At 55.6% G+C, this 57,671-nt stretch carries 58 protein-coding genes (1 of these 58 running past the window's edge); 55 read left to right on the top strand and 3 right to left on the bottom strand.

Going from position 1 to position 57,671, the window contains the following annotated elements; translation table 11 throughout:
• On the top strand, positions 1–162 hold the 3' portion of the coding sequence (gene rimI, locus GXP52_05985; GenBank protein NOY86832.1) for a ribosomal protein S18-alanine N-acetyltransferase. 309 nt of this gene lie to the left of the window's left edge; the window shows 162 of its 471 coding nt (coding positions 310–471); the start codon falls outside the window, past its left edge; it ends in the stop codon at positions 160–162.
• Between the two features lie 49 nt (positions 163–211).
• Here the strand turns inward: rimI and GXP52_05980 are convergent, their stop codons facing one another.
• Positions 212–373: a hypothetical protein gene (locus GXP52_05980; protein NOY86831.1), complete on the bottom strand. Its 162-nt coding sequence runs from the start codon at positions 371–373 to the stop codon at positions 212–214.
• A gap of 29 nt (positions 374–402) precedes the next feature.
• On the opposite strand from GXP52_05980, the gene GXP52_05975 reads away from it, so the two are divergent.
• The 37 genes from GXP52_05975 (at position 403) to GXP52_05795 (ending at position 39,564) form a co-directional block, all read left to right on the top strand.
• Positions 403–615, top strand: a complete 213-nt coding sequence (locus GXP52_05975) for a DUF465 domain-containing protein (GenBank protein ID NOY86830.1) — start codon at positions 403–405, stop codon at positions 613–615.
• 87 nt (positions 616–702) lie between these two features.
• Positions 703–2,349 carry a dihydroxy-acid dehydratase gene (gene ilvD / locus GXP52_05970; GenBank protein NOY86829.1) on the top strand — a complete coding sequence of 549 codons (1,647 nt, stop codon included), beginning with the start codon at positions 703–705 and terminating at the stop codon, positions 2,347–2,349.
• A 30-nt stretch (positions 2,350–2,379) separates the two neighbouring features.
• On the top strand, positions 2,380–4,104 hold the full coding sequence (ilvB, locus tag GXP52_05965; GenBank protein ID NOY86828.1) for a biosynthetic-type acetolactate synthase large subunit: 1,725 nt from the start codon (positions 2,380–2,382) through the stop codon (positions 4,102–4,104).
• Between the two features lie 219 nt (positions 4,105–4,323).
• Positions 4,324–4,809 carry an acetolactate synthase small subunit gene (gene ilvN, locus GXP52_05960; GenBank protein NOY86827.1) on the top strand — a complete coding sequence of 162 codons (486 nt, stop codon included), beginning with the start codon at positions 4,324–4,326 and terminating at the stop codon, positions 4,807–4,809.
• Positions 4,810–4,834: 25 nt separating this feature from the next.
• Positions 4,835–5,842 carry a ketol-acid reductoisomerase gene (gene ilvC / locus GXP52_05955; GenBank protein ID NOY86826.1) on the top strand — a complete coding sequence of 336 codons (1,008 nt, stop codon included), beginning with the start codon at positions 4,835–4,837 and terminating at the stop codon, positions 5,840–5,842.
• On the top strand, positions 5,842–6,528 hold the full coding sequence (locus GXP52_05950; protein NOY86825.1) for a phosphatidylserine decarboxylase family protein: 687 nt from the start codon (positions 5,842–5,844) through the stop codon (positions 6,526–6,528). Before ilvC ends, GXP52_05950 begins: the two co-directional genes overlap by 1 nt.
• Positions 6,521–7,348 (top strand): CDP-diacylglycerol--serine O-phosphatidyltransferase, encoded by an 828-nt coding sequence (gene pssA / locus GXP52_05945; GenBank protein NOY86824.1) that lies wholly within the window; start codon positions 6,521–6,523, stop codon positions 7,346–7,348. The genes GXP52_05950 and pssA overlap by 8 nt, the downstream gene beginning before the upstream one ends.
• Before the next feature lie 94 nt (positions 7,349–7,442).
• Positions 7,443–8,981, top strand: a complete 1,539-nt coding sequence (locus GXP52_05940; protein NOY86823.1) for a 2-isopropylmalate synthase — start codon at positions 7,443–7,445, stop codon at positions 8,979–8,981.
• 72 nt (positions 8,982–9,053) lie between these two features.
• The gene (leuC, locus tag GXP52_05935) at positions 9,054–10,313 is read left to right on the top strand and encodes a 3-isopropylmalate dehydratase large subunit (protein NOY86822.1); all 1,260 of its coding nucleotides are present in this window, start codon (positions 9,054–9,056) and stop codon (positions 10,311–10,313) included.
• 142 nt (positions 10,314–10,455) lie between these two features.
• Positions 10,456–10,959 carry a 3-isopropylmalate dehydratase small subunit gene (locus GXP52_05930; protein ID NOY86821.1) on the top strand — a complete coding sequence of 168 codons (504 nt, stop codon included), beginning with the start codon at positions 10,456–10,458 and terminating at the stop codon, positions 10,957–10,959.
• Positions 10,960–10,961: 2 nt separating this feature from the next.
• Positions 10,962–12,071, top strand: coding sequence for a 3-isopropylmalate dehydrogenase (leuB, locus tag GXP52_05925; protein NOY86820.1), 1,110 nt, complete (start codon positions 10,962–10,964; stop codon positions 12,069–12,071).
• A gap of 40 nt (positions 12,072–12,111) precedes the next feature.
• Positions 12,112–13,425, top strand: a complete 1,314-nt coding sequence (locus GXP52_05920; GenBank protein NOY86819.1) for a homoserine dehydrogenase — start codon at positions 12,112–12,114, stop codon at positions 13,423–13,425.
• Between the two features lie 49 nt (positions 13,426–13,474).
• Positions 13,475–14,737: a cofactor-independent phosphoglycerate mutase gene (locus tag GXP52_05915; GenBank protein NOY86818.1), complete on the top strand. Its 1,263-nt coding sequence runs from the start codon at positions 13,475–13,477 to the stop codon at positions 14,735–14,737.
• Between the two features lie 106 nt (positions 14,738–14,843).
• On the top strand, positions 14,844–16,067 hold the full coding sequence (locus GXP52_05910) for an aspartate kinase (GenBank protein NOY86817.1): 1,224 nt from the start codon (positions 14,844–14,846) through the stop codon (positions 16,065–16,067).
• A 35-nt stretch (positions 16,068–16,102) separates the two neighbouring features.
• Positions 16,103–17,710, top strand: coding sequence for a citramalate synthase (locus GXP52_05905; GenBank protein ID NOY86816.1), 1,608 nt, complete (start codon positions 16,103–16,105; stop codon positions 17,708–17,710).
• 353 nt (positions 17,711–18,063) lie between these two features.
• Entirely contained in the window at positions 18,064–19,911 is a 1,848-nt protein-coding gene (locus tag GXP52_05900) for a cytochrome C (protein NOY86815.1), read from the top strand.
• 21 nt (positions 19,912–19,932) lie between these two features.
• On the top strand, positions 19,933–21,693 hold the full coding sequence (locus tag GXP52_05895) for a hypothetical protein (GenBank protein ID NOY86814.1): 1,761 nt from the start codon (positions 19,933–19,935) through the stop codon (positions 21,691–21,693).
• Positions 21,694–21,987: 294 nt separating this feature from the next.
• On the top strand, positions 21,988–22,551 hold the full coding sequence (locus GXP52_05890) for a hypothetical protein (protein NOY86813.1): 564 nt from the start codon (positions 21,988–21,990) through the stop codon (positions 22,549–22,551).
• A 12-nt stretch (positions 22,552–22,563) separates the two neighbouring features.
• A complete protein-coding gene (locus GXP52_05885; protein ID NOY86812.1) occupies positions 22,564–23,496 on the top strand; it encodes a 4Fe-4S dicluster domain-containing protein in 933 nt (310 codons plus the stop codon).
• Between the two features lie 18 nt (positions 23,497–23,514).
• The gene (nrfD, locus tag GXP52_05880) at positions 23,515–24,783 is read left to right on the top strand and encodes a polysulfide reductase NrfD (GenBank protein NOY86811.1); all 1,269 of its coding nucleotides are present in this window, start codon (positions 23,515–23,517) and stop codon (positions 24,781–24,783) included.
• A gap of 237 nt (positions 24,784–25,020) precedes the next feature.
• Positions 25,021–25,608, top strand: coding sequence for a hypothetical protein (locus tag GXP52_05875; GenBank protein ID NOY86810.1), 588 nt, complete (start codon positions 25,021–25,023; stop codon positions 25,606–25,608).
• 33 nt (positions 25,609–25,641) lie between these two features.
• Positions 25,642–26,154 (top strand): hypothetical protein, encoded by a 513-nt coding sequence (locus GXP52_05870; protein ID NOY86809.1) that lies wholly within the window; start codon positions 25,642–25,644, stop codon positions 26,152–26,154.
• A gap of 44 nt (positions 26,155–26,198) precedes the next feature.
• The gene (locus tag GXP52_05865) at positions 26,199–26,990 is read left to right on the top strand and encodes a 4Fe-4S dicluster domain-containing protein (GenBank protein NOY86808.1); all 792 of its coding nucleotides are present in this window, start codon (positions 26,199–26,201) and stop codon (positions 26,988–26,990) included.
• Positions 26,990–28,204 (top strand): polysulfide reductase NrfD, encoded by a 1,215-nt coding sequence (gene nrfD / locus GXP52_05860; protein ID NOY86807.1) that lies wholly within the window; start codon positions 26,990–26,992, stop codon positions 28,202–28,204. Before GXP52_05865 ends, nrfD (GXP52_05860) begins: the two co-directional genes overlap by 1 nt.
• Before the next feature lie 268 nt (positions 28,205–28,472).
• Positions 28,473–28,952, top strand: a complete 480-nt coding sequence (locus GXP52_05855) for a hypothetical protein (protein ID NOY86806.1) — start codon at positions 28,473–28,475, stop codon at positions 28,950–28,952.
• Positions 28,953–29,228: 276 nt separating this feature from the next.
• The gene (cysE, locus tag GXP52_05850; protein ID NOY86805.1) at positions 29,229–29,984 is read left to right on the top strand and encodes a serine O-acetyltransferase; all 756 of its coding nucleotides are present in this window, start codon (positions 29,229–29,231) and stop codon (positions 29,982–29,984) included.
• Positions 29,981–30,445 carry an Rrf2 family transcriptional regulator gene (locus tag GXP52_05845; protein ID NOY86804.1) on the top strand — a complete coding sequence of 155 codons (465 nt, stop codon included), beginning with the start codon at positions 29,981–29,983 and terminating at the stop codon, positions 30,443–30,445. Before cysE ends, GXP52_05845 begins: the two co-directional genes overlap by 4 nt.
• A complete protein-coding gene (locus GXP52_05840; GenBank protein ID NOY86803.1) occupies positions 30,426–31,607 on the top strand; it encodes a cysteine desulfurase in 1,182 nt (393 codons plus the stop codon). Before GXP52_05845 ends, GXP52_05840 begins: the two co-directional genes overlap by 20 nt.
• A 16-nt stretch (positions 31,608–31,623) precedes the next feature.
• Positions 31,624–31,995, top strand: coding sequence for a Fe-S cluster assembly scaffold protein NifU (gene nifU / locus GXP52_05835; GenBank protein NOY86802.1), 372 nt, complete (start codon positions 31,624–31,626; stop codon positions 31,993–31,995).
• Positions 31,996–32,204: 209 nt separating this feature from the next.
• Positions 32,205–33,272, top strand: coding sequence for a tRNA 2-thiouridine(34) synthase MnmA (gene mnmA / locus GXP52_05830; protein NOY86801.1), 1,068 nt, complete (start codon positions 32,205–32,207; stop codon positions 33,270–33,272).
• A gap of 47 nt (positions 33,273–33,319) precedes the next feature.
• Complete coding sequence (locus tag GXP52_05825; protein ID NOY86800.1) at positions 33,320–33,874, top strand: sigma-70 family RNA polymerase sigma factor; 555 nt, start codon at positions 33,320–33,322, stop codon at positions 33,872–33,874.
• Positions 33,874–34,449, top strand: a complete 576-nt coding sequence (locus GXP52_05820; GenBank protein NOY86799.1) for a zf-HC2 domain-containing protein — start codon at positions 33,874–33,876, stop codon at positions 34,447–34,449. The genes GXP52_05825 and GXP52_05820 overlap by 1 nt, the downstream gene beginning before the upstream one ends.
• 194 nt (positions 34,450–34,643) lie before the next feature.
• Positions 34,644–35,234, top strand: coding sequence for a periplasmic heavy metal sensor (locus tag GXP52_05815; GenBank protein NOY86798.1), 591 nt, complete (start codon positions 34,644–34,646; stop codon positions 35,232–35,234).
• A gap of 266 nt (positions 35,235–35,500) precedes the next feature.
• A complete protein-coding gene (mtaB, locus tag GXP52_05810; protein ID NOY86797.1) occupies positions 35,501–36,799 on the top strand; it encodes a tRNA (N(6)-L-threonylcarbamoyladenosine(37)-C(2))-methylthiotransferase MtaB in 1,299 nt (432 codons plus the stop codon).
• A complete protein-coding gene (locus GXP52_05805; GenBank protein NOY86796.1) occupies positions 36,796–37,083 on the top strand; it encodes an acylphosphatase in 288 nt (95 codons plus the stop codon). The genes mtaB and GXP52_05805 overlap by 4 nt, the downstream gene beginning before the upstream one ends.
• Positions 37,084–37,145: 62 nt before the next feature.
• Complete coding sequence (locus tag GXP52_05800) at positions 37,146–38,420, top strand: glycosyltransferase (protein ID NOY86795.1); 1,275 nt, start codon at positions 37,146–37,148, stop codon at positions 38,418–38,420.
• A gap of 1 nt (position 38,421) precedes the next feature.
• Positions 38,422–39,564 carry an acetate kinase gene (locus GXP52_05795; GenBank protein NOY86794.1) on the top strand — a complete coding sequence of 381 codons (1,143 nt, stop codon included), beginning with the start codon at positions 38,422–38,424 and terminating at the stop codon, positions 39,562–39,564.
• Here the strand turns inward: GXP52_05795 and GXP52_05790 are convergent.
• Together GXP52_05790 and GXP52_05785 are read right to left on the bottom strand one after the other, a co-directional pair.
• The gene (locus tag GXP52_05790) at positions 39,561–40,367 is read right to left on the bottom strand and encodes a DsbC family protein (protein ID NOY86793.1); all 807 of its coding nucleotides are present in this window, start codon (positions 40,365–40,367) and stop codon (positions 39,561–39,563) included. The two genes, GXP52_05795 and GXP52_05790, sit on opposite strands and share 4 nt — an antisense overlap.
• A gap of 12 nt (positions 40,368–40,379) precedes the next feature.
• Entirely contained in the window at positions 40,380–41,225 is an 846-nt protein-coding gene (locus GXP52_05785) for a thioredoxin domain-containing protein (GenBank protein NOY86792.1), read from the bottom strand.
• A gap of 390 nt (positions 41,226–41,615) precedes the next feature.
• Here GXP52_05785 and GXP52_05780 point away from each other — a divergent pair, with 390 nt between their 5' ends.
• The 17 genes from GXP52_05780 (at position 41,616) to GXP52_05700 (ending at position 57,076) form a co-directional block, all read left to right on the top strand.
• Positions 41,616–42,134 carry a DUF177 domain-containing protein gene (locus tag GXP52_05780; protein NOY86791.1) on the top strand — a complete coding sequence of 173 codons (519 nt, stop codon included), beginning with the start codon at positions 41,616–41,618 and terminating at the stop codon, positions 42,132–42,134.
• A 69-nt stretch (positions 42,135–42,203) separates the two neighbouring features.
• Complete coding sequence (gene rpmF, locus GXP52_05775) at positions 42,204–42,386, top strand: 50S ribosomal protein L32 (protein NOY86790.1); 183 nt, start codon at positions 42,204–42,206, stop codon at positions 42,384–42,386.
• Between the two features lie 48 nt (positions 42,387–42,434).
• The gene (gene plsX, locus GXP52_05770) at positions 42,435–43,538 is read left to right on the top strand and encodes a phosphate acyltransferase PlsX (GenBank protein NOY86789.1); all 1,104 of its coding nucleotides are present in this window, start codon (positions 42,435–42,437) and stop codon (positions 43,536–43,538) included.
• A gap of 115 nt (positions 43,539–43,653) precedes the next feature.
• A complete protein-coding gene (locus GXP52_05765) occupies positions 43,654–44,634 on the top strand; it encodes a ketoacyl-ACP synthase III (protein ID NOY86788.1) in 981 nt (326 codons plus the stop codon).
• 55 nt (positions 44,635–44,689) lie between these two features.
• Positions 44,690–45,850 carry an acyl-CoA dehydrogenase gene (locus GXP52_05760; protein ID NOY86787.1) on the top strand — a complete coding sequence of 387 codons (1,161 nt, stop codon included), beginning with the start codon at positions 44,690–44,692 and terminating at the stop codon, positions 45,848–45,850.
• A gap of 80 nt (positions 45,851–45,930) precedes the next feature.
• Positions 45,931–46,716, top strand: coding sequence for an electron transfer flavoprotein subunit beta/FixA family protein (locus tag GXP52_05755; GenBank protein NOY86786.1), 786 nt, complete (start codon positions 45,931–45,933; stop codon positions 46,714–46,716).
• Positions 46,717–46,961: 245 nt separating this feature from the next.
• Entirely contained in the window at positions 46,962–48,167 is a 1,206-nt protein-coding gene (locus tag GXP52_05750) for an electron transfer flavoprotein subunit alpha (GenBank protein NOY86785.1), read from the top strand.
• A complete protein-coding gene (gene fabD / locus GXP52_05745; protein NOY86784.1) occupies positions 48,164–49,108 on the top strand; it encodes an ACP S-malonyltransferase in 945 nt (314 codons plus the stop codon). The genes GXP52_05750 and fabD overlap by 4 nt, the downstream gene beginning before the upstream one ends.
• The gene (fabG, locus tag GXP52_05740) at positions 49,108–49,845 is read left to right on the top strand and encodes a 3-oxoacyl-[acyl-carrier-protein] reductase (protein ID NOY86783.1); all 738 of its coding nucleotides are present in this window, start codon (positions 49,108–49,110) and stop codon (positions 49,843–49,845) included. Before fabD ends, fabG begins: the two co-directional genes overlap by 1 nt.
• A gap of 115 nt (positions 49,846–49,960) precedes the next feature.
• Positions 49,961–50,194 carry an acyl carrier protein gene (gene acpP / locus GXP52_05735; protein ID NOY86782.1) on the top strand — a complete coding sequence of 78 codons (234 nt, stop codon included), beginning with the start codon at positions 49,961–49,963 and terminating at the stop codon, positions 50,192–50,194.
• Positions 50,195–50,208: 14 nt separating this feature from the next.
• A complete protein-coding gene (gene fabF, locus GXP52_05730) occupies positions 50,209–51,450 on the top strand; it encodes a beta-ketoacyl-ACP synthase II (protein NOY86781.1) in 1,242 nt (413 codons plus the stop codon).
• A 221-nt stretch (positions 51,451–51,671) separates the two neighbouring features.
• Positions 51,672–52,385, top strand: a complete 714-nt coding sequence (locus tag GXP52_05725; protein ID NOY86780.1) for an HAD family hydrolase — start codon at positions 51,672–51,674, stop codon at positions 52,383–52,385.
• Position 52,386: 1 nt separating this feature from the next.
• Entirely contained in the window at positions 52,387–53,238 is an 852-nt protein-coding gene (locus GXP52_05720; protein ID NOY86779.1) for a site-2 protease family protein, read from the top strand.
• A gap of 419 nt (positions 53,239–53,657) precedes the next feature.
• Complete coding sequence (locus tag GXP52_05715; protein NOY86778.1) at positions 53,658–54,680, top strand: OmpA family protein; 1,023 nt, start codon at positions 53,658–53,660, stop codon at positions 54,678–54,680.
• Between the two features lie 279 nt (positions 54,681–54,959).
• Positions 54,960–55,484 carry a hypothetical protein gene (locus GXP52_05710; GenBank protein NOY86777.1) on the top strand — a complete coding sequence of 175 codons (525 nt, stop codon included), beginning with the start codon at positions 54,960–54,962 and terminating at the stop codon, positions 55,482–55,484.
• Complete coding sequence (locus GXP52_05705) at positions 55,481–55,702, top strand: DUF2905 domain-containing protein (GenBank protein ID NOY86776.1); 222 nt, start codon at positions 55,481–55,483, stop codon at positions 55,700–55,702. Before GXP52_05710 ends, GXP52_05705 begins: the two co-directional genes overlap by 4 nt.
• A 432-nt stretch (positions 55,703–56,134) precedes the next feature.
• Positions 56,135–57,076, top strand: a complete 942-nt coding sequence (locus tag GXP52_05700; protein ID NOY86775.1) for a hypothetical protein — start codon at positions 56,135–56,137, stop codon at positions 57,074–57,076.
• Positions 57,077–57,671: the final 595 nt, after the last annotated feature.

The following is a 57,671-nucleotide window of genomic DNA, read 5'->3' as shown; positions in this document are numbered from 1 at the left end:
GATAGCCTCTCCGAGGGAGCCGTCTGGTCCGAACTGGAGGTCAGGAGGTCCAACCTGGCTGCCCAGGCCCTCTACAAAGAGCTGGGTTTCAAGGTCCTGGGGTGTCGGAAGGGTTACTACCCGGACGGCGAGGATGCTCTCGTTATGGGGCTGGAGATGTGAAGGTATCCCAAGATCCGACGGCCAATGGCCAACGTTCAAAGTTCAACGTTCAATGGCCAACTTCCAAAGCCAACTCACCACAGCCTGTCCTGAGTTTGTCGAAGAGAATCACGCCGTCGGCGTGATCGAAGGGAATGTTGTATTTAACCAGAAAGAAAGGGAAAAATGGTTTTGAGCCCTTGACACGGCTCAGGCCGTACCCTATAATCACCTAAATTTTCCGAATGGGAGATAATGTCATTGCCTGACAAAAAAATTGTCGCCAGACTACTCAAGGAGAACGATGAGTTCAGAGCTCTTCACGAGGAACATATGGAGTTTGAGAAGCGGATAGAAGAGTTGAAGAAAAAGAGACCCCAGGACAGTCGCACCTATTTTGAGATAGAAACGCTCAAGAAAAAGAAGCTCAAGGGGAAAGATAAGATGGAGATAATCCTTACGAAACATCGCTAGTCTTTCGCTATTGGCGAGCTCAAGGGGCGAGGCCGATGGCCTCGCCCCTTTTTACATCAGGAGAATGGACAGATCATGAGCAAAAAAATGACAAGCGATCGTGTGAAAAAAGGGCCCGAGAGGGCACCGTCCAGGGCGCTCTTTTATGCTTCGGGAGTAACCCGGAGTTCATTGGAACGCCCCCATATCGGCGTTTTTACAAGTTTTACGGATATTATCCCGGGACACATCGGGATGAGGGAGCTTGAAAGGGCCATTGAAAAGGGCGTTCACTCCGGAGGGGGCGTTTCATTTCTCGTGGGCGTTCCCGGGATGTGCGACGGGATCGCCATGGGCCATGAGGGGATGCGTTACAGCCTCCCGACCCGTGAGTGGATCTCCGACCTTGTTGAGGCGGTCAGCCAGGGACATGCCTTTGACGGTATCGTACTGCTGACCAATTGCGACAAGATTACTCCGGGCATGCTGATGGCCGCGGCGAGGCTGGACATACCTTCCATCGTCGTAACGGCGGGTCCGATGCATTCCGGAATGTACAGGGGCAGCCGGCGTTCCCTGGTGCGGGATACCTTCGAGGCGGTGGGCCTTTATCAGGCCGGCGGCATTGATGAAGCCGAGCTTGAGTGCATGGCCCGGGAGGCATGTCCGGGCGCGGGATCATGCCAGGGCATGTATACCGCCAATACCATGGCCTGCGTCACGGAGGCCATGGGAATGTCTCTTCCCGGGTGCGCCACCGGGCTCGCCGGGTTTTCAAAAAAGCGACGGCTGGCCTTCGAATCCGGAGAACGCATAGTGGCCATGGTCGAGGAGGACCTGGTCCCATCCCGTATCTTGACCCGGGAGGCGTTTTTCAACGGTATCGCCGTCGATATGGCCCTTGGGGGGTCAACCAATACGGCTCTTCACGTTCCAGCCATAGCCCACGAGGCCGGTGTCAGTGTTGATCTTGATCTGTTCGACGAGATAAGCGCACGTACGCCCCATCTTGCCGATATCCGGCCCGGCGGAGAACACTTCATGGAGGATCTCGAGTACGCAGGCGGTGTCCCGGCCATCATGAACCGGCTTCTTCCCCTTCTCGCGGGTTCCATGACCGTCTCGGGAAGGGATATCAGAGATATCGCTTCGAAGTCCCAGGTACTGGATCCGGAGGTAATACACTCATCGGATAACCCCTATCACAGCCACGGAGGGATAGCGGTTCTCAGGGGTAATCTTGCTCCTGATGGCAGTGTTGTCAAACAGACGGCCGTGGCTGAAGATATGCTGCTCTTCGAGGGGCCTGCCCGCGTTTTCGAGTGCGAGGAGGACGCCATGACCGCCGTTATGGGTAATGGGGTTAAGAATGGTGACGTGCTCGTGATCAGGAACGAGGGGCCCAAAGGAGGGCCCGGGATGCGGGAGATGCTGTCCGTGACCTCTGCCATCCACGGAATGGGGCTTAAGGTCGCATTGATAACCGACGGACGATTTTCCGGCGGAACACGGGGACCGTGTATCGGGCATATTTCACCGGAGGCCGCCGCCGGCGGCCCCATGGCGCTTGTCCGGGAGGGCGATAAGATCAGGATCGATATTCTCGGCCGCATCCTGGAAGCGGAAATATCCGACGATGAGATGGCCAGGCGAAAAGCAGCATGGGTTCCCCCCGAACCAAGGGTGAAGAGGGGCATACTGGGCCGATATTCGCGGCTCGTTCGTTCCGCAAGCACCGGGGCCATTCTGGAATAGATCAGTAAGCGGGAAAGCGAGGAGTCGAAGATGCAGATGACCGGCGCTGAAATGCTCATAAAATCTCTGAAGGACGAGGATGTGGAGATCATGTTCGGTTATCCGGGCGGAGTCCTCCTGGATTTCTACGATGCCCTCTTCAAAAGCGGCATGCGGCATGTGTTGACGAGGCACGAGCAGGCCGCCGCCCACGCCGCCGACGGCTATGCCCGCGCCACCGGCAGGGTTGGGGTATGCATGGCCACGTCGGGCCCGGGGGCGACCAACCTGGTCACCGGAATCGCAACGGCCTACATGGATTCAGTGCCCATCGTGGCCTTCACCGGCCAGGTGTCGACCCACATGATCGGCGGAGATGCCTTCCAGGAGGCCGACATCATCGGCGTGACCCGGCCTGTTACAAAACACAGCTACCTTGTCCAGAAGACCGAGGATATCCCCATGGTGGTACAGGATGCATTCCACATTGCCTCCACCGGCCGTCCGGGACCCGTGGTGATCGATCTTCCGAAGGACGTTCTCGCCGGTAAGGGAAAGTATCGGCGGGCCGACGAGGTTGATATCAGGGGATACAAACCCAAGGTGGATGGCCATCCCGGACAGCTGAAGCGTGTAATAAAGGAGGTACAGAAGGCCAAAAAACCGGTTATATACGCGGGCGGCGGCGTCGTCATTTCGGATGCCGCCGAGGAACTGATGAAATTCGCGGAAACGAACCGGATACCCGTAACCAATACGCTTCTCGGTTTGGGAGGATTTCCGGGCGACCATCCCCTTTTTATCGGTATGCTCGGGATGCACGGTACCTATCAGGCCAACATGACCATTCACAATTCGGATCTCATCATTGCCATCGGGGCGCGATTCGATGACCGGGTGACCGGAAACGTCGAGCGGTTTGCCCCCAACGCGAGGGTCGTCCACGTTGATATCGATCCGTCCGCCATCAGCAAGAACATCGTTGTCCACATCCCCGTGGTCGGGGACGTGAAGAACGTACTGCAGGGACTGAATGAACTGCAGGCCGGCCAGGAGCCCGTCTGGAAGGAAATTCGTGAAAAGTGGTTAAATGAGGTCAGGGAATGGGGCGATGAGCGTCCACTTGAATACGATCGCAAGAGCCGCATGCTCAAGCCCCAATATGTCGTCGAGAAGCTGAATGAACTCGCGTCTGACGATGCCATCATCGCCACGGAGGTGGGACAGAATCAGATGTGGGTCGCCCAGTTCTACAGGTTCCGCCGTCCGCGAACTATCCTCTCCTCGGGGGGGCTGGGAACCATGGGGTATGGATTTCCCGCGGCAATGGGGGCGCAGTTCGCATATCCCGACAGGTTGGTCATTGACGTGGCTGGGGACGGCAGTTTTCAGATGAACCTACAGGAGCTTGCCACAGTAGCCCAACACAATCTTCCCGTTAAGATCTTTATCCTGAATAACGGATTTCTGGGTATGGTCCGTCAATGGCAGGAGCTGTTCTACGGGGCAAGATACGCTTCCACCTGCCTTATCTCCAATCCCGACTTTGTCAAAGTGGCGGAGGCGTTCGGTGTCAGGGGGATTCGGATCGCCGAGAAATCGGAGGTGGAAGCCGGCATCAGGGAAGCGTTGGCACATCCGGGGCCTGTTCTGGTGGATTGCGCTGTTGACCGTGAGGAGGGTGTCTATCCCATGGTTCCAGCCGGGGCGGCTGGTTCCGAGATGATTTTCGGCCCGAAGAGCAAGAAGGAAGCAAAACTGAAAGCCGTCAAGTGATGATGACACTTTTCGCTTTCCGCGGAGTAAAAAGCCATTAATGGACTTTTTACGACCCTATCAAAGAAGATGACTTTGTAAAAAGTCATCTTCGCGCCCATTATAAGGGCGCGCAAATCAAAGATTTGTGAGGAAAGTAAAAATGACACTTTTTGCTTTCCGCGGAGTAAAAAGCCATTAATGGACTTTTTACGACCCTATCAAGTAGGGGAGAACCTTATGAAACATACTATTTCCGTTACCGTAGAGAACAAATTCGGTGTCCTGTCACGGGTCGCAGGCCTCTTTTCAGGAAGGGGATTCAACATCGAGAGCCTGAGTGTCGGTGAGACCCTCGATCCGACCATCTCACGTATGACCATCGTCAGCCGTGGGGATGAGCGGATTATCGAACAGGTAATAAAACAGTTAAGGAAGCTCGTAGATGTCATCAAGGTGACCGACCTGACCGGCACGTCTTTCGTTGACAGGGAGTTACTCATGGTCAAGGTCAACGCCACCGAGAAGACCAAGGCGGAGATACTGAGGATCAATGTTATTTTCCGGGGGAGAATCGTTGATATTTCCCATCACAGCTACACATTCGAAATTACCGGTGATCAGGGGAAGATCGATGCGTTTATCAATTTGATCAAACCCTTCGGAGTCAAGGAAATCATGCGCACCGGCAAAGTGGCCATCGCGCGGGAAATGCACACTGAATAGGTTGGTATTAAAGGAGGAGGATGGAATGAACGTGATTATGGACAAAGATATCAAGGGCAACAGACTCAAAGGCGTGAAGGTGGCCATCATCGGGTACGGCAGCCAGGGACATGCCCATGCGCTTAACCTGCATGAGAGTGGAGTGGATGTTAAAGTCGGCCTTCTGGAGAGCAGTAAAAGCAGGAAAAAAGCGACCAAGGCAGGCCTTTCCGTGGCGTCCATTGAGGAGGCGGCAGGCTGGGCGGACCTGATCATGGTGTTGGTCCCGGATGAGATACAAAAATCCGTCTATGAAAATTACATCGCACCCCACGCCGGGAAGAACAGCACCCTGGCGTTTGCCCACGGCTTCTCGATCCATTTCGGGCAGATCATGCCGGCCGCCTCCATGGATGTGATCATGATCGCTCCCAAGGGCCCCGGGCATCTGGTTCGCCAGGAGTATTCCCATGGGAGAGGTGTCCCCTGTCTCGTAGCCGTCCATCAGGATGTAAGCGGCAAGGCGAGGGAAACGGCTTTAGCGTATGCCGGCGCCATCGGCGCAGGACGGGTCGGGATATTGGAGACCAACTTCCGGGAAGAGACCGAGACCGACCTCTTCGGCGAGCAGGCCGTCCTTTGCGGCGGCGCGACCAGCCTGGTGTTGGCCGGGTTCGAAACCCTCGTCGAAGCGGGATATGCCCCTGAGATGGCCTACTTCGAGTGTCTTCACGAGCTCAAGCTCATTGTTGACCTCATGTACCAGGGTGGGATTTCCAACATGCGTTACTCCATCAGCAATACCGCCGAGTACGGAGACCTGACTCGGGGTGGGCGCATCGTCGACGAGGATGTCAAGGATGAGATGAGGTATATCCTCGAGGAGATACAGAGTGGTGAATTCGCCAAGGAGTGGATTCTCGAAAACCAGGCCGGGCGTCCGGTGTTTAACGCACTGAAAAGACAGGGCGCCGAGCACCCCATAGAAGAGGTGGGCCGACGGCTGCGCGCTTTGATGCCCTGGCTGAAGGAGGAAGCCGCGGTCAAGGATTGATGACTTCTTACGAAGTCATCAACGCGCCCACAGAGGGGCGCACCATCATCGGGGTCGCTTCGGAAGGCCTGAAGCCGGCCGGTCTGTTCGCGGCCGGAGCAGTGGTTCTTTTCGCCTTCGGGGCTGCGGCCGCGGGGATCTTTTTCCTGGCTGGATCCGTCGCCATCCTGCTCTTCTTCCGGGACCCCGAAAGGAAGGCACATGCACGGCCCGGCGAGGTTTTTTCCCCGGCTGACGGCCGTGTCGTAGCAGTGGGACCGGTGGGGGAAGAGAGATACCTGCGAGGATCCGCTCTGAGGGTCAGCGTTTTTATGAGCCTCTTTAATGTTCACATCAACAGAATCCCTTTCCCGGGCCGCGTGCTGGAGGTCAGACACGTCCCGGGCGGTTTCAGGATGGCCCACCTCGATGATGCGAGTCTCCAGAACGAGCGGACGGAGATACTCATGGAAGACCCCTCCGGACGCAGGATCTTAATGGTCCAGGTGGCGGGACTGGTGGCGCGCCGTATTATCTGCCGCCTCGTTTCCGGGGACCGTGTTGAGACAGGGCGCCGTTTCGGGCTTATCTGTTTCGGATCAAGGGTCGATCTTTATCTTCCACCGGAGACTGTGCCCGCCGTTAAACCGGGGGACCGGGTTCGGGCGGGTTTGTCGGTTGTGGGAAGGCTGGAACCCAATGGGTGAGATGACAGGTTCGGATTCCCAGAATCATCGCAGAGCCGTATATCTGTTGCCCAACATGATAACGAGTCTCGCACTCTTCGCGGGGTTTTTCTCTGTCGTTTCATCCCTCAACGGTGAATTCGTCAAGGCCGCCGTGGCCATCCTGGTGGCAGGCCTGTTCGATGCCCTGGACGGAAGAATAGCCCGACTCACCCGGACAGCGTCCCCCTTCGGGGTTCAGTACGATAGCCTTTCGGACCTGGTTGCTTTCGGGATGGCGCCGGCCATCCTGATGTATACGGCGGTCCTCAAGCCGTTGGGCCGTTTCGGCTGGCTTGGGGCTTTCCTCTACCTGGCGTGTGGTGCCCTGAGGCTTGCGAGATTCAACGTGCAGACTCAGAAATCCGGCCAGAAGCATTTTACGGGCCTCCCTATTCCCGCCGCCGCAGGCGTAGTGGCTTCAGGGCTGCTCCTTGTAGGCAGCGAGGGGTTGAAAAGCAGCTTAATAAAGGTGGGGGTCGTGATGGGTGTATATGTCCTGTCCCTGCTTATGGTCAGCAGGATACCCTATCCTGGATTGAAACAGGTTGTAATTCCTCGCAGGAAGGCCTTTCAGGTCCTGGCCGGGGTGGTTATCTGCCTGGTCATCGCGGCGAACTACCCTGAAAAGTTCCTGTTCGGTTTTGCCGTATTCTACACTGTCCTGGGTCCTGTTTTTGGGGCCTGGTTCCTTAGAAAGCTCGCTGGTGGGGAGGTCATACACATGGAGAGCTATACTTTGGAGGATGAGGACATCCTCGAGGGTGATGAAGAGGAGGTGGTGACGCGAAATGGGGCTTAGTGAATGTGACCTTGGATTGACCGGGCCTAATCGGCATATTCTTCCATCCCTTTTAACACCGGGATGGGAAAAGTCGGCGGAAGGAGAGAACAGGATGTCTGACAGGATTGTCATTTTCGATACCACGCTGCGGGACGGTGAGCAGTCGCCCGGAGCATCAATGAACCTGAAGGAAAAAATCCAGGTTGCCAAACAGCTCGACCGGCTGAACGTAGATGTAATCGAGGCCGGGTTCCCCATCGCGTCGGAAGGTGATTTTGAGGCGGTCAGGGCCGTAGCCGCAACCGTTAAAAGGCCGCAGGTAGCAGGGCTGTGCCGGGCCAGCAGGAAGGACATCGACCGGGCATGGGATGCCCTGAAAGCGGCCAAAAAGCCCAGGATTCACACCTTCATAGCAACCTCTGACATACACATCAAGTACAAGCTTCAGAGGACCCATGACGAGGTCAGACAGGCTGCGGTGGACGCCGTTCGGCATGCCGCCGCCTATACGGAAAACGTCCAGTTCTCCGCGGAGGACGCCGCCCGGAGCGACGTCAGCTATCTTTGCGAGGTGGTTCAGGCCGTCATCGAAGCGGGAGCGAGGACGGTGAATATCCCCGATACGGTTGGCTATGCCATCCCCGATGAGTTCGGGGGGCTCATCGCCGCCCTTCTGGATAGGGTTCCCAATTTCAACCAGGCTGTTCTCGCCGTCCATTGCCACAACGACCTCGGGCTGGCGGTCGCCAATTCCCTTGCGGCGGTGGCGAACGGTGCGAGACAGGTGGAATGCACGATCAACGGTATCGGGGAGCGTGCGGGCAACGCGTCCCTGGAGGAGATCGTCATGGCTTTAAAAACCCGCCATGACCATCTCGGGTTTACCAGCGGCATCAAAACGCATGAGATCTACAGGTCAAGCCGGCTGGTTTCATCCATAACCGGGATACTCGTTCAGCAGAACAAGGCCATTGTCGGCGCCAACGCCTTTGCCCACGAGGCCGGGATACATCAGGACGGTGTACTGAAAGAGAAGACGACCTACGAGATCATGACCCCGGAATCCATCGGTGTTAAAGAAAGCACCCTGGTGCTGGGAAAGCACTCCGGGCGCCACGCCTTCAAGGAGAGGATCAAGACCCTGGGGATGGACCTTGATGATGAGGAAATGGAGAAAGCCTTCGTGGCTTTCAAGCGGCTGGCCGACAAGAAAAAGACGGTTTTCGATGAGGATATAGAGGCTATCGTTGCCGATGAGGTCCACCGCATTCCCGACAAATTCAAGCTCTTGAGCATTACCTTTACCAGTGGAACGAATGTCGTTCCTTCCGCTACCGTGGAGCTGGAGGTAGACGGAAAGGTCAAGGCCAAAGCGGAATTCGGTGATGGCGCTGTGGACGCGGCCTTCAAGGCCATCAGAAAAATTGCCGGGAGCCGTGCCAAACTTGTGAGATATACCGTCTCAGCCATCACGGGAGGCGCGGACGCACTGGGAGGAGTCTCGGTCAGAATCAAGGAGAACGGAAACACGGTGACCGGACAGGGCGCTTCCTCCGATGTCATCGTGGCTTCGGCCAGGGCCTTCGTAAACGCGCTCAACAAGATGGAATACCGGAAGGCCAACCTGGCCGTTGAGAAGCCGACCCTGTAAATTGGTGCGCAGGCCTCATTACTCGAATCTGAGACCTGCGCGCTCCTAACTGGGCGAGTTGAGGGTTTATCCATGTCAATGACCATCACAGAAAAGATCCTGGCTGCCCATACGGGCAGGGATGATGTGCATCCAGGCGAGATAATAATGGCCGAAGTGGACCTGGCGCTGGGTAATGACATTACAGCTCCCATTGCAATCAGGATTCTCCGGGACCGTGGGATCCGTCAGGTTTTCGACAGGGACAAGATCGCCCTGGTTCCTGATCACTTCTCTCCCAACAAGGATATTGAATCCGCGGAGCAGTGCAGGGAGATGAGGAAATTCGCCGAGGATTACGGGATCAGCCACTACTTTGAACTTGGGGAGATGGGGATCGAACACGCCCTTCTGCCCGAACAGGGTCTTGTGTTGCCTGGAGATCTGGTTGTCGGGGCGGACAGTCATACCTGCACCTATGGCGCCCTTGGGGCTTTCTCAACCGGCGTTGGGAGCACCGATCTGGCCGGCACGATGATCGGCGGCAAGGTGTGGTTAAAGGTACCCGCCACCATGAAGTTCGTCATCAACGGTGCAATGAAGCCGTGGGTAGGGGGGAAAGACCTCATACTCTACACCATCGGCAGAATCGGGGTTGACGGCGCACTATACAGGTCCATGGAATTTACGGGAACCACCATTGAGAATCTTGGAATGTCCGATCGGCTTACCATGTGCAACATGGCCATTGAGGCCGGGGCAAAAAACGGGATTATTTCCCCCGATACTGTTACCGGGGAATACGTCAGCCGGAGGGCCGACAGGGATTATACCTTTTACGCCTCTGACGCCGGGGCGGAATATGAAGCGACCATAGAAATGGATGCTTCCGACATCGATCTTCAGGTTTCTTTTCCCCATCTGCCGGAAAATGCCAGAGCGGTAGGTGAGGCCGCCGACACCACTGTTGACCAGGTCGTCATAGGGTCCTGCACCAACGGGCGTCTTGAGGACCTGCGGGTTGCGGCAGGCATAATGAGGGGAAGAAAGGTGGCCAGGGGGGTCAGGGTGATCATAATACCCGCCACGCCGACAATCTATCGACAGGCCATGGATGAGGGTCTTTTCGGTGTCTTCCTGGACGCCGGGGCGGTTATCAGCACCCCCACCTGCGGGCCGTGCCTTGGAGGGCACATGGGGGTTCTTGCGGAAGGGGAGCGTGCCGTGGCGACCACCAACAGGAACTTCGTGGGTCGAATGGGACATCCGAAGAGCGAGGTCTATCTGGCTGGACCGGCCGTGGCGGCCGCAAGCGCTGTGACGGGGACCATCAGTTCCCCCGAGGATCTTTAGATATGGGGGGATAAAACAGTCCAGAGTCCAGAGTCCAGAGTCCAGAGGGGAAAGCAGTATAGAGGTATCGGAGTTACCTTGAACCCTTGAACCCTTGAACTCTTGAACTCTTTTGAACCCAGTTCCACACCGGAGATTGAAAATGAGCAAAGAGATATTGAAAGGCAAAGCGTGGCGGTTTGGTGAGGACGTGGATACCGACGCCATTATCCCGGCGCGCTACCTGAACACGTCGGATCCGAACCAGCTGGCGGCACACTGCATGGAGGACGCCGACCCTTCCTTTCCCGCCGGGGTTTCCCCCGGCGATATCATCGTTGCGGGGAAAAACTTCGGCTGCGGGTCCTCACGGGAACACGCTCCCATCGCCATCAAGGCCGCAGGGGTTTCCTGCGTCATCGCTCCCTCCTTTGCGAGGATCTTCTACAGAAACTCATTTAACATGGGCCTCCCGATCTTCGAATCCGTTGAAGCTTCGGAGAAAATCAATGCGGGCGATAAACTCGAAGTGAACGTCTCCGGTGGTTTTATCTCAAACCTGACACGTGGGGAGAAATACCCATTCAAGGTCATTCCTGCCTTCATGATGGATCTCGTAACGGCGGGAGGACTCATTCCCTATCTCACCAAGGAGAATGCCCGATGAACATGGAAGCAGGAAAATTCAATATTCTGGTCCTGGAGGGGGATGGTATAGGCCCGGAGGTGACGGCTGAGGCATTGAAGGTACTCGATACCGCCGGTGCCGCCTTCGGGGTATCATTCGACCTCACCCACGCCCTGGCCGGCGGCATCGCCATCGATGAGGAGGGTGCGCCCATCTCCGCTGAAACACTCAACATGGCCGGGAACTCCGATGCCATAATATTGGGGGCCGTGGGCGGACCGAAATGGGATGATCTGCCTACGGACCGCCGGCCTGAAAAGGGCCTGCTCGCCCTCAGGTCCAATCTGGACCTTTTCGCGAATCTCAGGCCGGCCATCGTCTTTCCCTCCCTGGTACAGGCGTCGACATTAAAGCCCGAGGTGGTTTCCGGTATCGATCTTCTCGTGGTACGTGAACTTGTTTCCGGTATCTATTTTGGCGAACCTCGCGGGATAGATGAGGGCGGAGATGAGCGGGTAGGGTTCAATACAATGCGCTACTCCGAACATGAGATTGAAAGGGTGGCAAGGATGGCTTTCGAGATGGCCGTGAAGAGGAGAGGTAAGGTTACATCCGTGGACAAGGCCAATGTCCTGGAGGTCAGCGGCCTCTGGAGAGAGATCGTCAAGGATGTGGCCGGGGAGTTTCCCGATGTGGAGCTGGATCACCAGTTCGTTGACAACTGCAGCATGCAGTTGATAAGGAACCCCGCCCAGTTCGACGTCATCCTCACCGGAAACCTTTTCGGGGACATCCTTTCTGACGAGGCCTCCATGCTCACCGGTTCCATCGGAATGCTTCCATCGGCCAGTATCGGTGGAGGCTGCGCAATGTATGAGCCATCCCACGGCACTGCGCCGGACATCGCGGGACAAGACAAGGCCAATCCGCTGGCGGCCATCCTTTCCGTGGCGATGCTGTTCGAGATTACCTGCGGTATGATCGATGCCGCCCGGGCCGTGCGCTCGGCTGTGGAGGGTGTCCTCCAGGATGGTTATCGTACGGGGGATATCTTCAGCGAGGGAACACGTCTTGTCTCCTGCTCCAAAATGGGCCGACTGGTGGCCGACAGGGTTGATGACTTTGTAAAAAGTCATCAACGCGCCCATTGATGGACTTTTTACGCTCCTATCAAGGATGGAGGACAAGGAAGTGAAGCCTGTCAGGATCGGGATCATTGGACTGGGAAACATCGGGTGCGGGGTCATGGAGATCCTGCAGCGCAACGCCGGTCTTCTGGCAAGCCGTCTGGGCGCGTCCATCGAGGTCGCCAGGGCGGCGGATATTGATCCGGACCGTCCCCGGGGCGTAAAGATCCCAAAAAAGCTGTTGACCACCAATGCCATGGACGTAATCGACGATCCCGAGGTGCAGATCGTGGTGGAACTCATCGGCGGCATCGAACCGGCACGGAGCTATATCCTTGCGGCCATCGACAGGGGAAAGCACGTTGTCACCGCCAACAAGGCCCTTCTTTCCACCCACTGGCTTGAGATTTCGAAAAGAGCCGAGGAGAAGGGGGTAACCCTCGGGTTCGAGGGAAGCGTCGCCGGAGGGATCCCCCTCGTCCGCACAATCAAGGTCGGGCTCGTGGCAAACCGGATTCTTTCTGTGACCGGAATCATAAACGGGACGTGCAACTACATACTGACCCGCATGCACAAGGAACGCATGACCTTCTCACAGGTTCTAAAGGATGCGCAGGATGAGGGGTACGCCGAAGCCGATCCGGCCATGGACGTTGAGGGTGTCGACGCTGCGCAGAAACTGGCCATTCTTGTCAACCTTTGCTTTAATGTCCCAGTCTCCCCGGAAGATTTTCCGTACCAGGGGATTTCCCGATTGATCCCGCTGGATCTTGAAATAGCCGAGGAATTCGGGTGTCGGGTCAAGCTCCTGGCAACGGCCAGGCGTTCCGGCGACGAGGTCGAGGCGTGGGTCCACCCATCGCTTGTTCCGGAAGGGCATCCTCTCGCCACTGTGGATGGGGTTTTTAATGCGGTTTACCTTCAGGACGACAACCTCGGCCCATCTCTTTACTATGGCAGGGGGGCGGGGGGGCTCCCCACCGGCAGCGCCGTAGTTGCGGATGTGGTTTCCTGTGTTCGTGACATCCTGTCCGGGGCGGTGGAGAGGATACCCGTGAGCGGCTACAGGACCATGAGTAACGGGGAGCCGCCCATGAGGCTTGCAGAGAATACGGCCAATGAGTTCTATATCAGGGTCTCCGCCCACGACAGCCCCGGGGTACTCTCCACCATCTCCGGTATCCTGGGTAAGCACGGGATCAGTATCGGCTCCGTAATACAGAGGGGCCGGGAGACGGACCAGGGGGGTGGGGTACCTCTTGTGATGATTACCCATGAGGCCGTGTTCTCACGTATGTTAAAGGCTCTTCGGGAGATCGATTCCCTGAATGTGACGATGGGGGAGAGCTTTTTGATGAGGATATTGATGGGCTCGTAAAAAGTCATAAATGGACTTTTTGCGACCCTATCAATAAGTGAAAGTTAAAATGACCGAAAAACGTAAATATATCATTCTTCTGGGAGACGGGATGGCCGACCGGCCAATGGGGGAGCTGGGGGGAAAGACCCCCCTGGAAGTAGCCGACACACCCAACATGGACCGTATGGCCGGAGACGGTGTGGTCGGCCTGGCGCGAACCATCCCCGAGGGGATGGCGTTGGGCAGTGACGTGGCAAACCTCTCGGTTCTCGGCTATGACCCGGCCGTCGTCTACACGGGGCGGTCGCCCATCGAGGCCGCGGGCATGGGTGTTGATCTTGGCCCGGATGATGTGGCCTTCCGTTGCAATCTTGTTACTCTGGGCCTGCCGGGGGAGGACGGGCCGGACACTGCGCTGCCACACGGGGATGTCGATCCACGATGGATTATGGTGGACTTCGCCGGAGGTCATCCCAATGGTTCCGAGGCTGCGTCCATATTGGAAACCCTGACCGAAAACCTCGCAGGGGATGGGATCGAATTTCACCCGGGCGTCTCCTACAGGCATCTTGTGGTCTGGAGGAACGGGTTGGACAGCCTTGAAATAGCCCCTCCCCACGACCTGACGGATCAGCCTGTCGGGACGGGGTGGCCGCGGGGCGAGGCGGCGGACATGGTGCTGGACCTGATGAAGCGCTCGGTGCGGGTCCTTCCGGAGAACCGGGTGAACCGCGCGAGGGTTCGTTCAGGGGAAAACCCGGTTAACGCCATCTGGCTCTGGGGCCAGGGCAAACGGCCCCACATCGCCCCTTTCCGTGAAAGATACGGGCTCGACGGCGCGATGATAACGGCTGTTGACCTGTTGAGAGGATTGGGAGTTTCCATAGGGTTTTGCGTAGTGAAGGTTCCGGGGGCGACCGGATATCTGGATACTGACTATGCCGGTAAGGCTTCGGCGGCTCTCAGCGCCATGGATAAGGTTGATCTGGTTTACCTGCACGTTGAGGCTCCGGACGAGGCCTCCCACGACGGTTCGCTGGAAAATAAGCTCAGGGCGTTGGAGGATTTCGATGCCATGGTGGTCGGCCCTGTTCTCGAAGGTATGGAGTCCAGGGGAAAGCCATTCAGTGCCCTGGTAATGCCCGACCATGCCACTCCCCTTGCCATCAAGACCCATTCCGGGGAACCGGTGCCCTTTGCCGTCCTGGCTTCCGAGAACGCCGGGAACGGTTCGGGTCTGAACTTCTCCGAGAGGAGCGCACAGAGTACCGGCCTGATCCTGGATAGGGGGCATGAGCTCATGGGGCGGTTTATCGCCGGGAAGTTGTAATCTGGACCAACGTCCAAGGTCCAACGGGATAGAGAAAGTTCAACGTTCAATGTTCAACGGGATAAAACATCCGGGACCTGATAAAAAACGTGGAGGGCGGAAATAAATGGCGTTAATTGTCCAGAAATTCGGCGGAACGTCGGTGGGCAGTATCGAAAAAATCCGTCATGTCGCGAAACTTGGCAAGAGGGCAAAGGACGGCGGCAACGACGTAGTGGTGGTCGTCTCAGCCATGGCCGGTGAGACCAATAAGCTGGTGAATCTTTGCACCGCAATCATGGAGTCGCCGGACCCCAGGGAATACGACGTCGTTGTGTCTACCGGCGAACAGGTCACCATCGGTCTTCTGGCAATGGCCCTGAAAACCATGGGCGCAGACGCCATCTCACTCCTGGGTTCCCAGATCGCCATACGTACCGACCCGGTCCATTCAAAGGCGAGGATCCACCAGATTGATGACAGGAGAATTCTCGAGAACCTGAAAAAAGGAAAGATCGTTGTTCTCCCGGGCTTTCAGGGCGTGGATGAAAACGGAGATATCACCACTCTGGGCAGGGGAGGTTCGGATACTTCAGCTGTGGCTGTGGCCGCTGCGCTTAAGGCCGATGCCTGCGAAATATACACGGATGTTGAGGGTATCTTCACCGCCGATCCCCACGTGGTGGTGGATGCCAGAAAGATATCCAGGATCTCCTATGACGAGATGCTTGAGATGGCAAGCCAGGGGGCCAAGGTTCTCCAGATCCGTTCGGTTGAGTTTGCCAAGAAGTACCATGTTCCCCTGCATGTGCGCTCGACTTTCAGCGATTCTGAGGGTACCTGGGTTACAAGGGAGGATAGCGATATGGAAAGGGTGATGGTATCGGGGGTGACATGCGACAAGAACGAGGCCAAAATATCGGTTCTCAGGGTTCCCGACAGGCCCGGGATCGCCGCGAGCATTTTCGGGCCTATCGCCGAGGCCAACATAAATGTGGACATGATCATCCAGAATATCAGTGTTGACGGGTACACCGATATGACTTTTACCATTCCCAAGACGGACATGGCACAGGCCCTGGAAATTGTTCGGGAGGTCAGCAAGGATATCGGGGCCAAGGATGTCCTCACCGACGAAAAGGTGGCGAAAGTCGCCGTCATCGGTACAGGAATGAGAAACCATTCCGGCGTGGCATCCAAGATGTTCCGTGCGCTCGCGGATGAGGGCATCAATATCATGATGGTGAGCACCTCGGAGATAAAGGTGTCCTGCGTTGTGGAAAGAAAATATGCCGAGCTTGCTGTTCGTATCCTTCATGATGTGTTTGATCTTGGAACGGAGAGCGTATAAGCGGTCATTATGGCGGCGGGGAAGGTGGAAAGGCAATGGCTGGAGTAAAAGAAGGCAAGGATGAAGGCAGGCTTGTTATCTACGATACGACCCTGCGGGATGGTACGCAGGCCGAGGAGATCAGCCTTCAGGTAAAGGACAAAATAGCTATCGCCCATTGTCTTGATGACCTGGGGATCGATTTCATCGAGGGTGGATGGCCGGGATCCAACCCCAAGGACATGGAATTTTTCGAGAGGGCGGCGGATCTGAAACTTACCACCTCCCGTATTGCAGCTTTCGGGTCTACCCGCCGCAAAAAGATCAAGGCGGCTGATGACCCCCAGATCCAGGCGCTCCTTAAAGCTTCCGATGTCATCACCATATTCGGTAAAAGCTGGCACCTTCACGTAAAGGAGGCCCTGAGGACATCGCTGGAGGAGAATCTCGAGATGATCCACGATTCGGTCTCCTACCTCAAGGCCAATGCGGACGTGGTCTTCTATGACGCAGAGCATTTTTTCGATGGTTATAAGGACAATCCGGAATACGCGCTCAAGACCCTGCAGGCTGCTCACGAGGCTGCGGCCGACTGCCTTGTTCTCTGCGACACCAACGGGGGGACAATGCCCAGCGAACTGGAGAGGATCATCATGGAGGTCCAGCGAGAGATCCCCGACGTCGGACTGGGGGCCCACATGCACAACGATTCTGAGTGCGCTGTTGCCAACTCCCTCCTCCTTCTCCAATTGGGCGGCCGACATGTTCAGGGAACCATCAACGGATGGGGCGAAAGGTGCGGGAACGCCAACCTGTGTTCCATCATTCCCGCCGTCATTCAGAAAATGGGTATGAAAACATCCGTTTCACCGGAGAAATTGTCGAGGCTAAGGGAGATCTCAAGGACAATTTCCGAATTTGCAAATATGACCCCTTATTCCCGTCAGCCTTACGTGGGAAGGAGCGCCTTTGCGCACAAGGGCGGTGTTCACGTTTCGGCAATGCAGAGGGACCGGAGGACCTACGAGCATATCGACCCATCTTCAGTGGGTAACAGGACCAGGGTTCTTCTTTCCGATCTCTCGGGGAGGAGCAATATCCTTTTCAAGGCCGCGGAGTTCGGGATCCAGGTGGATGATAAGGATCCCGCCATTGCCCAGGTACTCGGGGAGATAAAGGATCTGGAGAACAGGGGTTTCATGTACGAGTCAGCCGAGGCTTCATTTGAACTTCTCCTGAAAAAGGCCTTGGGTAGACATCGTCGATTCTTCGGGTTCAAAGGGTTCAGGGTGATCGACGCGAAGAGAGAATGGGACAAGCCGCCCCTCTCGGAAGCCACTATAATGGTCGAGGTGGACGGCAGCGTGGAACACACCGCCTCTGTCGGGCACGGTCCCGTGGATGCCATGGACGCCGCCTTGCGCAAAGCTCTGACCAAATTCTATCCCGTTCTCGAGGAGGTCAGACTGCTGGACTATAAGGTCAGGATCCTGCCGGAGAACAAGGGAACGGCGGCCGTCACCCTGGTAATAATCGATTCCGGGGACGGAAAAACCATATGGTCCACCGTCGGTGTTTCCGAAAATATCCTCGAGGCCTCCTGGCAGGCCCTCGTTGATTCCATCGAGTACAAGCTCTTACGCGAGGAAACAGGGGAGACATAAACACGGCCCCTGTCGCCGGTAAGACAGGTTTGCGTCCGTTTCCGTTCCCGGATTGCTCGTGAATAACTTCTCAATACAGAACCCGCTGTTGACACTTGACTAGCGGGTTTTATTGTGCAAAAAAGTGCAGTTGAGAAAAGAAGGAGTCGCACAGGTATTGTGAATAGTAGAACATAAGTGCGGTCATGCCGATTGCATAACCGCACTGCGCCCATTGAAGGGCGCCCAGATTGACAACTTGCGTTGCAAGTCGTCAATTTGGGAGGAAAGCGAAAATGACATTTTTCGCTTTCCGTGAAGTAAAAAGCCGTGATGGATTTTTTACGACCCGATTATATACGGAGGGGTAAATAATGGCGGAAAGTAAAAATATCTTTGAGAGAGGCCTGTGGCGTAATCCCATGAGCTATTTGGGGATGCTTCTCTCCATCGGGTCGGCGCTGACGATTCTCGTACTGCTTGTCATCGACTTTCTGGCCACGTTTTCATCGCCATACTTCGGCGTCCTGCTCTTTTTCATCCTGCCCGTATCTTTCATGGCAGGTTTTCTCCTCATTGTGTGGGGGATGTGGGATGAACACAAAAGAAGGCGCAGGGGCCACACCGACGAAATACCGCAATTCCCAGTCCTGGACCTGAACGATCCGGGGAACAGGGTAAGGTTCTTTGTCTTCATGGCAGGCACGGTGTCTGCCGTGATCCTCCTGACGGTCATTGCCTACCAGGCATATCATTTTACGGAGTCGCGGGTATTTTGCGGAGATCTGTGTCACCAGGTGATGGCTCCCGAGGCGACCGCAGCGAAGAACTCTCCCCATGCCAGGGTCTTGTGCACGGAATGCCACGTGGGCCCGGGGGCGGGATGGTACGTCAGATCCAAACTCGCGGGCACCAGGCAGCTGTTCGCCGTTCTCCTGAAAACCTATCCCAAACCCATCCCGCCGGCCATTGAGCATCTCCGTCCGGCCCGTGAAACGTGCGAGGAATGTCACTGGCCGGAGAAGTTCTTCGGCAGCAAGATGACGGTGAGGACCCACTTCGGTTTTGATGAGAAAAACACCCCGCATGACGTATCCATGCTCGTGAAGATTGGAGGGGGCGAGAATTCGAGCGAGGAAGTCGGGTCCGGCATCCACTGGCACATGCTTTCGGAGGAAAAAGTGACTTTCAGGGCTGCAGATCCCGGACAGCAGGTAATCCCCACCGTCTGGGACAAGCAGGCGGACGGCACTGTGGTGGAGTACAAACTCCAGGACTACGAGGAGAAGGAAAACAGTGGGGGCGGACGCGATAAGGATATTCGGCTTGTGGACTGTGTCGTTTGCCACAACCGGCCGACGCATATTTTTAACTCCCCCCAGCGCAGTATGGACCAGGCTCTCCTGAATGAGACCATTGACCACACCTTGCCTTATATCAAGCGTGAGGGGGTAAGGGTGCTTGTAGGGGATTATAAAACGAAGAAACAGGCCTTCGAGGAGATAGACAGCAAGCTCAAATCGTTTTACGATCGGAAATACCCCGAGGTGGCGGCCTCCAGAGCCGACGATATCAACCAGGCAATAAAGGCAATTCAGTACATATACGACCAGAACTTCTTCCCGTCCATGAAGGTCAGCTGGAAGATGTATCCCAACAATATCGGGCACAGGGACTCCCCTGGCTGTTTTCGTTGCCACGACGGCAAACATGTCAGCAAGGACGGCAAGGTCATCCGGCGCACGTGCACAATCTGCCATACAATGCCAAAGAGCGGCCCAAGCAAGCACTGGGCGGAGGGATACCCTGCGGGGGCAAAATGGGAAACCTGGCATCCCTGGGCGCTGAAAGGTAAGCATGCTCTCATGAACTGCAGCACCTGCCATACGGGTGGGATGCTTCCGCCAAGGGACTGCGCCACCTGCCACGAGGAGAAGAACGTTACCCACTATTCCAAAAATGGAGGCATGAGCGACTTCGAGTGTTCGGACTGCCACCAGGACCTCCAGAAGGTCAGGCCCCTTGTGGAATGTACGGATTGCCACGATGACCTTGGCGGGCTTCATGTGAAGGTGGAGGAGCACAAAGATGCCGACTGTACCACCTGTCACCAGGCCCACTTATGGGTTGTGAACAACAGGGATACCTGCTATCAGTGCCATGATGACAGGACGGATCATAACCCCGAAAAATTTTGCGGGGACTGCCACAAGTTCAATTAAACCGCCCGGTGAGGGGAACTTATGGCTGACGACGTGAAGGATCTGTCCGGCAGGATCGAAAAACTTTCGCGGGAAGTGGAGGCGCTGACCGGAAGGGTCAGCGCCATGGAAAAAACGATAAAAACCTCTCCGGCGGCAGACCGGGGCGGCAGACCCGCCATAACATTGCCGGAAGGAACAGCCCCGGAACCAAAGCCTGGAGGGCTGACAACGGGCGGGATGGCCGCTGTACTGTCGCGGTTTACCGCCGTCAGTATTATTCTCCTTTTTGCCCTTCTCCTGAGAACACTGACGGATAACGGGATGATCGGGGTCACCTTCGGTTCCATCCTCGGGGTTCTTTATGCCTCACTCCTCGAGGGAACCGGGTTGATCATGTACTCCAAATCCCATTCCTTCGCTCCCATCTTCAGTGTCAGCGGAGGACTCCTTCTCTTTTCCGTAGTCTACGAAACGCATTCCAGCTTCGGTTCCATTCCATCCCTTGCCGCCTACCTCATGCTGGTTGTAGCGGCAGGTGGAATGGCTGTAATCAGCCACAAATACCGGGCGGCCATTCCCGTCAGTGTGGGTACAATGGGGATTATCGCGGCCGGGATACCTATTGATTTTCCCAATCCCAATTTTCTTTATCTCGCCGCCTTTCTCCTCGCGGTAAATATTATCGCCTTTTCCGCCGTGAACCTGCCGAAATGTCGGTGGATCCGGATCGTTGCCTTTTCGGTGACCGCGCTTTCCTACCTGGCATGGGATTACAAAATGTTCGCGTACCAAAAGGATGGCGGGGTTCTGAACGGCATATACTCCAGCGTATGGTTTATCCCATCCCTGACGGTGATATCCGCTTTCTATGTCGGGTTCGCCTTTCTCCGCATTCCAAGGAGGAAGGAGGAACGGCTGGGGGTGTTCGATTCCATATTGCCGACTTTAACCTCCGCATGGGCCTACATGCTCGCAAGGTTCCACCTGCAGTCTGACCTGGGAACCATGGTGGCGGTGGGGGCCTTCGGAACATTCATCGCAGCCGTCCTCATGGGCATGGCTTTTGTTATCGTCAGACGCCGAGAGGACGGTGCATCGGGCATTAATACACTGGTCTTCCCGGCGGCTTTCCTCCTGGCCATCTCCTTCCGGGACCTTTCCGGCGAATCCGTGATCGCCCTGGCCGTTCTCTCCCTGGCCGCCTACGGCCTTTCCTACCTTTCCGTGGCGTGGAGCAGTGCGGGAACCCGCGTCACTTCCTACTTTCTCCAGGGAACGGTGATGGGCGCCTCTTTCATCCTTCTCACCGGCAATCCACCGGGAGCGTCACCTGTGGTTACAATTGCCGCAATGGCCTCCATCACGGCTGTTTCATTTTTCCACTATCGTAGGGCGAGAAGGATCATTCCGCCCCGACATGCCCTGTTTTTTTCCCGGCTTGACAGGTCTGACAGGAGCGCCCTGATCCTCCTGCTTGTCTCCCTGACCGGTGCCTTTATGGCCTTACGGGCCGTTGCTTTCGTGGTTTTGGGAGGCCCAACGGATGCATTCAGGTGCGCCCAGTCGATTATCATCAATGTCGGGGCCGCCCTGCTCTTCCTGGAAGCGTATCGCAGGAGGAATGTGGAGGTCCGAAACGTCGCGGCGGGAGTTACCGTCATAGGCGCCATGAAGGTCTTTATTGTCGACCTGTTCGGGACCAAAGGTATTCCTCTTGTGTTGGGGGTCCTGTCCTTCGGGGTAGCGGCCGCGCTTGGTTCCGCAGTGCTGAGCAGGTGGCATCGCCACGTCGAAGATTGATTTTTTCTTTACAACGAAGTTGCTCGGGTATATAAATACGCCGAAACTTATCTGTGAATTACCCCGTTTCACTGTAACGTCGCATCAGATGCATCCGCTTGTTATTTAATTCATTTTTACGGCAACTCTCTTGTGCTGTGCCTGGGTTTATTGTTTTTTCAGGTTCCGTCGCAATTTTCGCCTGGGCGATGAATGAGTGGTAAAATTACAACCTTTGAGGAGTTTTTTCTGTTGGAGCGGTATCCGGTTGCCACCGGGGCATTGTGCCGGCGCTCCCCGCGGGGAGGAACTACCATGAGAAAAATCCAGGTTCTAACGGTCCTTCTTGGTGTGTTCCTGATGATGGCGCCGTTGCCGGCCCGTTCGGACTCCAAGATCCATTCCGGCAAAACCGTTGCCGAAGCCAACCCCCCCGAAGAGGTGGAACGGCCCATCCCAAACCTCTTTATAACCCCTCCACCGTTATCGGAGGGTATTTTTCCGTGTTCCGATTGCCACGCCGACCAGAAGACCAACCCCAACAGGCGTGAACTCACGGAGTTCCACGAGAACATAAAACTGATCAACCATGCTGAGAAGCAACGTTGGTGTCTGGACTGCCACAACCCTGATGACCGGGACTATCTGCGCCTTGCAAGCGGTAAACTGGTCACCTTCGAGGAGTCCTATTATCTCTGCGGCCAGTGCCACGGCACGATCTTCAGGGATTGGAAGGCGGGCGTTCACGGGAAACGCACGGGGGAATGGAACGGTAAGAAGGTCTACCGTCTATGTGTCCAGTGCCATAATCCGCACAACCCCAGGTTCAAACCCATCACTCCAAAACCACCGCCCATAAAACCGGCGGATATCAAGTAGAGGCCCAACGCCATGAAGGAACCCAAAATCAGCCCCCCGCGCGAACACAAGGTTGCCAGGCGGAGCTTCCTGAAGGGAGCGGCCTTAGGATCCGTTGCCCTGGCTTTGCCGTCCCGGGACGCTGACGCCTCGATCTGGGATGCTTTTTTTCAGAAGCACTTCCGTGAAATGAACGACAAGGAGTTGAAAAAGGTCCTCAAGCGCCTTGAACAGGAATATGCCGAGAAGTACGGCGTGGATATCGATATTTCCGCCAACAAACCGCTTTCGGGAGTCCTGTTCGGTTACGGTCTTGATCTGTCCAGGTGTATCGGGTGCCGCCGTTGTGTATATGCCTGTGTCGGCGAGAACAATCAGTCGAGGGATCCTCAGATCCAGTGGATTACGGTTCTGCGGTTCAAAAAAGGCGACAAATGGGTCAACGATCTTGAGAACGCCGATAAGTATTATAATCCCGACAAGGTTCCGGAGGAGGGGTACTTCTATATGCCCACCCAGTGCCAGCAGTGCGAAAACCCGCCCTGTGTCAGTGCGTGTCCCACCCAGGCTACCTGGAAGGAGGACGATGGAATTATAGTTGTGGATTACAACTGGTGCATCGGCTGCCGCTACTGCATGGCGGCCTGTCCTTATGGAGCGAGACATTTCAACTGGACCGGTCCGGGTATTCCGAAAGATGAGATCAACACCAAGACCCATTACCTGGGGAACAGGCCCCGGTATCACGGTATTGTCGAGAAGTGCACCTTCTGTATACAGAGGACAAGAAATACACCCGGCCGCTATCCGGCCTGCGTGGAGATCTGCCCGGTGGGGGCGAGGAAATTCGGAAACATGCTGGATCCGAAGAGCGAGATTCGCTACTGCATCGAAAATAAGCGTATCTTCAGGCTCAAAGAGGATCTGAATACGTATCCAAAGTTTTTCTACTTCTTCGCCACATAGAACGAGGGGACGATTGTCATGATGGATCAAATAAAACATTTCTTTATCGCCCTCAAGCAGATCGTAAAGGGCAGCCGCGGCTATTACATCTGGATCGGCATCCTCGGTTTCTTCATGCTCCTGGGGTGGAGCACCTACGTCATTCAGTTGAAAAGAGGGCTTATCGTCACGGCCATGCGCGATCAGGTTTCCTGGGGGTTCTACCTTTCGAACTTCACGTTTCTGGTGGGTGTCGCCGCTGCGGCCGTGCTCCTGGTCATCCCGGCATACATCTACAACTTCAAGCCCATCAAGGAGATCGTGCTCTTCAGCGAGATGTTGGCCATTGCTGCTATCTTCATGTGCATCATGTTCATCATGGTCGATCTTGGCCGTCCCGACAGGGTCTGGCATCTTTTTCCGTTCTTCGGCACAATGAACTTTCCAAGCTCTCTCCTGGCGTGGGATGTACTGGTCCTGAACGGCTATTTGGTTTTAAACATTGCAGTTGTTTTTTATGTCATGTACCGCATCGCCCATAACATGGAATACAGTATGGCCGTCGTGAAACCCCTGGTGATTCTCTCCATACCCTGGGCCATAAGTATCCATACGGTCACGGCGTTCCTCTACAACGGCCTGCCTGCACGCTCCTTCTGGAACGCGTCCATCCTCGCGCCCCGTTTCCTGGCTTCAGCCTTCTGCTCCGGACCTGCGCTCATGATCATCATATTCCAGGTTCTCCGGAAGATCTCCGATCTGGAGATCGAGGACAGTGCCATCTCAAAGATCGCCGAACTGATCGCCTATGCCATGGGGTTTAACCTCTTCCTCTTCGGTGCCGAGATGTTCAAGGAGTTCTATTCGGGCACCGCTCAGCTGGCGCCTTTCCAATACCTGTATTTCGGCCTTCACGGATACCATGGACTGGTACCGTGGCTCTGGACGGCCCTGATATTCAACCTGATAGCCTTTTTCCTCTTCCTCTCCCCCAGGGCGAGGAATAATGTGGTGACCCTTAACATGGCGTGCGTGCTGGTTATCATCGGCGTATATATCGAAAAGGGAATGGGCCTGGTGGTGCCGGGTTTCATCCCGGGGACCCTGGGTGAGATTTACGAATACTTTCCCACCCATTCCGAGATCTTTGTTTCCCTTGGGGTCTGGGCGACGGGAGCGCTTCTCTATACCCTTATGCTGAAGGTCGCGATCCCGATCTACACGGGCAGGCTGAGATTTGCCCGAGGTGCCGCAACGGTCGGCGAATCAGCGGCCATCCGTGGATCGGTGACAAGCGCCGAGTTGTGACCGGATCGCATGTGTCCAAAACTTTCGCATCCCTTTGTCCATTCCGGAATTTTCAAGGGTCCCATTGGGATTATCGCCGACCTGCGATTGTGAACACATACACCCGACCATGGGTTCGCAAAAAGACCCTTGACCTCAGTTTTAAACGGGTATAGACATTAACGCTGTCGTTCTAAGGGTATGCTAAACAAGCTTTAAGGAGCCTTCGATTCCTTGATACGTTTAAACCTAAACCCGATGAAATTAGTTCAATTTATTCGATGGGTACTCTCACCGGAGAAACTTCAGACGGAAAATCCCATCGCCCGTAAGCGGTCCCCTTTCGGCCGGCACGGTTTTGTCTCCTGGGTTCTTTCCCCGGATTCCCTCCCTTACGAAGCGGAAGCCCTCCCACGTGAGTGCCGTTTCGGCCGGAGGAGCTTTCTCGGGTGGATCTTTTCAGGTGAAAGGCTTGAAGAAGAGCCTGCCATGCTTCCTCCCACCGCCCGTTTCGGCCGGCACGGTTTTGCCGGATGGCTCTTGTCGGACGAAAGGCTTGAGGAAGAGCCTGCTGTGGTTCCCCTTGTTGACCGTTTCGGCCGGCACGGTTTTGCCGGATGGCTTTTGTCGGACGAAAGGCTTGAGGAAGAGCCTGCTGTGGTTCCCCCTGTTAACCGTTTCGGCCGGCACGGTTTTGCCGGATGGCTTTTGTCGGATGAAAGGCTTGAAGAAGAGCCTGTTATGGTTCCCTCCGCCACCCGGTTCGCCGGGGAGGGTTTTCTGAAGTGGCTTTTTTCTTCAGATGATCTCTATGGAGAGAATGAAAATCATCCCCCAGGTGAATAACCTCAATCAATCCCAGTTGCGAAAGGCAGAAAAATGGAACACAGCAAACATTTGTGGCGGGCCGTGCTTATCTTGCTCGTACTTTCCCTCGGATATCTGCTTGGCCGCGGGCTTCTGGTGCCTGATACCTTTGGGGAATACGGCCACTTCAGGGGGGCCAACCTTGCCGAACAGATGAACGTCCGTGTACCCAATCACGGTATCGGACCTGAGTCCTGCGCTCCATGTCATGCGGAGCGGGTCAAGAATATCGCTAAGACTCCTCACCGGGTCATCAACTGCGAGACATGTCACGGCCCATTGAGAACTCACGTGGATTATCCCAGCATCGAGGCGTTCATGAAAAATCCCAGCCAATTTAAAAGAACCGCACCAATGGAGATCCATTCCGCTCAGGACCTGTGCATCAAATGCCACGATGCCCAGCCGGCAAAACCCAAGGGTTTTCCAACAGTTGAGGTGGTCCAGCACCTTAAGGAGATGGGCGTCGAACCTGGTCCCAACGTGTGTATGGAATGTCATGATCCTCATGACCCCAAGATATAGGACCGGCAGGGTTTATCAGCGAATCCAATTAGCGAGGAGTCGGCATGAAAGATCTGAGTAGACGAAGTTTCTTGCGGGCGGCGATCGGTGTTACCATTGTCGGGGCCACGTCGTCCGTCATTTCCCTCTTTGCTCCGGGGAAACTTAAAGCTGCATCGGCGGCGACGGATATGCAGCCTGGGGGCTTTCCCGATGGGTATGATCCGTTTGCTCATTTATTCTCCTACGTCATAGATCTGAAAAAGTGTATCGGCTGCGGGTCCTGCGTCAGGGCGTGCAAGAAGGAAAATGATGTGCCCGACGAGTTCTACCGGACCTGGGTGGAGCGTTACCAGAAGGGTCGCGACCGGCCGGTCGAGATTGATTCCCCCGATGGAGGCCTTTACGGGTTCCCCTCCAGCACCGCTGGAACCGAGGGCGTGTCCAAGGCCTATTACGTTCCCAAAATGTGCAATCACTGCGCCCAGACCCCATGCGTTCAGGTCTGTCCCTTCAGTGCGACCTACCTCTCCCCCGACGGGTTGGTTCTCGTGGATGGCGAACGGTGCATGGGGTGTGGCTACTGCGTTCAGGCCTGTCCCTATGCCAGCCGATTCCTTAACCCCAGAACTAAAACGGCTGACAAATGCACCTGGTGTTATCACCGTATTTCCAGGGGGTTGAGACCGGCCTGCGTCCAGGCCTGTCCCACCGGGACCAGGATGTTCGGTGATGTCAAGGACCCCTATGATCCTGTGAGGCATATCATTGACACTGAAAGGATCGGTGTTCTCCAGCCGCAGATGTTGACCAAACCGAAATGCTACTATATCGGACTAGACAAGGAGGTCCGCTGATGCATGAGGTACTAGGCTACGTATTTCCCAACGACCTTCACATCCTTTGGTCGTTGATGATCGTCCTTTATCCCTATGTCACAGGGCTGGTGGCAGGCGCCTTCATCGTGTCTTCCCTCTACCACGTATTCGAGTTTGAATCCCTCAAGCCCATTGCCCGGTTTGCCCTCATAGCTTCCCTGGCATTTCTGCTCGTGGCGACATGGCCCCTTCTGCTCCACCTGGGCCATCCGCTACGGGGAATTAATGTCATGATAACCCCGAACTTCACCTCCGCCATGGCCGGATTCGGTTATTTTTACGGTGGATACATGATCATTCTCCTGTTCGAGGTCTGGCTGGTGTACCGGAAGGATATCGTAACCTATGCAAGAAGGTCCCGTGGCCTGAAACAGTGGATCTATAAGCTCCTGGCTCTTGGGGTCTACGATATTTCGGAGGAGGCCCAGCAGATAGACAGGAGGGCGGTCAAGTTCCTGGCGGCCATCGGTATTCCCGCTGCTTTCCTGCTCCACGGGTATGTCGGATTCCTTTTCGGGGCGCTCAAGTCCAATCCCTGGTGGTCCACACCCCTGATGCCCATCATCTTCATATTCTCGGCCGTTGTCTCCGGAATCGCGGCCCTGATAGTGATGTATCAGGTTGCGATGAAGCTCAAGGGGTTGGTCATCGACCGGGCATGCATCGGCACCATGGTTCGCTGGCTGTGGCTGTTTCTCATCATTACCGCGTCCCTGGAAATGCTGGAGATCATCACCCTGGCTTATGAGAAAGCCGAGGAATGGGAGATCATCCGGCAGCTGCTTACCGGGCCCTTGGCCCTTTCCTATATCGGTATCCAGATGATCATGGGGGTGCTTATCCCGTTCATTCTTCTCATGATCATAGTCCTTTTGGACAGGAATATGGGCGATAAGGTAGCCAACACCCTTTCGTTCACAGCAGCGTCCCTTCTCCTTATCCAGGTCTTTGCCATGAGATGGAATGTCGTCATCGGGGGTCAGATGATCTCGAAGTCCCTGGCCGGCATGCGGCAGGCGTACCGTCCGGAACTGTTCGGGAGGGAGAGTATTACCACCGCTATCTTCATCATGATCGTCCCCATTGTTTTCATCTTCGTTGCCGAGTGGCTTCTGCCGATGTTCAAATTCTCGGAAGAGCAGACCAGGAAGCTCAAGGAGACGGCGGACTATTCGAAAGGCTACACAGAGTAAAGCTTCTTCCGCCGGAACATTCAAGCCGCCCCATAAAACGGGGCGGTTTTTTTTTGGTTAAGGAGCTGCTCCCCGCAATGACGTTGCTGCACGTTGCCCTCTGGACTCTGGACTCCGCGACTCTGGACTCTGGACTCTGGACCCCGGACCCCCTTGGCATCCATATTGCTTTCCCTTGGGCATGAATCCCGACAATGGATGGAACTGCGGAAGGGCGCGAACGCTCCTCATCCTCTTTCTGGCTGTTTTCACGTTAGGGAGGCTTGGGGTGTGGGTCAGGCGTCCGCTTTTCCCCCCCGAGGCCGCTTTTGCCGCCATGGACCCGTGGCCGCCGCCTCTGGAGACAAGAATCCTCGATGCCACTGATACCCCCGTGGGCCGCCTGGTCCTGTTTCCCTCGGGAACAACCGTTAAAGGGGCTGTGTTATCCCTTGGCCTTAAAGTTGATCCATTGTGTTCCGGGTTTGTCCTGCCCAGGGCTGGAGTCGCCTGGCGGAGCAGCTCCGGCTGGCGTATACGCACAATGACCCAGGTGGAAAGGTGGGTATGGAAGATACCCATGGACCTGAGCTCAATCGGGGAAGAGGAACTGGCCCTGATACCTGGGGTGGGTCCTGTCCTTGCGGGGAGGATGTATGCTTTCCTTTCCAGGAATGTCCGGACGAGGACTGTTGATTCACTTGACGGGGTGCGTGGGGTAGGAGCGAAGAAGCTTCGCCTGTTGAAGAAATACCTCGAAGCGGATTGATTAGGCGCGACGCGCCCAAGTTTCGAGGCGGGTTAAAAATAGTCCAGAGTCCAGAGTCGCGGAGTCCAGAGTCGCGGAGTCCAGAGTCCAGGGTCTAAAGTCCAGAGTCCAGAAAGAAGCCATGAACCATGGTCTGGGGGTCTGGCTGCTTTATCACAACTTCCAAACACACGTCCTACCGTAATGAACTTTCTCCCCTGGAATAGTTGACAAAATCCCTAAGTAAAGTTAGATTCCACAATAACTGAATTTTCCAGTCAGGAATAGGAGAGAGTCATGTTTGAAACGTTAAAGGCCGACATCAGGGCTGCCAAAGAGAGGGATCCGGCATGCCGGAGCGCACTGGATGTGGTTTTCAGCTACCCCGGATTTCATGCCGTGGTCCTTCATCGAATTTCCCACCGCCTTTGGGAGTGGCGCCTGTTCTTTCTTGCCAGGTTACTCTCCCATGTGGGACGGTTCCTGACCGGCATTGAGATCCACCCTGCCGTCAGGGCCGGGAAGGGGTTTTTTATCGATCACGGCATGGGCGTTGTTATCGGCGAAACCGCGGAAATAGGCGAGAACGTGACCCTCTACCAGGGTGTAACCCTGGGAGGGGTGAGCCTGAAAAAAGAAAAACGGCACCCGACTCTCAGGAACAATGTGGTAGTTGGTGCGGGAGCCAAGGTCCTCGGGCCATTCGAGGTTGGTGAAAACAGCCGTATCGGGTCGAACTCGGTGGTGGTCAATGCGGTGCCGCCGAACTCCACAGTGGTGGGAATCCCAGGAAGGATCGTGGTGAAGGAGGGCAGAAAAGTCGGTGAGGTGGACCTTGATCACCAGGTGATGCCCGACCCTGTCGCCCAGGCTTTCACCTGCCTCATGGAGCATGTGAACATTCTCCATAAACGCCTGAACGCCATCAGCGAGAAGGAAGATCAGGAGCAGTCCAGGTTCGAGGAACTCAGTCGCAGACTTGACGATATTGTGAAGAAGTCCATCAAGGAGGCAACAAAACCGTCCCCTTCCAAAAAGGCCGGCGCCAAATGAAGATCACCACCCGGGCCAGTTATACGGTGCGAGCCCTTCTTGACCTGGCCCAGAATTCGGAGGGTGGGAGACCGGTCAGGTTGTCGGATATTTCCTCGCGGGAGGGGATCTCCCACTCTTACCTTGAGCAGCTGTTCAACCAGTTAAAGAAGGTGGGGGTTGTCAAGGGGAAGAAGGGGCCTGGCGGCGGCTACGTTCTAAACAAGGTCCCTGGGGAGATCCTTATAGGCGATGTAATTCGAGCTGTGGAGGGGGATGAGAAGCTTTTCCTGTGTACCGAAGAAACAGTCGGGGAAGACCCATGCAGCCGATATCCCTACTGTACCACGCACCACCTGTGGGAGAGGCTTTCTTTCAGGGTACATGAGTTTTTAAACTCGATTACCCTGGCGGATCTCCTTCGGGACGCCGGATATCTTGAGGAAGACGAGGAGAGAAATAATGCAGAGAATCTATCTTGACCACAATGCGACTACGCCATTACGCCGGGAGGTCAGGGAAAGGATGCTCCCTTTTTATGGGGAGCTTTTCGGAAATCCCTCCAGCGCACACTCCTTTGGCCAGGAGGTCAAGGTCCACCTGGACGAGGCGCGAAGCAGGATTGCCGACCAGCTTGGAGCATCTCCCAACGAGATCGTTTTCACCAGCGGTGGGACCGAAAGCGACAACACGGCCCTCAAGGGTGTCGCTTTCGCGGCCCGAAAGGGCCACATTGTCACAACGATGATCGAGCACCCCGCAGTCATGCAGTCGGCCTCATACCTGGCTAAAAAAGGATTCGATGTCACCTATGTGCCAGTTGCCTCCGATGGTGTGGTAGATCCCGAGGAGATCAGAAAGGCCCTTCGACCCGACACCATCCTTGTCTCCGTAATGCACGTTAACAACGAGGTGGGAACGATCCAGCCGATCCGGGAAATATCCGCCATTACCCGCGAGGCAGGAGTATCCTTTCATACCGACGCAGTGCAGAGTTTCGGCAAGCTTCCCACGAAAGTGGACGATCTTGGTGTGGATATGTTGTCCCTGGCAGGACACAAGATCTACGGGCCCAAGGGCATCGGAGCACTGTACATTCGGAAGGGAACAAGGATCGACCCCCTGATAATCGGGGGTGCGCAGGAGAAGCGAAGGCGGAGCGGGACCGAAAACGTTGCCGGCGCCGTGGGCCTGGGCGAGGCCGTCTTTCTCTCTGAGACGGAGAGAGAGGACGTTTTCCGCCGGTTGACCACATTCAGGAAGAGACTTGTTGAAACCCTTACCGAAAAAATAGAGGACATCGTGATCAACGGCGGTCCTGACAGGATGTTCCCCTCCACCATCAGCCTCAGTGTAAGCAGGGTGGAAGGGGAATCGATGCTCCTTTCCCTCGATATGGAGGGTGTGGCGGTGTCGACCGGGTCGGCCTGTTCTTCCGGATCCCTCGAGCCGTCCCACGTTCTGGTGGCGATGGGGATCGATACCGTCCTGGCCCAGGGAACCCTTCGCATCAGCATGGGCCGCGGAACCACCAGGGAGGAGATTGAGTTTTTCCTGGATATCTTTCCGTCCATCGTCGGGAGGCTCAGGGCCATGTCCCCTCTGGGGGCCAGGTGGAGTGAACAGTACAATCAGGCCAAATAAGGAGAACCGGATGGGTATGTACAGCGAGAAGGTAATGGACCATTTTCGGAACCCAAGGAACGTCGGCGAGATAAAAGGTGCCGATGGGGTGGGGGAAGTGGGAAATCCAACCTGCGGGGACATAATGAAGATCTACCTGAAGGTCAAGGATAATGCCATCGAGGACATCAAGTTCCAGACATTCGGGTGCGGCTCGGCTATCGCCACAAGCAGCATGGTCACGGAGATGGTCATGGGTAAGAGTCTCGATGAGGCCGAGAGCGTTACCAACAAGGCTGTTGCTGAGGCCCTTGACGGCCTGCCCCCCATAAAGATGCACTGCTCCAACTTGGCGGCGGACGCTCTTCATGCCGCCATCAAGGATTACCGGGAAAAGCACGGAAAATAATATATTCCCCCATTTGATAGTGAATCCAGCACATTTGCCTGCCAACCAATGAAGATGACTTCGTAAAAAGTCATCAATGCGTCCACTAAGGGGCGCCCAAATCAATGACTTGCAACGCAAGTTGTTGATTTGTGAGGAAAGTGAAAATAACACTTTTCGCTTTCCGTGGAGTAAAAAGCCATGAATGGACCTTTTTACGACCCCATCAAATGAAACGCCGTAAAGAAACCGTTATGGTGGCCATGAGCGGCGGTGTGGATTCCTCCACTGCCGCCGCCATCCTCCTTGAGGAAGGATACAGGGTGATCGGGGTCACCATGCTGCTCTGGGCCGAGGATGTGCCGGGTCTGGAGACAGGTTGCTGCGGAACTGAGGATCTGGCTGATGCCCGGGCGGTATGCGCCTCTCTAGGCATCCGCCATTACAGTATGGACCTGCGCGGGGAGTTCATGGCCGAGGTCGTGGAGCCGTTTGTGAGGACCTATCTTGAAGGACGGACTCCCAACCCATGTATATGGTGCAACGAACACCTGAAGTTCCGCTACCTGCTGCAAAAGGCAAGAGGCATAGGCGCCGATATGCTCGCTACGGGCCACTATGCCAGGATCGTCCATGAGTACTCATATCACCTCGCAAGGGGAGTGGATCCCTCCAAGGACCAGTCCTATTTCCTTTTCCCCGTAGACCAGAAAATACTTTCGCGTCTGCTGTTTCCCCTGGGCGGTCTGAGCAAGGACGTAGTCAGGGTTCGCGCCAGGGACCTGGGCCTGCGGGTCCATGAGAAGCCGGACAGCCAGGAGATCTGTTTCATCCCTTCCGGCGGACTGAAGGAATTTATCCGTAAATCATCGGGCGGCGGCATACGGCCGGGGCCGGTAGTGGACACATCCGGCAACATGATCGGCAGGCACGACGGGGCCGTCTGCTACACCGTGGGGCAGAGGAAAGGGTTGGGCATTGCCGCTAGAGAACCGCTGTATGTCGTCCGCGTCGATGTGGAGTCCAACACTATTGTTCTGGGCGGAAGGGATGAGGCCGCATCTTCGGGTTTATTGGCGAAGAGGGGTCGTTGGATCTCCGGCACCCCGCCTTCAGGTCGGTTCCGAGGGCAGGTGCAGATCCGGCACCGTCACATTCCGGCGGGGGCCTGGATCCATGCCGGGTCCGACGGGTCCTTTTCCGTCGACTTCGATGATCCTCAACATGGCGTGGCTCCGGGCCAGGCGGCGGTGGTCTATGACGGGGAGTATGTGCTGGGGGGCGGGTGGATCGTTTAAACCTTTTGCCTGTCTGGGTGTCTACAATGTCAGAAAGCCTTTGAGCGATGGAAAAAGACAGGGAGAATATGGATGAACGTAATCTTGTCAATATGGCCCGGGATGGGGATGATGGGGCCTTCGAGGATCTGGTTCGCCTCCACCAGAAAGCCGTTTACGCTTTTGTCTACCGACTTTCCGGCAATAGGGATGATGCCGCCGAAGTCGTGCAGAATGCCTTCATCAAGGCCTACCGCTCCATGGGGAGGTTTCGCGGTGAGTCCTCATTCAAAACCTGGCTCTACAGGATCGCCGTCAATACCTTCAGAAACCATCTCCGGGATGAGGCAAGGAGAAGACACCTTCCCATCGATGAAAAGGTCCTGCCGTCCGATGACGATGTCTTTGCGGCGGTTTCAGAAAGGCAGGAAAGAGGGATGGTCCAAAGAGCCATGAGCGACCTTCCTCCAAGACAGCGCGAGGCTCTCGTCCTGAGAATCAATGAGGGATATCGTTTCTCGGAGGTGGCGGATATAATGAAATGCTCCGTGGGGGCCGCAAAGGCCAACTACCACCAGGCCGTGCGGAAGCTCAAAGTCATCATTGGAGGCAGGGGAAATTGATGTGCCGTGACCCGTGGACAAGGGAACATCTGCCCGACCTGGTCCGGGGAAGGTTATCCGTGGAGGAGACCGGGAGGGCCGTGGCCCACCTGGATGAGTGTCGACAATGCGCTGCAGAGCGCGCCCTCATCGTGGCGATGGGAAGGATCGAGGTCCCGGATCCCGGCGATGGTTTCTGGCTGGATCTGCCGGAAAAGGTTATGAAAGGGGCCCGGGAGCGGAAAGGCGCAAGGCGTCAATGGTTTGGTGGACTGGCCGTTGCTGCTGTGGCGGCGGCGCTGGTTCTCTTTTTCCTTGTCCCGGGTACCCCTCCGGTTGACAGGATTGAAAACCTCTCCGGGATGGGGCCCCTCTCATTGGTGGACCTGGGTCCGGAACAGGACCTCCTTTCCCATGGAGGCGAGAATACCTTGGCTGTTGAGGCTGCCCTGGATATAGAGGTCGGACTGACGGAGGAAGAGGTCGCTCTTATCTCCCCGATTCCTGCCGACGGGGAGCTTGAGTACATGCTCATTGACCCCGACACCATCAATGAACTGGAGAGGGCCATCGACGAGATGTCGAACAGAGGTTGATGACTTTTTGCAAAGTCATCAACGCGCCTACGGAGGGGCGCGCAAATCAATGACTTGTCCCGCAGGTCATCGATTTGCGGGACAGGTTGTTGATTTGTGAGGAAAGAGAAAATGGCACTTTTCGCTTTCCGTGGAGTAAAAAGCCGTGGATGGACTTTTTACGACCCTATCAGAAGTTGAAGGAAGGTGAGATCATGAGAAACAGACTACCCGTTATCACGATTATATTCGCCCTGTTCCTGGTTGGTGCACTGCAGGGGACCGCCCGGGCGGAAGACTGGAAAAATCCACCATCGGAGCAGGACATCAGCCGGGTGAGGAAAAAGATCGAGACGTTGAGAGCCTGGAAGCTGACGGAGTTTCTCAACCTTGACGAACAGACGAGCGCTCGCCTGTTTCCCGCCATGCGGGAGGCCGATGAAGGCCGCCAGAAGATTGAGGCCGAGAACCGGAAACTGGTCCGGAGGATGGCCCAAATTCTGAAGAGCGACGACATCAACCAGGCGGAGATAGCGAAGATCCTGGATCGTCTGCAGAAAAACCGCCGGGAGGAGGCACTGATAGAGGAGAGGCACTTCAAGAAGGTACGCTCCATCCTTTCACCTGCCGACACGGCTCGCTATATTCTCTTCCAGATTCGTTTTCAGCAGGAGATAAGGAAAAGGATCGCCCAGTCGGGCCGGGATGGGCGTAACAGCCGTGATTCCGGGTTCTCCCGCGATGGCATGGAACGAGGTGGCACCGGCTCCAGGGGCGGTAGTTCAGGAGGCGGAAGGGGCCGGTGAGGGAACAGGTTCAACGTTCAGCGGGATGAAGAAGGTTCAATGTTCAACGTGTAAACCCGGGATTGCCGCGTCACTCTCGTCTCCCTCGATATTCCTCGCAATGACAGCAGAATAATAAAGGTACGCATTATCCGGAAGAATCTTATTTATTACTTTAAAACCCTGTGGAGCAGCCTGCGAGGGGTTGCGCTGTGGTAAATCAGCTTTTGATCCCATTTTTAAAATTTCGGCTTTTCCCTTTTCCCCATTTCAAGTAAATTACCCCCATGAAGCAAAACACCCCTGGTCTGGATGTGCGGCCCCGAACCTATGCGTGCATTACCCTTGGTTGTAAAAGCAACCAGTACGACACAGCCGCAATTGCTTCCGGCATGGAGACATATGGAATGGCCCGGTCCGAACCGGAAAGCGCCGATATCCTTATCGTCAACACCTGCATGGTCACCGGTCCCACCGAAGCCCAGTGCCGCCAGGCCATCCGCAGGGCCAGGAGGGCCAACCCCGGCGCCAGGGTGATTGTGACGGGATGCATGTCCAAGGGGGCCCCCGGTCAGCTTGTGCGGATGCCCGAGGTGGATCAGGTTGTTGATCCGGCCGAAAAGGGCAAAATACCCGAGATGCTTGGTTTTTCGGAAACTGTGCCTTGGGTTGACTGGCCCGAGGACCCAGGGGTGGGTGTCGATGGCCGGGACAGGGGATTTCTGAAAATCCAGGACGGCTGCGATCACAGCTGTTCCTACTGTATCGTTCCGTCGGTGCGGGGGAAGAGCCGCAGCCTGGCTCCCGGGAAGGTCGCCATGGCGATCCGGAAACTCATGGAGGGAGGCCGCTGCGAGGTCGTCCTCACCGCCATCCATCTCGGCCTGTACGGGAAGGATCAATCCCCTGCAGTCAACCTTGATGACCTTCTTTGGCGCCTTTTGGATGAGGACCTCCCCGGCAGGATCCGGCTCAGTTCCATGGAGCCCCTTGAGATTACCGGACGTCTCCTGGAGATCATGGCCTCGTCACCCGGCCGCATCTGCAGGCACCTGCACATCCCGCTCCAGAGCGGTAGCGACAGGGTACTCCAGGCCATGGGTCGGCCCTACCTTCGGGACGATTTTACCCGAATTGTCCATCGTGCCGGGGAAATGGTGCCCGGCATCGGGATAGGGTGCGACGTCATCTGCGGGTTCCCCGGGGAGACGGAGGATGATTTCAGCCGGACCGAGGATCTGATCCGAAGCCTTGCCATACCCTTTCTGCACGCTTTTCCCTATTCGCCGCGGCCTGGAACCCGGTCGGCCGGTATGAGCGACGACGTGCCGCACCGTGTGAAAAAGGCCAGGGTCAGAACGCTTCGTGAGGTGGCCGCCGGAAACCTGCGGGATTTCCTGGATGGCCTGGTTGGAGCGGAACTTACCGTTGTGCCGGAGAACTCCTGGAACGGAGGCGGGACCGTCGCCCTCGCCGACAATTACGCAAGGGTGGTCCTTGAGGGAGTGGAGGGATTAAGCCCGGGAAGCCTCGTAACGGCCGCTATCGTTGAACGGGACGGGTTATTTTTGAGGGGAGTGCGATGACTGGAAATAAGAGGGTTCGAATGATCGTTCACGGACGCGTACATGCCGTTGCCTTTCGGGCCGGTACAGTTCGCGAGGCGTCGGGAATAGGGCTGGCGGGAATAGTACGCAACCTCTCTGACGGTACGGTGGAGATCATTGCGGAAGGGCCGCGGGAGGCTCTGGACAGGTTGATCGAGTGGTCCCACCATGGTCCTCCCGCGGCGGTTGTGGAAAAGGTGGATGTCTCCTTCGGGACGGCGACAGGTGAATTTGCGGGGTTCGAGGTCCGATTCGGATATTAATCCGCTCGGATTGCTGCTATTTTGATATTCTTAAAATGGGGGATTAGCCTGAAAGGGAAAGGATGAAATATCTTACTGCGCTCAGAAAAGACGTAAGATCCCGCGTGGAGCTCATCGAAAAAGCCGACCTCGTGGTGGGGCTGCCCTCCTACAATAACCAGAGCACCATCGGGAACGTGATTCTGCAGATCAGCCGTGGGCTGAACAGGTATTACCCCGACAAGAGGGCCGTCATTATCGTCTCGGACGGCGGCTCGGTGGATGACTCCCGGGAGGAGGCGGAAAGTGTTCGGGTCTTCCCCTTCCAGGAAAAGATTATCACCATCTACCGTGGAGTCCCCGGCAAGGGATCCGCGTTAAGGGCGGTCCTGGAGGTCTCCGAGTTCCTCCAGGCAAAGGCATGTCTGGTGGTGGATTCAGACCTCCGCAGTATCAGTCCCCAGTGGATCAGGAACCTGCTCTGTCCCATCCTCGAGGATGGGTACCAATTTGTGGCCCCGTACTATAAGAGGTTCAAGTTCGACGGCACAATTACCAATAACCTCGTCTACAACATGACCAGTGCACTTTACGGGAAGAGGATCCGGCAGCCCATCGGCGGGGATTTCGCCCTCTCGGGAGACGTGGTGAAGGAGATCTACAACCAGGACGTGTGGGACACGGATGTGGGGCGCTTCGGTATCGATATCTGGCTCACCACCACCGCCCTGGTCCGGGATTTCCATATCTGCCAGGCCCGGTTGGGAGCAAAGGTCCACGACGTGAAGGATCCATCCGAGAGCCTGGGTCCCATGTTCCGGCAGGTGATCGCCACGATGTTCAGCCTGATGGAGGAGAATGTGGATCATTGGCGCCAGGTTACCGGCAGCGAAGAGGTTCCGATCACCGGAACCGAAATTGAGACTGAGCCTGAGGAGTTTCCCATCTACGTCGACGCCATGATCGAGTCCTTCATGCACGGGTACGTCCAGTTCAGTCCTCTGTGGAAACAGATACTCAGCGAGGAATCCTTCGCCATGGTAAAAGAGCTTGCCGAGACCGGAGACGGCTTTGACATGGACGACAACATATGGGCGCATGTCCTTTTCGACGCCGCCTCGACCTACCACTGCTGGGGGAAGAACCGCTTTAAACTTGTGCAGCTTCTGACCCCGCTTTATTATGCCCGGGTGGCCAGTTTTGCAAGGGCGGTGGAGGGGATGAACAACTCCCAGGCCGAGGAGGTGGTCGAGCGACAGGCCAGGTGTTTCGAGGAAGAAAAGCCCTACCTGTTGGAGCGATGGAAGTGGATCGAGGAAACCAAGGCCCGGGGGGAATTCTGCGGGCAGCTTCCCTAACATGCACATTCTCGTTTTAAACTGTGGTTCATCGAGCATCAAATACTCGGTTTTCCGGGCGGACGGGGGAATTCTCCTTCACCATGGCCTGGCCGATCGTGTTCGTAACTACACCGCCGCCCTTGAGGAGGTTTTTTCCGATGTAGATGACGCCCTTCCCCAAGGTCTCGTCGCCATCGGGAGGGTGGGTCACCGGGTTGTCCATGGCGGGAGCCGGTTTTCACGGTCCCGAATCCTGGACGGGAAGGTGATGGATACCCTGAGGGCCAACTCGTGGATGGCGCCCCTGCACAATCCCCACAACATCCGCGGCATTGAGTTCTCCTCACGAAAACTCCCCGGGGCGGTCCAGGTGGCTGTTTTCGACACGGCCTTTCACTCTTCCATGCCGCCGGAAGCCTTCACCTACGCCATCCCGTGGGAACTCGCGGAAAAATACCGGATTCGGAGGTACGGTTTTCACGGGATAAGTCACCAATATGTGGCGGATCGGACTTGGAAGATGATGGGAAAGGACAGCCCTGCAGGGACCTCGATTATTACGTGTCACCTTGGCAATGGCTGTTCCGTAGCGGCTGTAAGGGATGGGAAGTGTGTCGACACGTCCATGGGGTTTACACCCCTGGAGGGGCTTGTCATGGGAACACGGTGTGGAGATCTGGATCCGGCGATAATCACGGAACTCATGTCTCCGGAATGCGCCGGGATGACGAGCGATCAGGTATACGATCTATTAAACAGGAAAAGCGGCCTGCTGGGGATTTCAGGGCTTTCCCCGGACGTCAGGGATCTGCTGGCTATGAGAGAAAAGGGGAATGATCGGGCTGCCCTGGCTCTGCGGGTTTTTACGTACCGACTACGTAAATATATCGGCGCATACCATGCTGTCCTGGGTGGGGCGGCTTCTCTGGTATTTACAGCAGGGATCGGGGAAAACTCCCCGAGGATCCGGTCCGAAACCCTGGAGGGGATGGAGGGGCTGGGGTTCATCCTCGATCCGGAGGCCAACGAGATGACGGTAGGGAGAGAGGGTGAGATCAGCACGGAGAACAGCCGTGTGAGAATCTTCGTTATCCCCACGGACGAGGACAGACTGATCTTCGAGGAAACCCTATTAATGTCCAACGGTGAAAATGGGCGCTAGTGGTTCTTTCCGCCGCCGCCGTCAATCAGCTTCAATATGTCCTCGGACGGCATGTATCCCGTCGCCAGGCGTCCGTCAGGCAGGACCATGGTCGGGGTAGAGGTTATTCCAAGCTTTCGTGCCAGTTCAATGTTGTTGTCAACAACATCGCTTTCACATTCGGGATCGGGGATCTTCTTTCCGGCAAAACTCGCTTCCAGCAGGTCAATGGAGTCCTCGCATACAATGGCCTGTGCGATGCGGTAGGAGTCAGGATGGATCTTCTTTAAGGGATAGAGTTTGATGAAGAAGACGATGTCCGGATCGGCCCTGACTACCTTCTTGATCTCGTGGTGTAGATTTTTGCAGTAGGGGCACTGAGGGTCAGTAAAAACGATGATTTTTTTTGGCGCCTTGGGATTTCCAATGACCAGTGCGTCTCCAATCGGTATTACCGTCGGATCGATCCGCCTTATCGTCATTAACTCTTCCCGGGTCCTGTTGCTTCGATCCGCGATGCGGATGACGTTGCCCGAGATGATAAACTTCTCCGAAAAATCCACGTATATGAGGTATTTTTTTCCCTTGCTTTCCACTTCAACGGAATAAAGGCCAGGCACCTCGGAGAAGTCCACCTTATCCACTTTGTCCACCAATCCCTCCAGAATTCTGGAGGCATCCTCAACCTTCAGTTCATGGCAGCTGCTGCACTCCCCCTCACCGCACCCAGCCCCGCCAAAGGCTGCGGCTGGACGCGGATTGGTCAAGGCAAGGGTGAAAAGGGTTACGATTGCGGATATGTAAACAATCAGATGCTTTTCCATGGTGCCCTTCTGTCAGTGGGAGTTTTTCTTCACTTCCAGGTCGATGGCCCTGGAGAAACTGTCCATGGAACGAACCTGTAGCAGCTTGCCGTTGATGAAGATGGTGGGGGTTCCACGGACACCGGCATCTCGGCCCTCCCGGATGTCCCTTTTGATAATCCCCGTAATCTCCATGCTTGCCCGGTCTTTTTCAAATCGCTTCATGTCCAGGTTTAAATTACGGGCAAAACCTGTGATCTTTCCATCATCGAGCCTGTTGTAGTTCTTGAATAGAAGATCATGAAATTCCCAGAAGCGACCCTGTTTGCCGGCGGCGAGGGCCGCGGTCGCTGCTTTTATGGAATATTTGTGGTTCTGAAGTGGGAAGTTTTTGAACACCACCTTGACCTGAGTTGGATACTTGTCGAGCACCTGATCGAGTAGAGGCGCAAGCCTCGCGCAGTACGGGCACTGAAAATCGTTGAAAACCGTGATTGCCACCGGGGCGTTTTCAGAACCCTTGAAGGGAGAACCGGTAGTGTCGAAGGTGTGGATAATATCGAGAAAAACGACCTTGATGACTTTCCCTTTGCTGCTGCTCAGAATCAGCCTGTTTCCAGGCGCGAACTCCACACGGTCGTAGTTACCCTCACTCTCGATGGTCTGTGCCAACTTACCCCCCCGGTTCAATATCTGGATCTTCCCGTCGGTGGTGAGGACAAAAGTCCACTTGCCATCCTGGGATACGGCAATGTCGGCCGGCGTCGCCTTGAGGGGGATTGTCATCGCGCCCTGAATCTCGAAGCCTGCCTGGGCCGTGCTCACCTGAAACCCGAAAGTGGCCAGGGCAAGAACAAGTACAGTAAGAGTCTTTTTCACTTTAATAACCTCCCTTGGGTCAAGTCCATCTCTCCCCTTGCCACAAGTTGGCATTGAACTTACCGGATATTGCTATTAGAAGCAATATCCATATGAACGCGTCAGGGGTGAGGGTGTGAAGGCGCAGGACGCGAGACAGGGGCAGGCGAGAGGACGAATTGGGAGAAAGAGACAAAAGACCAGTTATTTCAAAAAGTTATACGGATCTTTAAGGTCTTTTCGAACGCCTGAGATGGATTGACAAAGGTGGTTTCATCCTGTATTTATTCCAGTTCTACTTGATGGACCTGCAATAAAGTCCATCAAGTAGGATGTGCGCGGAGCGTGCATCCTGGGGGTGGAACCTGGAAGAGACTTTTTACGAGGTTGTCACCTGACAGGGGGTGTTTTGTGATTCTGAAACTGGATGGGATCCCCCCTGAGGGGCTTAACGTTGATGTGGAGTTGGCTCCGGACTCGTCAGAGGTCACGCCTTTCAATGTTAATGGTCCGGTTGTCGGCTCCTTCAGGATTGACCGGCTTGGACCACAGATCCTGGTCAGGGGTGTGGTTCACGGGTACGTTTTCCAGGATTGTTCACGTTGTTTAAAAAGGTACCTCCACGAGGTCCGGGAGAAATTTTCTCTCAACCTGCGATCCTTGTCCCTTGTCCCTGAGGGAGAGGAACTGGAATTGGGCGCCGACGATCTTGATGTGGAGTTTTTCCAGGGCGACGCCCTCGATCTAGCCCATCTTCTCGCTGAGCAGTTGAGCCTTGCCCTGCCCATGAAGCCCCTCTGCTCGGAGGAATGCGGGGGGCTATGTCCCCTTTGCGGACTGAACAGGACCGAGGGGAAATGCTCCTGCCGGGAGGAGAGAATCGACCCGAGGTGGAAAGCCCTTCGGGCACTGAAACAGAATAAAAATTGATGACTTCACATAAAGTCATCAACGCACCCATTTGGGGCGCCCAAATCGAAGATTTTTAAGGAGAATATCATGCCTGTACCGAAACAAAAGACCGCCAGGGCGAAGACCCGGGAGCGAAGGTCCCATGATTCCCTGAAGCCGCCCATGAGCAGCAAATGCGACAGATGCGGCGAACCAAAGATGCCCCACAGGGTTTGTCCCCATTGCGGGTTCTATCGAGGGCGCAAAGTTTTTGAGGTGGAAGAGGTTTAAGGGCAACCTTGGGCTGAGAGAACTACCGTGAAGATCGCTGTCGATGCCATGGGCGGGGACAATGCTCCCCAGGCCGTCATAGAGGGCGCCGCGTTGGCGGTGCGCGAGTTTGATTGCCGGATTATCCTTGTCGGCGATAGGGAAATTATTGAGCCTCAGCTGGATCGCATGAACCTTCCTGATGGACGTGTTATGGTCAAGCATGCATCCGAGGTCGTTGGGATGGATGAGGCTCCGCGGAAGGGCCTGGCGAAAAAACGGGACTCTTCCATTCAGCGAACCTTTGACCTGGTCAAGACGGGAGAGGCCAGCGTTGCCCTGTCCGCCGGAAACTCAGGAGCGGCCATGCTCTCAGGGCTGTATACCATTGGGCTGCTGCCGAATGTAGACAGGCCATGCATCGGATCCATACTCCCAACCCGCAACAACAGGGTGATAATGGTGGATTCCGGGGCCAACGTGGACAGCAAACCCCACAACCTTGTCCAGTTCGCTTTCATGGGCAATGCCCTTGCCAGGTCGGTCCTGAACCTATCCGCGCCGAGGGTCGGGCTGCTCAGCATAGGCCAGGAAGCCGGCAAGGGAAATGAGACTGTTCGAGGCGCATACCATATGCTGAAGAAAAGCTCCCTTAACTTTATCGGAAATATCGAGGGAGGGGACATCTTTTCAGGGGATGTGGCGGATGTGATCGTGTGCGATGGTTTTGTCGGAAACGTGGCCCTGAAGACAGGAGAGGGGGTCGCCAAGATCCTTGCCATGGCGCTTAAAGATGAGATCAAATCCTCTGTCCTGGGGCGTTTCGGGTACATTTTCATGCGTCCGGCCCTGAAAAGGTTCAGACGTCGCTTCCATTATTCCGAGATTGGTGGGGCGCTTCTCATGGGTATAAACGGTATAGGTGTTATTTCCCACGGGCGATCGAGTCCCACAGCAATAAAGAATGCCATCCGAATGGCTGACAAGTTCGCTCGAACGAGGATCGATCGCCAGGTGAAGGAGGAGGTCGAATCAAGTGTGGACCTCACCGATCTTAGACAGACCATGGGTGTCAAAGTCCATCAGGTTATCGAAAGGCTTAAAGACAAAAAGATAGATATTAACCTGAAAGAAGTTAAGGAAAAGACCGACAGGATGCGGCCAAAGAAGTAGACCGTCCTGACCAGCATTGATGACCTCGCAAAAAGTCATTGAAGGACTTTTTACGACCCTGTCAACTTTAGACACGCCGTCTGCAGGGCAACAACCTCCGGCAAAGGTGTTCGCAATGAGATCTTTCATAGCGGGAACGGGGTCCTACCTCCCTGAGCGAATACTGACCAATGCCGATCTGGTGGGGATGGTGGATACCAGCGACGAATGGATCACGTCACGGACGGGAATCAGGGAACGAAGGATTGCGGCTCCCGACCAGGCCAGCTCAGACCTGGCCACCGAGGCTGCAAAAAGCGCCCTGAAAGCGGCCGGGATCGAGGCCGGAGATCTGGACCTTATCATTGTCGCTACGCTCACGCCGGATTACATGTTTCCATCCACGGCCGGCCTGGTCCAGCGGAACCTCAAGGCTACGAAGGCGGCGGCTTTCGACCTTGAGGCGGCCTGCACCGGGTTCATTTATGCGCTGACGGTGGGCGATCAGTTCATTAAAACAGGAAAATACGGAAAGATTCTCGTCATCGCTTCCGAGGTGCTCTCCCGCTTCATCGATTATGAGGACAGGAATACCTGCGTCCTCTTCGGGGATGGGGCAGGGGCCGTGGTGCTTGTGCCGTCAGAGGATGGGGATAGGGGAATCGTCTCTACCCATCTTTACAACGACGGATCCATGTCCGATCTGCTCATTGCGCCCGCGGGCGGATCCAGGATGCCGGTTAACGAGGAGGCCATAGCCAAAAGGCTGAATACCGTAAAGATGAGAGGAAATGTGGTCTTCCGGATCGCCGTGGAGAAACTCAGCGAACTGGTTGATGAGGTGCTTGAAGTTAACGGTCTGAAGGAGGAGGATATCAATTTCCTCGTGCCTCATCAGGCCAATCTCAGGATCATCAAAGCCACGGCGAGAAAACTGAAGCTCCCCATGGAAAGGGTGATCGTCACCGTGGACCGGCATGGAAACACTTCGGCTGCTTCGGTTCCCCTGGCGTTGGATGAGGCAGTGCGTAGTGGCAGGATCAACCCAGGTGATATGGTGCTGCTCGAGGCTTTCGGGGGGGGGCTGACCTGGGGAGCCGCTCTGGTGAGCTGGTAGTACTGATAACTTTACTGCTGCCCTTTAGCTGAAGGGCCTTTGGATGGAGGAAGAGATGGACTATTTCTTGTCGGAGGATCAGCTGGCTATCCAGGATATCGCGCGGCAGATTGCCCAGGAGAAGATAGTGCCGGTTCGCGCGGAACTGGATGAGACGGGGGAATTTCCCTGGGATATCATGAAGGTCTGCGCCCAGTCCGACCTCTTCGGGATTGGGATTCCGGAGGAGTATGGAGGGTTGGGGTGCGGCGTTTTTGAGACATCTCTGGCGGTGGAGGAACTCAGCAGAGCGTGCCTCGGGGTGGCGGTGAGTTATGCAGCTTCCGGACTGGGGTCCTTTCCAATCCTGCTGTTCGGCAGCGAGGAGCAGAAACAGAAGTATCTCCCCGACATTGCTTCGGGCGAGAAACTCGCGGCCTTCGGACTGACGGAAGCCAATGCCGGAAGCGATGCCGGAGGGATACAGACCACCGCGGTTCGGGATGGCGATTCGTATATTCTCAACGGGACCAAACAGTGGATCACCAACGGCGGGGAGGCCGATACCTACACGATAATCGCCATCACGGACAGGAAAAGGGGCGCCCGTGGAGCATCCGCCTTGATCGTGGAAAAGGGCATGGAAGGGTTTTCCTTCGGCAAGAAGGAAAACAAGATGGGGATCAGGGCATCGGCCACAAGGGAACTTATCTTTGAGAACTGCCGGATTCCCGCCGAGAACCTGGTTTCCAGGGTAGGGATGGGCTTCATGGTGGCCATGAAGACCCTTGACATGTCCAGGCCGGGCATCGCCGCCCAGGGGGTGGGTGTTGCCCAGGGCGCCCTGGATGTTGCGGTTAACTATGCCAGGGAAAGGTATCAGTTCGACAGGCCGATCATCTCATTTCAGGCGGTTCAGCACATGCTGGCAGATATGGCCACCAAGACCGAGGCGGCAAGGGCCTTGACCTACGCGGTGGCACGGTATATAGGGAGCGGTGCCAAGGATATTTCCAAAGTCTCCGCCATGACAAAGGTGTTCGGTGCCGATGTCGCCATGCAGGTTACCACCGACGCCGTGCAGGTTCTGGGCGGATACGGCTACATGAAGGAATATCCCGTTGAGAAGATGATGAGGGACGCGAAGATCCTGCAGATCTACGAGGGCACCAACCAGATCCAGCGCAACGTCATCGGGGCCGCGTTGATCAAGGAATATGCGCAGAAAACGAACTGACGGCTTCCCCTCCGCGCACATCCTGCTTGATGGATTTTTTGCGAGTCCATCTTCTTTTCGGCAATAAATCAGGGGTTTGAATGGAAATAATAGTCTGCATCAAACAGGTTCCCGACACAACGAAGGTCAGGATCAATCCTGAGACCAACACCCTCGTCAGGGAGGGTGTAGAGAGCATTATCAACCCCTTTGATCTTTACGCCATCGAGGAGGCGGTTCGTTTAAAGGAGGCCCACGGAGGGACGGTGAAGATCATGACCATGGGTCCCCCGCAGGCTGACTCCGCTCTCCGCGAGGCTGTTTCCCTGGGCGCCGACGAGGCCTATCTGGTCAGCGACAGGGCTTTCGCCGGTTCGGATACATGGGTTACGGCCTATACCCTGGCCGCGGCCGTCCGTAAGACAGGTCAGCCGGACCTGATCATCTGCGGGAAGCAGGCCATAGATGGGGACACCGCCCAGGTGGGTCCATCCCTGGCCGATCAGCTCGACATACCGTTTGTGGCCTTCGTAAGGAAGATCAGGTCCCTGGAAAACGACGAGATAGTGGTGGAACGTATGTTCGAGGAGGGGTATGAGGTAGTGCGCATGAGGCTTCCAGCCCTGATCACCGTGGTCAAGGAGATTAATGAACCGAGGCTTCCTTCACTCAAGGGAAAGATGAGGGCGCGGAAATGCGGGATCGTCACCCTGGCGAGGCCCGATCTTGAGGTTGATGACGCTTTTCTGGGACTGGACGGTTCACCCACCCGGGTAGTCAAGATCTTTTCCCCCGACCTCAAACGTGCAGGGGAGAAGTGGGAAGGTGAACCTGAAGACCTGGCGACCAGGCTGGCTGCGAGGCTTCGGGAACAGAAAATCATCTAATTTTTTAACGCAGAGTTCGCGAAGGCAGCTCACCGGCAGGCCGCGCATACCGCGGAGAACCGCAGAGGAAAATCCGGGATCTTTGTTAATATCTGTTTGGGTGTTTCATTTCGCGTCCCTTTGCGGCAGCGCCTGAGAGTGGCACCCCCCGCCTGCCCTGAGCTTGTCGAAGGGCGGCCCTCTGCGATAAGGCTTGGTTTTTAAACCTGTAGTTCACGAGTAATAAATGGTCGAAGGAAGAATAAATGGCAATCATTGTCAACAAAGATAAGTGTAACGGTTGTGAGATATGTATTGATTCGTGTCCTTACGCCGCCATCGATATGGTGGACGGCAAGGCATGGATTAACGAAAAGTGCACCATCTGCCTGGCTTGTATCGAGGAATGCCCTGTCGAGGCGATCTTCAAGGAGGAGAGCGGAAAGGCCGCCCCCGAGGTTGAAAAGGATGCCTACAGCGGTGTGTGGGTATTCGCCGAGCACCGGCAGGGGAAAATGTCGTCCGTGGTCATGGAGCTTCTGGGCGCCGGAAGGAAGCTTGCCGATGATACGGGGCAGAGCCTTTCGGCGGTAGTCCTGGGGCACGGCATGGAAGATGCGGCCGGGGATCTGATCCATTACGGTGCGGACGAGGTCATATATGTGGACGATCCCCTCCTTGCCACGTCCAACGATGGCCCGTACGCCTCCGTCCTTTCCGACCTGATACTGGAGAGAAAGCCTTCCATCGTCCTTGCCGGCGCTACCTTCATGGGGCGTTCCTTCATACCCACCGTCGCCTCCAGGGTGAAAACCGGTCTGACCGCTGATTGCACCGCTCTTGCCATTGACCCCCAGACCGGAGATCTCCTTCAGACCAGACCCGCCTTTGGCGGCAATATCATGGCGACGATCATCTGTCCAGACCACAGGCCGCAAATGGCCACCGTGAGGCATAAGGTACTCTCTCCCGCCACCAGGGATCCCCATCGCCGGGGAGAACTGCATGTCATCAGGGGAATGGACGGGGGAAAGACCCACCGGGGCGCTGAGGTGATCGAGGTGGTCCATGAGGTCATGGACACCGTGAACCTGGCCGAAGCTGATATCATCGTTTCGGGCGGACGGGGAGTAGGGGGGAGTGAAGCGTTCGGTATCATAGAGGAGCTTGCTCTCGTCCTTGGCGGCGCCGTCGGCGCGTCCCGTGCCGCGGTGGATGCCGAATGGATATCCTATTCACACCAGGTAGGCCAGACCGGTAAGACCGTTCAGCCGACGATCTATTTCGCCTGCGGGATATCCGGGGCCGTACAGCACCTTGCAGGGATGCAGTCGTCGGATATCATCATCGCCATCAACAAGGATCCCGATGCCCCGATCTTCGACGTGGCGACCTACGGCCTTGTGGGTGACCTGTTCGAGATCATTCCTGAGATCATCCGGGCGGTCAAGGCACTAAGAGGCGAAGCGTGAAGCTCGCACTTGTGTTTCCGGGCCAGGGATCACAGTTTGTGGGTATGGGAAAGGCCATTTCCCAGTGGTCATCAAAGGCAAGAGAGGTTTTCGAGGAAGCGGACGATGTCCTGCGGTACCCGCTGAGCCGACTTTGCTTCGAGGGACCGGAAGAAAAACTGAAACTGACCGAAAACACACAGCCTGCCATCCTGACCGTGAGTATCGCGGCGGTCCGTGCCCTGGAATCACAGGTTCGCCTTTCCCCATCATGGGTTGCGGGGCACAGCCTTGGAGAGTATTCTGCCCTGGTGGCGGCTGGAAGTTTTTCCCTGGCCGATACCCTCAGGGCAGTCCGGGAGAGGGGGAAAGCCATGCAGGAAGCTGTCAGGGAAGGAGTTGGTTCCATGGCGGCGCTTCTGGGGATGGGCCGTGAGGAGATAGATGCCATATGTGCCGAGATGACCGACGATAATGGGTTGGTTTCATCGGCCAACTTTAATTCCCCCGGCCAGATCGTCATCGCGGGACACCGGGAAAAGGTTCAGGCTGCGATGGCGCTGTTCAAGGAGCGGGGAGGCAGAAGAGCAGTAGAGTTGCCGGTCAGCGCCCCCTTCCATTGCCGCCTCATGGAACCGGCGGCGGTCCGGATGGCCCAGGTCCTGGAAGACATTACCATTGACAGCCCAAATCCCGTTCTGATAAACAACGCGGAGGCACGACCGCTGAATTCGGCCGCGCAAATAGCGCCTTCCCTAATCAGACAGATCACGTCCCCTGTGCTGTGGGAGGACTCCATGCGGTATGTTGTCGCGGAGGGCGCCGGCGTTGTGCTGGAACTGGGTCCCGGGAAAGTGCTCTGCGGGCTTGCGAAGAGAATCGACGGAAGCCTTCGTATTCAGTCTTTCGGGATTCCGGAGGAGTTGGATGCCGCCGTAGCCCTTGTCGAGGAGGTATCATGATGTCTGGTAACCGTACCGCCATCGTTACCGGGGCAGGACAGGGGATCGGTCGGGCTATCGCTCTCGATCTCGCCTCCACCGGAGTTGATGTTGTCGTCGCCGATATCAACCTCGATGCCGCGAAGGGCACGGTTTCGGATGTCGAGGGTAAAGGGGTGCGGTCCCTGCCGGTTGAGGTGGATGTATCCGATTCCGATAGTGTCGAAAAGATGGTCAAATCATCCACCGACAGCTTTGGGAAGGTGGATTACCTTGTGAACAACGCCGGTATCACGAGAGACGGACTTCTCATGCGCATGGATGATTCGGCGTGGAGATCCGTTCTGGACGTAAACCTCACGGGTACCTATCTGTGTTCCAGGATGGTCGTCCGCCTCATGATGAAGCGGAAGTTCGGAAGGATAGTGAACATCTCCTCCGTCGTCGGGGCCATGGGAAACGCCGGTCAGACCAACTACGCCGCGTCCAAGGCTGGAGTTATGGGGTTTACCAGGTCCCTCGCCCGGGAGGTAGCTGCCCGGAATATTACGGTCAATGCCGTTGCCCCGGGGTTCATCCAGACCGCCATGACGGATGAACTGCCCGAGAAGGCCCGTCAGGAACTAGTTGCGCGCATTCCATCGCAGCGTCTGGGCATGCCTGAAGATGTGGCCGCCTGTGTACGGTTTCTCCTCTCCGATCAGGCATCCTACGTTACCGGGCAGGTGCTTCACGTCAACGGTGGAATGTACATGTAGGGAATTATCGCGACGGTTTTTTTTGTATTAATGCCGTGAAATACCGCAATCGGTTATGGTCCTGTTATTATTTTGATGTTAACTTAACCTAACTGACATAATGAAGGAGGTTCGAATGGACGTAACAGGCAAGGTCAAGGAAATTATAGCGGAGCAGCTCAATCAGGATGCAGGCAGCATCGACGTGTCTGCCAACTTTGTCAACGATCTGGGTGCGGATTCCCTCGACGTGGTTGAGTTGGTCATGGCTTTTGAGGAAGCTTTCGATCTGGAGATCCCTGACGAGGAGGCCGAGAAAATCCAGACCGTCCAGGATGCCATCACCTACATACAGGGGAAAGCGTCCTAAGAGAAAGGTTGCTCGTGAAAAGAAGAGTTGTTGTAACCGGTTTGGGAGCCGTAACGCCTTTGGGGCTTGATGTGCCCGGGAGTTGGGCTGATATGCTTGCCGGCCGGTCCGGAGTGGGTCCTGTCACCCGGTTCGATCCCAAGGATCTTGCAACCAGGATCGCTGCCGAGGTCAAGGGGTTCGAGCCGGAGAAACGGATAAACGGCAAGGACCTCAAGAAGATGGACATGTTTATCCCCTATGCCATCTTCGCTGCTCTCGAGGCGATTGAACATTCCGGCCTGATCATTGACGAGTCCAACGCCGGCCGGGTCGCGGTGGTGGTCGGCGCCGGTTTGGGTGGGCTTCCCTATATCGAGAAATACGCCACGATCCTGAAGGAAAAGGGACCGAGGAGGGTCTCACCTTTCTTCATTCCCATGACGATCGCCAACCTGGCGGCCGGGCAAATCTCCATCAGAACCGGAGCCAAGGGTCCCAATAGCTGTGTGGTGACGGCCTGTGCGACCGGGACCCACAACATTGGCGAAGCCTTTCGGATGATCCAGTACGGGGATGCCGACGCGGCCATCGCAGGGGGGGCGGAATCCGTTATCACCCCCCTGACCTTCGCCGGGTTCAACTCCATGCGGGCACTTTCCACCCGGAACGAGGAACCGGAGAGAGCAAGCCGACCCTTCGATAAAGGCCGGGACGGCTTCGTTGTAGGCGAGGGATCGGGCATCCTTATCCTGGAGGAGTTGGAGTTTGCTCTGGCCAGGGGGGCCGCTGTTTTTGCGGAGGTGGCGGGCTTTGGAATGTCCGGGGACGCCTATCATATCACGGCCCCTCCCGAAGGGGGAGCGGGCGCGGCGCAATGCATGCAAAATGTCCTTCACGATGCCGGTATAGCTCCGGAGGATGTCAGCTACATCAATGCCCACGGTACCAGCACCGCATTAAACGATCTCTACGAGACCCAGGCCATCAAGTCGGTTTTCGGCGATGCGGCCTATGGGATACCGGTCAGTTCCACCAAATCCATGACCGGCCACCTCCTGGGAGCGGCCGGCGGAGTAGAAGCGGTGGTGGCGGTCAAAACAGTCATGGAAGACAGGATTCCACCCACCATCAACTACGAGGAACCTGACCCGGAGTGTGACCTGGATTATGTTCCCAACAAGGCCAGGGATGCGCGGGTGGATGTGGCTATCAGCAACTCCTTTGGGTTCGGCGGGACCAACGCCTGTCTCGCTTTTCGAAAGCTCACCCCATAAATTTCTTCTTTCGCTTTTCGTGGAGTAAAAAGCCATGGATGGACTTTTTACGACCCTATCAAAGCTGATGACTTTGTAAAAAGTCATCGATGCGCCCATTTAGGGGCGCTGGGCGCTCAAATCGAAGATTTGTGAGGAAAGTGAAAATGACATTTTTCGCTTTCCGTGGAGTAAAAAGCCATGGATGGACTTTTTACGACCCTATCAAGGTCACTTGAACTGTGAAAGGCATCAAGGGTCTTCTGCTTGACCTCGATGGAACCCTGCTTGACATCAAGGTCTCTTTCTTCCTGGACACAATGATGAAATCCATGGGCGACCATTTCCTGTCCCTTCTGGAACCGGATTCCTTCAACAGAGGTTTCCTGGGCAGCGTAGACGAGCTTATCTCTTTTCCACGTGCCGATGGTGAAACCAACCAGGAAGGGTTTTACCGCGTATTTTCCGAACTGACGGGTCTTGCTCCTGAAGCAGCGCAGGAAGGCTTCGACGCGTATTACAGGGACGTCTTCCCCGTGTTTTCCGAATATGGGTCGTATATCGATGACGCCCCTGAGCTCGTTGAAGCGGCCTACGAAAGCGGCCTGGTCCTGGCCCTGGCCACCAACCCGATCTTTCCGCGGGCCGCGGTGCTCGAAAGGATGCGCTGGGGAAACCTATCCCCTGAACCTTTCACCTTCATCGCCGCATTGGAGAATACGAAGGCCTGCAAACCACAGACCGAGTTCTTTACGGCGCTGGCGGACGTTCTGGATGTAAACCCCGAACAGTGCCTCATGGTGGGCAACGATATGGCACACGATCTGGCCGCGGCCTCAGCCGGCATGAGAACCTACCTGGCCGAGCCTCATCTGGCCAGGAAAGACGCTTCCTGCAATGTCCCGGACGGCAGGGGATTTCTGAGGGATCTTGGAAGGACCCTGGAGCTGTGGTGAAATGAGGGATGTGAACCCCCGCCACGAGCGGCGTTGGATTCATTACGTTCTCTTCGCGGCGACCTTTATGACCACCACCGCCGCAGGCGCCCTGCAGGAGGGGATCAATCCCCTCGCGAACCCTTCCGGGCTCGCAAAAGGCCTTCCTTTTTCCCTTACCATCATGGCAATTCTTCTTGGCCATGAGATGGGGCATTACATAGCCTCATACCGCAACCATGTCCCCGCGACCCTTCCATACTTCATCCCTGCTCCATCCTTCATCGGGACTTTCGGCGCGGTTATCAGAATGAAAGGCGCCATCTGGGACAGGCGGACGTTGCTTGACATCGGTGCATCCGGGCCTATCGTCGGTTTTATCCTGGCCCTTCCAGCCCTGATCGTCGGGTTCGCGCTGTCGCCGGTGGTGGCCACCGGCCAGGGCGCTGGAGGGTTGGTCCTTGGGAACAGCCTCATGGTCCTTATGGTGAGTTTTCTGGTGAAGGGGAACCTGCCGGCAAACATGACGGTGGTGCTCCATCCAGTGGCATTTGCCGGATGGATCGGGATGTTCGTTACCTCCCTTAACCTCCTTCCTGTCGGGCAGTTGGACGGTGGACACATATCCAAGGCCCTCTTTCCGAACCATTCGGACAGTATTGCCAGGATCGTTCACCTGAGCCTGCTCCTGATGGGCGTTCTATTCTGGGACGGATGGTTCATCTGGGCGCTTCTTCTCATCTTCCTCGGCGTCCGGCATCCACCGGTCCTCCTTCCCCACATCCAACTGGATGAGAGACGGACCTGGTTCGGATACGCCGCCATCGTCATATTCATCCTGACATTCGTACCTGCGCCGTTCACAGTGATGTGAAAATAGTCCTGCCTTACGCAGAGCACGCAAGGAAGATCAAAAGCCTTAACACAGTACAGCCGCTCCAAGGCTGCTCCACCCTTCGACTAGCTCAGGACAGGCAGGGTTTTTAAGGAGGGTTTCACAGATTGAACAGATTTTCTTTGCGGCCCTCCGCGGCAGCGCCTGGAAGAGGCGCTCTCTGCGTAGCTCTGCGTTACGGCATTTTTATGCCCAGCCTGTATGGATCTTCAGGTCGATTTGAATTAACCCTGTGGTGTGACCTGCAAGCGGTCACGCTGTGGTAAATTAGCATTAGAACTTCTTTGCGGCCTTGGCGTCTTGAGTGAGTGAAACGAACGGGCGTGAGACGGTATTTGAGTTACTTCCTTGACAGCCCCTGACCCTCTGGGATAGTTTTTCACAACGAGGAGGTGCCTATGTTGAGAAAAAGTCTGGTGGGGATTATTTGCCTTTCCCTCTTTGCTGTTTCGGGGTGCATGGTCAGTAAGAAAGATTACCTGTTAAAATCCGGCGAGGCGGAAAAGTGCGCGACCGATCTCAGCCGGAAGACCGATGAGAATCTAGCCCTGAAAAAGGAGCTTTCTTCCACCCAGGAGAGTCTGCAGCAGCAGACAAACAGGGGGGACGAGTGCGAAAAGAACCTTCAGACCGTAACCGGTGAGAGGGATGGCCTTCGGGGCGAGCTGGATAAATCGGAGGCGGTCAATGAGGAGTTGAGATCCCAGAACGACAGGTTGGGAGATCTTCTCAAGAGCAAGGAAATCTCTCAGTCCCAGATCATCCAGGAGACCATGAATATCAACAAGAGGCTTCAGGGGACAAACGCCGACCTGCGGGAAAAAATCGTAGCGAAGGATGCGGAATTCCGGATCCTGAGAACGGACCTGGAAAGGGTTAAGAGTGAAAACGACGCTCTGAAGGTTCAAAAAGAGGAGGAACTCCAGAAACTCAAAGCCGCCTACGATGAGTTGGTGAGCGGGCTTAAGACCGAGATCGAGGCCGGCGAAATCCAGATCAAGAGGATGAAGGACAGGCTCTCCGTCAACATGGTTGAGAAGATCCTTTTTGACTCGGGCAAGGCCGATCTCAAACAGTCGGGGATCGCCGTCCTGTCCAAGGTGGGGACCCAGCTGAACAGGATCAAGGGAAAGAGGATCCAGATCGAGGGACATACCGACAACGTTCCCATTGGGGGCCGCCTGAAGGAAAAATTCCCCAGCAATTGGGAACTGTCCTCCAGCAGGGCGTTGGCTGTTGTCCACTTTCTCCAGGATAAGATAGGGATCGATCCGGAGAAACTGTCCGCCGCCGGTTACGGTGAGTACCAGCCGGTCGCATCCAATGAAACAGCTGAAGGCAAGGCGGCGAACCGGAGGATTGAGATCGTCCTGCTCCCGCCTTATGAGAAGTTGAGCGAGGCCCAGGAGAGTACTAATTGACAGGGTCGTAAAAAGTCCATTGATGACTTTTTGCGAAGTCATTGCGAGCTGACCACATGCGAAGCAATCTCGTGTCCAGAGACGGCTGTGTCGTTCATCAAGGACTTGAGTTGCGAAGTCATCAATTAAGCGTAAAAAGGGAGGTGTCTGGATTGGCAACCAACAATAATTTTCTAGTCAAGGTAACAGATGCAAAAATGCCACAGGTCAGAAAGGCCCTTCAGGATGCCGGCATCGAGGTCAGGAGCATCATCCTGATGCACAAGGAGGAGGTCGAGGATGAGACCGCGCCGGAGGCGGACGGGGAGGGTGAGGACAAAGAATCCTGAGGCCCAATCCCCCGCGTTTTTGCTGGACGGCATGCTCGGCAGCCTGGCGAAAAAGATGAGAATGCTTGGCATGGATGCGGAATTTGCCGCCGATGAAGACGACACGCTGATACGATACCGTTCCCGTTCCGAAGGCAGGATCGTCCTCACCCGGGACGCCCGATTGGCCGAAAGGCTCGGCGAGAACTCCTGGCTCGTCTCGGGCGCGGATGCCCGAGGGGAATTCGCCTCCGTGCTCCCCCTTTTGAGGAGGTTTGAATTGTCTGTAAAGCCATTGACCCGATGCCTTGACTGCAACGCAATGTTGTATGAGATGGACCGGGAAGAGGCCGGGAACATGGTTCCCCGGTATGTCTGGATGACGGCTGAACGTTTCATGGGATGCCCGCGCTGCGGGAAATGCTACTGGCCCGGCACCCATGCTGATCGCATGGCCGCCGAAATAGCGGAAATGTTGGAGGCGTTAGGGGGATGACACCGTTGGGCATGATGGGAAAATTCCTCGTTATCCTGGGCATCGCCCTGGTACTGCTCGGAGTCTTCCTTATGGTAGCGCCACGGATCCCGTGGATCGGCCATCTCCCCGGGGATATCATTATCCGGAAGAAAAATACCGTAATCTACTTCCCACTGGTCACGAGCCTGCTGATCAGCCTGATCCTGACTATCCTTTTTAATATCTTCCGGTCCTAGAAGCCTGTCGGGAACCCCACACAGGTAGGAGTATTAAGAGGGTATCCTGGACCAACATCCAACGTCTAATGTTAATAGGGTCGCAAAAAGTCCATTTATGGCTTTTTGCTCTACGGAAAGCGAAAAGTGTCATTTTCATTTTCCTTACAAATCAACAACTTGCGATGCAAGTCATTGATTTGGGCGCCCATCAGTGGGCGCATTGATGACTTTTTGCGAAGTCATCAATGTTCAACGTGATAAAATAGCCAGACCCCAGACCCTGGTTATTTCACCACAGCGCAGCCGGCTTGAAGGCTGCACTGCCCTTCGACAGTTCGACAGGCTCACTGCAGGCAAGCTCAGGACAGGCAGGGTTTTAAAGGAGGGTTTCACAGAGGAAACCTTAAATCCTTGGATTGAGTTCAGTACGAGGAACGCACCAACGGGACGGTGGACTACTACGTCTATGCCCTTGGCAGGCAGATAGCCCGGGTAAAGGGCACTCCCGGTCGCTGGTGGGGTTACCGGTATGAGTGGTATTATTATCACAGTGACTACCTCAACTCGGTGTGGGCCGTCTCCGACGCCGGGGGCAAGGTGGTGTGGACCAAGCGGTATCGTCCCTTCGGTTCCGAGGCTGCCCAGTCCGGGGCATTGGCAAACGATTACCAGTTCGCGGGAAAGGGGTTTGATGCCGAAGCGAACCTCTACTACTTCAATGCGGGATGGTATGATCCGGACATTGGCAGGTTTATCTCAGAAGATCCGGTATGGGGGAACATCAGGGATCCGCAGAGCCTGAACCGCTTCCGGTATGCCCGGAACAACCCCCTGAAATTAACTGATCCAACAGGGATGTATGATGACCAGGATAACGATTGGGACACGGAAAATTTCGGGGATGTCTCCGATGATGGGCAGGATGACGACGGTTATGGTGAGGGAGGGGGGGATGCTGCCCAACTCAATCCGGTAAATGAAGTAAGCCCATTCAGGCTTGATGTTCCGGTGAAATTTCTTCCATCTGTGCTCACACCAAATACACCGAAGGCGGCTGATCCATTTGGTCTTACCGACCTTAATAACTTTCTAGAATTTTTTGCAAAGCTTGAAATGCGTATTGAACCATATGCGGTTGCTGGGGGAATGGTCTTCAGTGGCGCTATTACTACAGCGTGTGGGGTTGTAACTATTGCGGTGGGTTTCAGCACTATCCCAACAACCGGTCCAGCTGGTGTGTTGGTTGCCGCGGGAGGAGCGGCAACTTCAGTTGTGGGTGCCGGAATGTTTGTTGGTGGAATGGATATATATTCTGATCAATTAAGAGAAAAATTCAACTTACCTGAGTGGTTTGATCTTGCTCCTGACATTAATGTCTTTTCACACCATTGAAAATATATAGTCAATCTATGTGGCAAAATGAGGAGATAAAAATGAAGGAAATACAGCCTTATTCAATTAAAAGGTACATTTTTTGGGGCACTTCGTCTATCACACTGGGGCTACTAGCAGGTGTGGGTATTTTAACAATATTTGGTTTTGGGTCCCGAGGAATATTAATAGTCTTGTTGCTCTCCTTTCCTTTTCTTCTTTTTTCTTCTCTATATGGATTCTATAAAGGGCTGGTGAAACATTATGGTTTTAATAGCCCGGCGTGCCTTTTTTTTGGTGGAAAATTTTAAATTTGGTTCATCCGGTTCCCTTTGGTGGAGCATTAGAGGTGAGAGGCGGACCCCATTGGTTGGACAGTTCGGCGGCAGTTTTAAGGTGGAAAGATTCACCATGAATCAAAGAACTTAAAAGCTCATTGGCCGCTGATGCACGCCCTTCGACGCGCTGTGCTTGCTCAGGACAGGCTGATTTCCGCTGATAGATTTAAATCTGGGTCATCCGGCTAATGCGTACCTGAATGAATACCAGATCGGATAAGAAGACAATTTAACACAGAGTACACGGGGTTAAGCAGGGTACACAGAGTTAAGGCAAA

Source organism: Deltaproteobacteria bacterium (assembly GCA_013151915.1).
In the GTDB taxonomy this organism is placed as follows: Bacteria; BMS3Abin14; BMS3Abin14; order BMS3Abin14; family BMS3Abin14; genus BMS3ABIN14.
Note: the sequence above shows the minus strand (reverse complement) of the source record. Positions and strands in the feature narration are given on the sequence as shown.

Coding starts and splice junctions, on each gene's coding strand:
- ilvD (NOY86829.1), top strand. CDS start 703: ATGACAAGCGATCGTGTGAAAAAAGGGCCCGAGAGGGCACCGTCCAGG.
- GXP52_05710 (NOY86777.1), top strand. CDS start 54,960: ATGAGACCGCGCCGGAGGCGGACGGGGAGGGTGAGGACAAAGAATCCT.
- GXP52_05895 (NOY86814.1), top strand. CDS start 19,933: ATGGCTGACGACGTGAAGGATCTGTCCGGCAGGATCGAAAAACTTTCG.
- GXP52_05750 (NOY86785.1), top strand. CDS start 46,962: ATGGCAATCATTGTCAACAAAGATAAGTGTAACGGTTGTGAGATATGT.
- GXP52_05915 (NOY86818.1), top strand. CDS start 13,475: ATGACCGAAAAACGTAAATATATCATTCTTCTGGGAGACGGGATGGCC.
- GXP52_05820 (NOY86799.1), top strand. CDS start 33,874: ATGTGCCGTGACCCGTGGACAAGGGAACATCTGCCCGACCTGGTCCGG.
- GXP52_05885 (NOY86812.1), top strand. CDS start 22,564: ATGAAGGAACCCAAAATCAGCCCCCCGCGCGAACACAAGGTTGCCAGG.
- GXP52_05865 (NOY86808.1), top strand. CDS start 26,199: ATGAAAGATCTGAGTAGACGAAGTTTCTTGCGGGCGGCGATCGGTGTT.
- GXP52_05950 (NOY86825.1), top strand. CDS start 5,842: ATGACTTCTTACGAAGTCATCAACGCGCCCACAGAGGGGCGCACCATC.
- leuC (NOY86822.1), top strand. CDS start 9,054: ATGTCAATGACCATCACAGAAAAGATCCTGGCTGCCCATACGGGCAGG.
- ilvB (NOY86828.1), top strand. CDS start 2,380: ATGCAGATGACCGGCGCTGAAATGCTCATAAAATCTCTGAAGGACGAG.
- GXP52_05845 (NOY86804.1), top strand. CDS start 29,981: ATGAAGATCACCACCCGGGCCAGTTATACGGTGCGAGCCCTTCTTGAC.
- GXP52_05720 (NOY86779.1), top strand. CDS start 52,387: ATGAGGGATGTGAACCCCCGCCACGAGCGGCGTTGGATTCATTACGTT.
- cysE (NOY86805.1), top strand. CDS start 29,229: ATGTTTGAAACGTTAAAGGCCGACATCAGGGCTGCCAAAGAGAGGGAT.
- nifU (NOY86802.1), top strand. CDS start 31,624: ATGTACAGCGAGAAGGTAATGGACCATTTTCGGAACCCAAGGAACGTC.
- GXP52_05705 (NOY86776.1), top strand. CDS start 55,481: ATGACACCGTTGGGCATGATGGGAAAATTCCTCGTTATCCTGGGCATC.
- acpP (NOY86782.1), top strand. CDS start 49,961: ATGGACGTAACAGGCAAGGTCAAGGAAATTATAGCGGAGCAGCTCAAT.
- GXP52_05870 (NOY86809.1), top strand. CDS start 25,642: ATGGAACACAGCAAACATTTGTGGCGGGCCGTGCTTATCTTGCTCGTA.
- GXP52_05815 (NOY86798.1), top strand. CDS start 34,644: ATGAGAAACAGACTACCCGTTATCACGATTATATTCGCCCTGTTCCTG.
- GXP52_05760 (NOY86787.1), top strand. CDS start 44,690: ATGGACTATTTCTTGTCGGAGGATCAGCTGGCTATCCAGGATATCGCG.
- GXP52_05900 (NOY86815.1), top strand. CDS start 18,064: ATGGCGGAAAGTAAAAATATCTTTGAGAGAGGCCTGTGGCGTAATCCC.
- GXP52_05825 (NOY86800.1), top strand. CDS start 33,320: ATGGAAAAAGACAGGGAGAATATGGATGAACGTAATCTTGTCAATATG.
- ilvN (NOY86827.1), top strand. CDS start 4,324: ATGAAACATACTATTTCCGTTACCGTAGAGAACAAATTCGGTGTCCTG.
- ilvC (NOY86826.1), top strand. CDS start 4,835: ATGAACGTGATTATGGACAAAGATATCAAGGGCAACAGACTCAAAGGC.
- GXP52_05910 (NOY86817.1), top strand. CDS start 14,844: ATGGCGTTAATTGTCCAGAAATTCGGCGGAACGTCGGTGGGCAGTATC.
- mnmA (NOY86801.1), top strand. CDS start 32,205: ATGAAACGCCGTAAAGAAACCGTTATGGTGGCCATGAGCGGCGGTGTG.
- rpmF (NOY86790.1), top strand. CDS start 42,204: ATGCCTGTACCGAAACAAAAGACCGCCAGGGCGAAGACCCGGGAGCGA.
- nrfD (NOY86807.1), top strand. CDS start 26,990: ATGCATGAGGTACTAGGCTACGTATTTCCCAACGACCTTCACATCCTT.
- GXP52_05715 (NOY86778.1), top strand. CDS start 53,658: ATGTTGAGAAAAAGTCTGGTGGGGATTATTTGCCTTTCCCTCTTTGCT.
- fabG (NOY86783.1), top strand. CDS start 49,108: ATGTCTGGTAACCGTACCGCCATCGTTACCGGGGCAGGACAGGGGATC.
- nrfD (NOY86811.1), top strand. CDS start 23,515: ATGATGGATCAAATAAAACATTTCTTTATCGCCCTCAAGCAGATCGTA.
- GXP52_05840 (NOY86803.1), top strand. CDS start 30,426: ATGCAGAGAATCTATCTTGACCACAATGCGACTACGCCATTACGCCGG.
- leuB (NOY86820.1), top strand. CDS start 10,962: ATGGAAGCAGGAAAATTCAATATTCTGGTCCTGGAGGGGGATGGTATA.
- mtaB (NOY86797.1), top strand. CDS start 35,501: ATGAAGCAAAACACCCCTGGTCTGGATGTGCGGCCCCGAACCTATGCG.
- GXP52_05940 (NOY86823.1), top strand. CDS start 7,443: ATGTCTGACAGGATTGTCATTTTCGATACCACGCTGCGGGACGGTGAG.
- pssA (NOY86824.1), top strand. CDS start 6,521: ATGGGTGAGATGACAGGTTCGGATTCCCAGAATCATCGCAGAGCCGTA.
- GXP52_05795 (NOY86794.1), top strand. CDS start 38,422: ATGCACATTCTCGTTTTAAACTGTGGTTCATCGAGCATCAAATACTCG.
- GXP52_05755 (NOY86786.1), top strand. CDS start 45,931: ATGGAAATAATAGTCTGCATCAAACAGGTTCCCGACACAACGAAGGTC.
- GXP52_05790 (NOY86793.1), bottom strand. CDS start 40,367: ATGGAAAAGCATCTGATTGTTTACATATCCGCAATCGTAACCCTTTTC.
- GXP52_05875 (NOY86810.1), top strand. CDS start 25,021: ATGAAATTAGTTCAATTTATTCGATGGGTACTCTCACCGGAGAAACTT.
- plsX (NOY86789.1), top strand. CDS start 42,435: ATGGGCGGGGACAATGCTCCCCAGGCCGTCATAGAGGGCGCCGCGTTG.
- GXP52_05805 (NOY86796.1), top strand. CDS start 36,796: ATGACTGGAAATAAGAGGGTTCGAATGATCGTTCACGGACGCGTACAT.
- GXP52_05800 (NOY86795.1), top strand. CDS start 37,146: ATGAAATATCTTACTGCGCTCAGAAAAGACGTAAGATCCCGCGTGGAG.
- GXP52_05930 (NOY86821.1), top strand. CDS start 10,456: ATGAGCAAAGAGATATTGAAAGGCAAAGCGTGGCGGTTTGGTGAGGAC.
- GXP52_05765 (NOY86788.1), top strand. CDS start 43,654: ATGAGATCTTTCATAGCGGGAACGGGGTCCTACCTCCCTGAGCGAATA.
- GXP52_05890 (NOY86813.1), top strand. CDS start 21,988: ATGAGAAAAATCCAGGTTCTAACGGTCCTTCTTGGTGTGTTCCTGATG.
- GXP52_05905 (NOY86816.1), top strand. CDS start 16,103: ATGGCTGGAGTAAAAGAAGGCAAGGATGAAGGCAGGCTTGTTATCTAC.